The 41,717-nt window shown below is 72.5% G+C and carries 30 protein-coding genes and 1 pseudogene; 22 read left to right on the forward strand and 9 right to left on the reverse strand.

Annotated elements, in window-relative coordinates:
* From KN815_RS14310 to ccrA, 13 genes are all read left to right on the forward strand, one after another.
* A partial coding sequence (locus tag KN815_RS14310; RefSeq protein WP_216342313.1) for a type I polyketide synthase occupies window positions 1-3,106 on the forward strand: 3,106 nt, incomplete at its 5' end.
* A 41-nt stretch (window positions 3,107-3,147) separates the two neighbouring features.
* A complete protein-coding gene (locus KN815_RS14315; RefSeq protein ID WP_216342315.1) occupies window positions 3,148-9,402 on the forward strand; it encodes a type I polyketide synthase in 6,255 nt (2,084 codons plus the stop codon).
* Window positions 9,403-9,489: 87 nt separating this feature from the next.
* A complete protein-coding gene (locus KN815_RS14320; RefSeq protein ID WP_216342317.1) occupies window positions 9,490-10,275 on the forward strand; it encodes a thioesterase II family protein in 786 nt (261 codons plus the stop codon).
* A gap of 34 nt (window positions 10,276-10,309) precedes the next feature.
* A complete protein-coding gene (locus KN815_RS14325) occupies window positions 10,310-11,542 on the forward strand; it encodes an activator-dependent family glycosyltransferase (RefSeq protein ID WP_216342319.1) in 1,233 nt (410 codons plus the stop codon).
* Window positions 11,539-12,135 carry a dTDP-4-dehydrorhamnose 3,5-epimerase family protein gene (locus KN815_RS14330; RefSeq protein WP_216342321.1) on the forward strand — a complete coding sequence of 199 codons (597 nt, stop codon included), beginning with the start codon at window positions 11,539-11,541 and terminating at the stop codon, window positions 12,133-12,135. The genes KN815_RS14325 and KN815_RS14330 overlap by 4 nt, the downstream gene beginning before the upstream one ends.
* A 163-nt stretch (window positions 12,136-12,298) precedes the next feature.
* Window positions 12,299-13,207, forward strand: a complete 909-nt coding sequence (locus KN815_RS14335) for an ABC transporter ATP-binding protein (protein ID WP_014056963.1) — start codon at window positions 12,299-12,301, stop codon at window positions 13,205-13,207.
* A 21-nt stretch (window positions 13,208-13,228) separates the two neighbouring features.
* Window positions 13,229-13,966, forward strand: a complete 738-nt coding sequence (locus KN815_RS14340; RefSeq protein ID WP_216342323.1) for an ABC transporter permease — start codon at window positions 13,229-13,231, stop codon at window positions 13,964-13,966.
* A gap of 1 nt (window position 13,967) precedes the next feature.
* A complete protein-coding gene (locus tag KN815_RS14345; protein ID WP_216342325.1) occupies window positions 13,968-15,230 on the forward strand; it encodes a sensor histidine kinase in 1,263 nt (420 codons plus the stop codon).
* Window positions 15,227-15,970, forward strand: coding sequence for a response regulator (locus tag KN815_RS14350; protein ID WP_253208970.1), 744 nt, complete (start codon window positions 15,227-15,229; stop codon window positions 15,968-15,970). The genes KN815_RS14345 and KN815_RS14350 overlap by 4 nt, the downstream gene beginning before the upstream one ends.
* 92 nt (window positions 15,971-16,062) lie before the next feature.
* A complete protein-coding gene (locus KN815_RS14355) occupies window positions 16,063-17,028 on the forward strand; it encodes an NAD-dependent epimerase/dehydratase family protein (protein ID WP_253208971.1) in 966 nt (321 codons plus the stop codon).
* Window positions 17,028-18,014, forward strand: a complete 987-nt coding sequence (locus tag KN815_RS14360; RefSeq protein ID WP_216342327.1) for an aldo/keto reductase — start codon at window positions 17,028-17,030, stop codon at window positions 18,012-18,014. The genes KN815_RS14355 and KN815_RS14360 overlap by 1 nt, the downstream gene beginning before the upstream one ends.
* A complete protein-coding gene (locus KN815_RS14365) occupies window positions 18,002-19,387 on the forward strand; it encodes an NDP-hexose 2,3-dehydratase family protein (protein WP_372458357.1) in 1,386 nt (461 codons plus the stop codon). The genes KN815_RS14360 and KN815_RS14365 overlap by 13 nt, the downstream gene beginning before the upstream one ends.
* Window positions 19,388-19,500: 113 nt before the next feature.
* The gene (ccrA, locus tag KN815_RS14370) at window positions 19,501-20,841 is read left to right on the forward strand and encodes a crotonyl-CoA carboxylase/reductase (RefSeq protein WP_216342331.1); all 1,341 of its coding nucleotides are present in this window, start codon (window positions 19,501-19,503) and stop codon (window positions 20,839-20,841) included.
* Window positions 20,842-20,881: 40 nt separating this feature from the next.
* Here the strand turns inward: ccrA and KN815_RS14375 are convergent, their stop codons facing one another.
* Window positions 20,882-23,704 carry a peroxidase family protein gene (locus KN815_RS14375; protein WP_216342333.1) on the reverse strand — a complete coding sequence of 941 codons (2,823 nt, stop codon included), beginning with the start codon at window positions 23,702-23,704 and terminating at the stop codon, window positions 20,882-20,884.
* A gap of 159 nt (window positions 23,705-23,863) precedes the next feature.
* Here KN815_RS14375 and KN815_RS14380 point away from each other — a divergent pair, with 159 nt between their 5' ends.
* From KN815_RS14380 to KN815_RS14405, 6 genes are all read left to right on the forward strand, one after another.
* Window positions 23,864-24,730 carry an Fpg/Nei family DNA glycosylase gene (locus tag KN815_RS14380; protein ID WP_216342335.1) on the forward strand — a complete coding sequence of 289 codons (867 nt, stop codon included), beginning with the start codon at window positions 23,864-23,866 and terminating at the stop codon, window positions 24,728-24,730.
* Between the two features lie 339 nt (window positions 24,731-25,069).
* Complete coding sequence (locus tag KN815_RS14385; RefSeq protein ID WP_216342337.1) at window positions 25,070-26,281, forward strand: FAD-dependent oxidoreductase; 1,212 nt, start codon at window positions 25,070-25,072, stop codon at window positions 26,279-26,281.
* A 141-nt stretch (window positions 26,282-26,422) separates the two neighbouring features.
* Complete coding sequence (locus tag KN815_RS14390) at window positions 26,423-27,742, forward strand: NAD(P)/FAD-dependent oxidoreductase (protein ID WP_216342339.1); 1,320 nt, start codon at window positions 26,423-26,425, stop codon at window positions 27,740-27,742.
* Between the two features lie 27 nt (window positions 27,743-27,769).
* On the forward strand, window positions 27,770-29,608 hold the full coding sequence (locus KN815_RS14395; RefSeq protein WP_216342341.1) for a transketolase: 1,839 nt from the start codon (window positions 27,770-27,772) through the stop codon (window positions 29,606-29,608).
* Window positions 29,609-29,672: 64 nt separating this feature from the next.
* Window positions 29,673-30,761 carry an NAD-dependent epimerase/dehydratase family protein gene (locus KN815_RS14400; protein ID WP_216342342.1) on the forward strand — a complete coding sequence of 363 codons (1,089 nt, stop codon included), beginning with the start codon at window positions 29,673-29,675 and terminating at the stop codon, window positions 30,759-30,761.
* 209 nt (window positions 30,762-30,970) lie between these two features.
* Window positions 30,971-32,038, forward strand: a complete 1,068-nt coding sequence (locus KN815_RS14405) for a phosphatidylinositol-specific phospholipase C domain-containing protein (RefSeq protein ID WP_216342343.1) — start codon at window positions 30,971-30,973, stop codon at window positions 32,036-32,038.
* A gap of 49 nt (window positions 32,039-32,087) precedes the next feature.
* On the opposite strand, the gene KN815_RS14410 is transcribed toward KN815_RS14405, so the two are convergent.
* Together KN815_RS14410 and KN815_RS14415 are read right to left on the reverse strand one after the other, a co-directional pair.
* Window positions 32,088-32,300 carry a dodecin gene (locus KN815_RS14410; protein ID WP_093467158.1) on the reverse strand — a complete coding sequence of 71 codons (213 nt, stop codon included), beginning with the start codon at window positions 32,298-32,300 and terminating at the stop codon, window positions 32,088-32,090.
* Window positions 32,301-32,384: 84 nt separating this feature from the next.
* Window positions 32,385-32,846, reverse strand: coding sequence for a universal stress protein (locus tag KN815_RS14415; protein WP_216342344.1), 462 nt, complete (start codon window positions 32,844-32,846; stop codon window positions 32,385-32,387).
* A 106-nt stretch (window positions 32,847-32,952) separates the two neighbouring features.
* Here KN815_RS14415 and KN815_RS14420 point away from each other — a divergent pair, with 106 nt between their 5' ends.
* Together KN815_RS14420 and KN815_RS14425 are read left to right on the forward strand one after the other, a co-directional pair.
* Complete coding sequence (locus KN815_RS14420) at window positions 32,953-33,804, forward strand: metallophosphoesterase family protein (protein ID WP_059148448.1); 852 nt, start codon at window positions 32,953-32,955, stop codon at window positions 33,802-33,804.
* A 56-nt stretch (window positions 33,805-33,860) separates the two neighbouring features.
* On the forward strand, window positions 33,861-35,153 hold the full coding sequence (locus KN815_RS14425; RefSeq protein WP_216342345.1) for a cytochrome P450: 1,293 nt from the start codon (window positions 33,861-33,863) through the stop codon (window positions 35,151-35,153).
* Here the strand turns inward: KN815_RS14425 and KN815_RS14430 are convergent.
* From KN815_RS14430 to KN815_RS14445, 4 genes are all read right to left on the reverse strand, one after another.
* Window positions 35,116-35,886 carry a bestrophin-like domain gene (locus tag KN815_RS14430; protein ID WP_216342346.1) on the reverse strand — a complete coding sequence of 257 codons (771 nt, stop codon included), beginning with the start codon at window positions 35,884-35,886 and terminating at the stop codon, window positions 35,116-35,118. The genes KN815_RS14425 and KN815_RS14430 overlap by 38 nt on opposite strands.
* A gap of 33 nt (window positions 35,887-35,919) precedes the next feature.
* The gene (locus KN815_RS50310) at window positions 35,920-36,699 is read right to left on the reverse strand and encodes a hypothetical protein (RefSeq protein ID WP_253208973.1); all 780 of its coding nucleotides are present in this window, start codon (window positions 36,697-36,699) and stop codon (window positions 35,920-35,922) included.
* Between the two features lie 154 nt (window positions 36,700-36,853).
* A complete protein-coding gene (locus KN815_RS14440) occupies window positions 36,854-37,669 on the reverse strand; it encodes a crotonase/enoyl-CoA hydratase family protein (protein WP_253208972.1) in 816 nt (271 codons plus the stop codon).
* A complete protein-coding gene (locus KN815_RS14445; protein ID WP_216342347.1) occupies window positions 37,666-39,312 on the reverse strand; it encodes an acyl-CoA dehydrogenase family protein in 1,647 nt (548 codons plus the stop codon). Before KN815_RS14445 ends, KN815_RS14440 begins: the two co-directional genes overlap by 4 nt.
* Before the next feature lie 121 nt (window positions 39,313-39,433).
* Here KN815_RS14445 and KN815_RS14450 point away from each other — a divergent pair, with 121 nt between their 5' ends.
* Window positions 39,434-40,180, forward strand: a complete 747-nt coding sequence (locus KN815_RS14450; protein ID WP_216342351.1) for a PaaX family transcriptional regulator C-terminal domain-containing protein — start codon at window positions 39,434-39,436, stop codon at window positions 40,178-40,180.
* Between the two features lie 74 nt (window positions 40,181-40,254).
* On the opposite strand, the pseudogene KN815_RS14455 reads toward KN815_RS14450, so the two are convergent.
* Window positions 40,255-41,255, reverse strand: a pseudogene (locus KN815_RS14455) (LacI family DNA-binding transcriptional regulator).
* A 58-nt stretch (window positions 41,256-41,313) separates the two neighbouring features.
* Window positions 41,314-41,717, reverse strand: a 404-nt coding sequence (locus KN815_RS14460; protein WP_301184578.1) for an acyl-CoA dehydrogenase family protein, incomplete at its 5' end; no start/stop codon positions are given.

A 41,717-nucleotide genomic window follows, 5' to 3' on the forward strand; every position in this document is an offset into this window, starting at 1 on the left:
CTTCGTCGAGATCGGCCCCGCCGGTGTGCTCTCCGCCATGGGCCAGGAGTGCCTGGCCGATGCCGATGCCGACGCTGATGCCTATGCCGACATCGACACCGCCGCGTTCGTTCCGCTGCTGCGCAAGGACCGGGGTGAGGCCGAGTCGCTGCTGGCCGGGGTCGGCCGGGTGCATGTCCACGGTGGCGAGGTGGACTGGGAGAAGGTGTTCGCGGGCCGTGGCGCCCGCCGGGTGGAGCTGCCCACGTACGCCTTCCAGCGGCAGCGCTACTGGCTGGACGCGCCCGCCACCGTGGGCGATGTGGCCTCGGCCGGTCTCGGCGCCGCCGGGCATCCGCTGCTGGGCGCCGCCGTCGAACTCGCGGGCACCGACGGCCTGGTGCTCACCGGGCGGCTGGCCACGCGCGGCCAGCCCTGGCTGGCCGACCACGCGGTCCTGGACACGGTGCTCTTCCCCGGCACCGCGTTCCTGGAACTCGCGATCCAGGCCGGTGACCAGGTGGGCTGCGACCGGGTCGAGGAGCTGACCCTCCAGGCGCCGCTCATCCTCCCCGAGCGCGGAGCCGTCACCCTGCAACTGGTGGTGGACGCGCCCGACGAGGACGGCCACCGCACACTGGACGTCTACTCCCGTCCCGAGGACGCGGATCGGGAGCTGCCGTGGACCCGGCACGCCACCGGTGTGCTGGCGGTCGGCGCCGCCGAGGGCTCCTACGACCTGGGCGGGGCGTGGCCACCGCCGGGCGCCGAGCCGATCGAGGTCGAGGACCTGTACGAGCGGTTCGCGGCGGGCGGCTTCGGCTACGGCCCCTCGTTCCAGGGACTGCGCGCGGCCTGGCTGCGCGGCGACGAGGTGTTCGCCGAGGTACGGCTGGCCCAGGAGCAGCAGTCCGCCGCCACCGGCTACGGGCTGCACCCGGCCCTGCTGGACGCCGCGCTGCACACCATCGCGCTCGCCCCGACGTTCCAGGACGGCGAGGGCCGGCTGCCGTTCTCCTGGACCGGGGTGTCGCTGCACGCCGCCGGGGCCGGAGAGGTACGGGTGCGGCTCACCCCGGGCGGCGCCGACACGGTGGCACTGACCGTGGCGGACTCCATCGGACGCCCGGTGGCCACCGTCGAATCGCTCGTGCTGCGCAAGCGGCCCGAACAGCTCGGCGACGCCGCCACCACCGGCGGTGACACGCTCTACCGGCTCGACTGGGTGGCCGCCGACACCTCCACCGCCGTGCCCGAGCGGTACCCCGCCGGGAGCTGGGGCCTGCTCGGCGACGACGACTTCAAGCTGGTCGGACTCGACGCGCACACCTACCGCGACCTGGCCGCGCTGCCCGCCGACCCGGCCGCCATGCCCGCCACCGTGCTGGTGCCCTGCGCACCGGAGCCACAGGGGGTGGCCGACGCCGTACGGACGGCGACCCACCGGGCGCTGGCGCTGGTCAGGGCCTGGCTGACCGAGGAGCGGTTCGCCGACTCCCGACTGGTGTTCATCACCCGGGGCGCGGTGGCCACCACGCCCGCCGCGGAGGTGCCCGACCTGGCCCACGCCGCCGTATGGGGCCTGGTGCGCTCCGCGCAGTCGGAGAACCCCGACCGGTTCGTCCTCGTCGACCTCGATGAGCACGAGGGGTCGGTGGGCGCCCTGCCGACCGCCCTCGCCCTGGACGAGCCGCAACTGGCGGTGCGCCAGGGTGACATCACGGTGCCCAGGCTCGCCACCACCCCCGTCCCCGACACCGCCCCGCCCGCCTGGGACCCCGAGGGCACGGTGCTGGTCACCGGGGCCACCGGCACCATCGGCGGGGTCATCGCCCGCCACCTGGTGGCCGAGGGCGGTGTGCGGCATCTGCTGCTCGCCGGCCGCCGCGGCCCGGACGCCGAAGGCGCCGCCGAACTCCGCTCCGAGCTAGCCGAGTTGGGCGCCGAGGTCACCCTCGCCGCCTGCGACGTGGCCGACCGGGAGGCGCTGGCGGCACTGCTGGCCACCGTCCCCGCCGCCCATCCGCTGACGGCCGTCGTGCACACGGCGGGCGTCCTGGACGACGGTGTGGTGTCCTCGCTCACCCCCGAGCGGATGGACAGCGTACTGCGGCCCAAGGTCGACGCCGCGCTCACCCTGTACGAGCTGACCCGCGACCTGGACCTGTCCGCGCTCGTCCTCTTCTCCTCCATCGCCGGCACCTTCGGCGGAATGGGCCAGGGCAACTACTCGGCGGCCAACGCCTTCCTCGACGCCTTCGCCCAGCACTGCCGCGCCCAGGGCCGCCCCGTCCAGTCGCATGCGTGGGGGCTGTGGGCCCAGCGCAGCGACATGACCGGCAAGCTGGCGGGCGCCGATCTGAACCGGCTGGCGCGCGGTGGCATCGTCCCGTTCTCCTCGGCGGACGGCGCCGGGCTCTTCGACGCCGCACGCGCCGTGGACGCCGCCGTCGTGCTGCCCATGCGGCTCGACACCGCGGGGCTCGGGGCGCGCTCCGGTGACGTACCGGCGCTGCTGCGCGGGCTGGTGAAGGCCGCGCCCGCCAGGCCCGCCCGCCGGACCGCCGCGGGAACGGGAGCGGGAGCCGGGGCCGCGTCCGCGCGGCCCGAGGGACTCAAGCAGCATCTCTCCAGCCTGCCGGAGGCCGAGCGCGGCCGGTTCCTGCTGGACCTGGTCCGTACGACCGTGGCCGGGGTGCTGGGCTTCGACTCGGTGGCCGCCGTCGACGCGGAACGAGGTCTGCTGGACCTCGGCTTCGACTCGCTCACCGCCGTCGAACTCCGCAACCAGCTCGGCAAGGCCACCGGTCGGCGGCTGCCGGTCACCCTGCTCTTCGACTACCCCACCTCCACGGCGATCGCCGCGTACCTGGAAGCCGAGATCGCCCCGGAGACCTTCACCGCCGCGTCGATGGCCTTTCCGGAACTCGACGCCCTGGAAAGCAATCTGGCCCGCGTCGCCACCGACGAGGAGGCGCGCAGCACGCTCGCCTCGCGTCTCCAGGACCTGCTGGTACGGCTCGGCCAGGGCCCGGAGGACGCGGAGGACGCGGTCGCCGGCCGCATCGACGCCGCCTCGGACGACGAGATCTTCGACTTCATCGAGAACGAACTCGGCCTGTCCTGACAGTACCCGGAGTTGGAATACAAAGAGATGGGCGGTAAACGGTGAGCGAGGCAAAGCTCCGCGACTACCTCAAGCGAGTGACCACGGATCTGCACCGCACTCGCCAGCGCCTTCAGGAGGCCGAGGCCAAGGACCACGAGCCCATCGCCATCGTCGGGATGGCCTGCCGCTACCCCGGCGGCGTGGCATCCCCGGAGGACCTGTGGGAGCTGGTGGCGAACGGCCGGGACGCGGTCACCGAGTTCCCCGCCGACCGGGGCTGGGACCTGGAGGCCCTCTACGACCCGGACCCGGACAAGCCGGGGACGAGCTATGCGCGGGAAGGCGGCTTCGTCACCGACGCCGACCACTTCGACCCGGCGTTCTTCGGCATCTCCCCGCGCGAGGCGCTGGCCATGGACCCCCAGCAGCGGCTGCTGCTGGAGACCGGGTGGGAGGCCCTGGAGCGGGCCGGGATCGACCCGGCCACGCTGCGCGGCAGCCGCACCGGGGTCTTCGCCGGGGTGATGTACCAGGACTACGCGACCCGGCTGCGCCAGGTGCCCGACGATGTCGAGGGATACGTCGGCAGCGGTGGCTCCGGCAGCATCGCCTCCGGCCGTATCGCCTACACCTTCGGGCTCGAAGGCCCCGCGGTCACCGTGGACACCGCCTGCTCGTCCTCGCTGGTGGCCCTGCACCTCGCCGCCCAGGCGCTGCGCCGCGGCGAGTGCGAACTCGCCCTCGTCGGCGGCTCGATGGTGATGTCCACACCGGTGGCCTTCGTGGACTTCAGCCGGCAGCGCGGGCTCGCCTCCGACGGCCGCTGCAAGGCGTTCGCCGCCTCCGCCGACGGCACCGGCTGGGGCGAGGGCGTGGGCATGCTGCTCGTGGAGCGGCTGTCCGACGCACGGGAGAACGGTCACCGGGTGCTCGCGGTCGTCCGCGGCTCCGCCACCAACCAGGACGGCGCCAGCAGCGGGCTCACCGCCCCCAACGGCCCCGCCCAGCAGCGCGTCATCCGGCAGGCACTGGCCGACGCCGGGCTCACCGCAGCCGATGTGGACGCGGTCGAGGCACACGGCACCGGCACCTCGCTCGGCGACCCCATCGAGGCCGGGGCCCTGCTCGCCACCTACGGCCAGGACCGCCCCGAGGACCGGCCACTGTGGCTCGGCTCCTTGAAGTCCAACATCGGCCACACCCAGGCCGCCGCGGGCGTCGGCGGGATCATCAAGACGGTGCTGGCGCTGCGCCACGGTGTGCTGCCCAAGACGCTGCACGCCGAGGAGCCGACCCCCAACGTCGACTGGGAGTCGGGCGCGGTACGGCTGCTGGCCGAGGCCAGAACGTGGCCCGAGCCGGACACCGAGCGGCCGCGCCGCGCCGCGGTGTCCGCCTTCGGATTCAGCGGCACCAACGCCCATGTGATCCTGGAGCAGGCCCCCGCCGAGGAGCCCGAGGAGCCCGAGGACAAGGACGAGACCGAGACCGAGGCCCCCGCGCCCGCCGCCTGTGACCTGGTGCCGTGGCCGCTGTCGGCACGCACCGAGGAGGCCCTGCGGGCCCAGGCCGCGCGACTGCGGTCGTATGTGGCGGACGCGCCCGAGCCGTCCCCCGTGGACATCGGCTACTCGCTGGCGCTCACCCGCTCCGCCTTCACCCACCGCGCGGTGGTCGTGGGGTCGAGCCGTGCCGAACTGCTGGGCGAACTCGACCGGTTGGCCTCCGGCGCCACGCCCGGCGCGGTGGCCGGTGCGGGCAAGACGGCGTTCCTGTTCACCGGGCAGGGCGCACAGCGGCTCGGCATGGGACGCGCCCTGCACACCGCCTTCCCGGTCTTCGCCGCCGCGTTCGACACCGTCTGCGCCGAACTCGACCGCCACCTGGACGGCCATGCCGAGCACGCGGTGCGCGACGTGGTCTTCGGCGAGGACGCCCAGTTGCTCGACCGGACCCTGTACACCCAGGCCGGCCTCTTCGCCGTCGAGGTGGCGCTGTACCGGCTGCTGGAGTCCTGGGGCGTGACCGCGGACTTCCTGGTCGGCCACTCGGTGGGCGAGCTGGCCGCGGCCCATGTGGCGGGCGTGTTCTCGCTGCCGGACGCCTGTGCGCTGGTCGCGGCCCGGGGCCGGCTGATGGACGCGCTGCCCGCCGGCGGCGCGATGGTCTCGCTTCAGACCGGCGAGGCCGAGGTGCTGCCCCATCTGGCGGGCCACGAGGACCAGGTGGCCCTGGGCGCGGTCAACGGCCCGGCCGCCACGGTGATCTCCGGCGACGAGAAGGCCGTCCTGCGGATCGCGGAAGCGGTGGGCGTCAAGAACAAGCGGCTGCGGGTCGGCGTCGCCGCCCACTCGCCGCTGGTGGAGCCCATGCTCGAGGAGTTCGCCAAGGTCGTCGGCGAGCTGTCCTACGGCACGCCCCGGATCGCGGTGGTGTCCAATGTGACCGGCCAGGCGGCGGCCGAGGAGCTGTGCACGCCCGACTACTGGGTGCGCCATGTGCGGCAGCCGGTCCGGTTCCAGGACGGCATGCGGTTCCTTGAGGACCAGGGTGTGACCCGCTGTGTGGAGCTGGGCCCGGTCGGTGTGCTGTCCGTGATGGGACAGGAGTGCGTCTCCGACGCCGATGCCGTCGCGTTCGTTCCGCTGCTGCGCAAGGACCGGGGTGAGGCCGAGTCGCTGCTGGCCGGGGTCGGCCGGGTGCATGTCCACGGTGGCGAGGTGGACTGGGAGAAGGTGTTCGCGGGCCGTGGCGCCCGCCGGGTGGAGCTGCCCACGTACGCCTTCCAGCGGCAGCGCTACTGGCTGGACGGCGCCGACCGGGCCGGTGACGTGACCTCCGCGGGTCTCGGCGCCGCCGGGCATCCGCTGCTGGGCGCCGCCGTCGAACTCGCCGACACCGACGGCCTGGTGCTCACCGGCCGGCTGTCCCTGGCCACCCAGCCCTGGCTGGCCGACCACGCCGTCTCCGGCACGGTCCTCTTCCCCGGTACCGCGTTCCTGGAACTCGCGATCCAGGCCGGTGACCAGGTCGGCTGCGACCAGATCGAGGAGCTGACCCTCCAGGCGCCGCTCATCCTCCCCGCCCGTGGCGCGCTCACCCTCCGGGTGACCGCCGGAGAACCCGACGAGAGCGGACGGCGCCCGCTGAACGTGCACTCCCGCCCCGAGGGCGCCGGGTTCGGCGAGCCGTGGACCCCGCACGCCACCGGCACCCTCGCCACCGCCGCCCCGGCCACCCCAGCGGAGCTGACCGCGTGGCCTCCGGCGGACGCCACCGAACTCGACGTCAGCGACATGTACGAGCGGTACGCGGCGGGCGGCTTCGGCTACGGCCCCTCGTTCCAGGGGCTGCGGGCCGCCTGGCTGCGCGGCGACGAGGTGTTCGCCGAGATACGGCTGGCCCAGGAGCAGCGGTCGGCCGCCGCCGCGTACGGGATCCACCCGGCGCTGCTCGACGCCTCCCTGCACGGCATCGCGCTCGGCACCCTCTTCGCCGGAGAGGACCCCGAAACGGCGCAGGGGCGGCTGCCGTTCTCCTGGACCGGGGTGTCGCTGCACGCCGCCGGGGCCGACGAGGTGCGGGTGAGGATCTCCCCGGCCGGGGAGGACACCGTGGCGCTCGCGGTGGCCGACCCCACCGGCCGCCCGGTGGCCACCGTCGAGGGACTGCTGCTGCGGAAGATGACCGGCGATCAGCTCAGCGGCGCCCGCGCCGCGAGCAACGAGGCACTGTTCCAGCTCGACTGGCCCGCGCTCGCCGGTTCCGCCCCGGCCACCCCGCTGACCCGGGCCGCGCTGGTCGGCGACGACGCACTGGAGGTGACCGAGAGCCTCTTCGCGGCCGGGGTCCACCTGGAGTCGTATGTCGACCTGGAGTCGCTGGGCGCGGCCGTCGACGCCGGTACGGCCGCCCCCGCGGCGGTCCTGGTGTGCGGCCAGGCCGGGCCGGGCGAACCGGCCGACGCGGTACGGGCCTCCCTGGGCACCGCCCTGGAGCTGGCCCGGAGCTGGGCGGCCGATGAGCGGTTCGCCGACTCCCGGCTGGTGTTCATCACCCGGGGCGCCGTGGCCACCGCGCCCGGCGCGGACGTCACCGATCTGCCCGGCGCCGCCGTGTGGGGCCTGGTGCGCTCGGCGCAGTCCGAGAACCCCGACCGGTTCACCCTCGTCGACCTCGACGAGCACGAGGAGTCCGTACGGGCCCTCCCGGCGGTCCTCCCCTTGGATGAGCCGCAGCTCGCGCTGCGCGCCGGCCAGGCGCACACCCCGCGGCTCGCCCGCGCCCAGGGCGAGACCGGCGCCACCCGCGCGCTGGACCCCGAGGGCACCGTTCTGATCACCGGCGCCACCGGTACCCTCGGCGGGCTGCTCGCCCGCCATCTGGTGACCCGGCACGGCATCCGCCATCTGCTGCTGACCAGCCGCCGGGGACCGGCCGCCGAGGGCGCCGACCGGCTGCGGGACGAGCTGACCGCGCTCGGCGCCACCGTGACCGTGGCGGCGTGCGACACCGCCGACCGGGACGCGGTGGCCGCCCTGGTGGCCCAGGTGCCCGGCGACCACCCGCTGACCGGGGTGTTCCACACCGCGGGGGTACTGGACGACGGGGTGCTCTCCTCGCTCACCCCCGAGCGGATGGACACGGTGCTGCGGCCCAAGGCCGACGCCGTACTCCACCTCCACGAGGCCACCCGGGAGCTGGACCTGGCCGCGTTCGTGCTCTTCTCCTCGGCCGCCGGGGTGCTCGGCGGCGCCGGACAGGGCAACTACGCGGCCGCCAACGGCTTCCTCGACGCCTTCGCACAGGCCCGCAGGGCGCGGGGGCTGCCCGCCCACTCCCTCGCCTGGGGGCTGTGGGCGCGGACCAGCACGATGACCGGAACGGCGGACACGGCCGGGGCCGCCCGCTCGGGCGTGGCAGCGCTCAGCTCCGAACAGGGCATGGAACTGCTCGACACCGCCCTCGCCCTGGACACCCCACTGCTCATCCCGATGCGGCTCGACCTCGCGGCACTGCGCGCGAACGCCGGATCCGGCTCGGTGCCACTGCTGCTGCGCGGACTGGTGCGGGCACCGGCGCGCCGGGCGGGCGCCAACGCGCGCACCGGCTCGCCGGGCGGCGACTCCGCGCTGCGGGACCGGCTCGCCGGGCTGTCCGAGGCCGAACAGGACGCCGTACTGGTGGAGTTGGTGCGGACGCAGGTGGCCACCGTGCTCGGCCACCCGGACCCGTCCGCCATCGGCGCCACCCATGAGTTCGTGGACTCCGGCTTCGACTCGCTCACCGCGGTCGAGCTGCGCAACCGGCTGAATGTGGCCACCGGGCTGCGGCTTCCCGCCACGCTCGTCTTCGACCACGAGACGCCCACCGATCTGGCCGCCCGGCTCCGCTCGGACCTGGCCGCGGCCCGGCAGTCGGGCCCGTCCGCGGAGACGCCCACGGGCCCGACGGCAGCCGCCGCGGGTGAGTCCACCACGCTGAGCGCGCTCTACACCCAGGCGTTCGAGACCGGGAAATGGAAAGAGATCTTCGACCTGCTGCACGCCACCGCGGCGCTGCGGCCCCGGTTCAGCGCCACCTCCGAACTGGAGAAGCTGCCGACGCCGGTCAGGCTCAGCAAGGGCCCGGCCGAGCAGCACATGTTCTGCTTCTCCTCGTGCCTGGCGGTCGCGGGCATCCACCAGTACGCGCGGTTCGCGGCCTCGCAGCGGGGCCGGCGCGATGTGTCGGCGCTCGCGCTGCCGGGCTTCGGCCGCGGTGAGCCCCTTCCGGAGACGGCGGACGCGGTGGTCGCCGCCCAGGCCGAGGCGGTGGCGCAGGCCGCGGACGGGGCGCCGATCGTGCTGCTGGGCTCCTCGGCGGGCGGCTGGTTCGCCCATGCGGCGGCGGGACATCTGGAGCGGATGGGCATCCGGCCGACCGCGGTGGTGCTGGTGGACACGTATGTGCCCAAGAGCAGCATCCTCAACCAGTTCGGGCTCTCGCTCATGGACGGGATGACCGAGCGCGAGGGCGTGTTCGTCACCATGGACGACGACCGGCTGTCGGCCATGGGCTGGTATCTCAACCTCTTCGGAAGCTGGGATCCCGAGCCGATCGCCACCCCCACCCTTCTCGTGCGCGCGCTGGAGCCGCTGTCCACCGGTTCGCTGAAGCTGGAGGAGCTGCCCGACTGGCGGTCCTTCTGGGAACTGCCGCACGACATCGTCGATGTGCGCGGCAACCACTTCACCATGATGGAGGACCACTCCCTCCCCACCGCCCAGGCCATCGAGGACTGGCTGGAGTCCCTGCCGCGCGACGGCGCCTGACTCCGCCCCGCACCCGCCGCCGAGGCGCCCTCCCGCACCGCGAAAGGGCCGAGGCGCCCTCCGAGCACCGCGAAAGGAACGACGACCATGGCGATGCCCGTCACCGATGAGAGCCTGTGGTTCCGCAGGTTCCATCCGCGTCCGGAGGCCGAGGTCAGCCTGGTCTGCCTGCCGCACGCCGGAGGAGCGGCCAGCTTCTACTTCCCCCTCTCCGAGCTGCTGCCGCCGACCGTGGAGGCGCTGGCCGTCCAGTACCCGGGGCGGCAGGACCGCCGCCATGACACGCCCATCGAGAACATCCACGAGATGGCGCGTGAGATCTTCCAGGCGCTGACGCCACTGGCGGCACACCGGCCGATCGCGCTGTTCGGCCACAGCATGGGCGCGAGCGTGGCGTTCGAGCTGGCCCGGCTGCTCGAAGGGGAGCTGGGGACCGTGCCCGTGACGCTCTTCGCCTCGGGCCGGCCCGCACCCTCACACCACCGGAGCCTGGACATCCACCGGCGCGACGACGCCGGGCTCATCGCCGAGCTCCAACTGGTCAGCGGGACCGACTCGCGCATCCTCGGCGACGCCGAACTGCTGCGGCTGACCCTGCCGGCCATCCGCAGCGACTACAAGGCGGCCGAGACCTATGAGTACCGGCCCGGCGCCAGGCTGCGCTGCGACATCGTGGGGCTCGCCGGCGACGGCGACATCCGCGTCAGGGCCCCGGAGATGGCGGGCTGGCGGGAGCACACCGCCGGCTCCTTCCGGCTGGAGGTCTTCTCCGGCGGCCACTTCTACCTGGGTGAACAGAAGGCCGCGGTGGCCGGAGTCATCACGGACACCCTGCGGGCGGCCACCTCCCGCCCCCGACGACCTATCGACTGAGAGAGAACCGACGATGCGTATCCTTTTCGCCACGGTGTCCGAGAAATCGCACCTGTTCACCATGGTCCCGCTCGCCTGGTCGCTGGCCGCGGCCGGCCACGAGGTGCATGTCGCCAGCAACCCCGCGCTGACCGAGCACATCAAGAGCACCGGTCTGACGGCCGTCTCCGTCGGCACGGACCACAATCTCCACGAGATGCTGACGGAGAACCGCGACTCGCTGGAGAACCCGCTGTCCGACTGGTCCGCTCCGGACCTCGATCAGCACTCCTGGGAACAGGTGCTGATGAAGTTCAAGGTCAGCGTGATGTTCGCGTACCAGACCTACAACGACTGCATGGTGCACGAACTGGTGGCCTACGCCCGCGACTGGCAGCCCGACCTGGTCATCTGGGACCCGGTCAGCTATGCGGGCCCGGTGGCCGCCCGGGTCGTGGGCGCCGCCCATGCCCGGCTGCTGTGGTGCATCGACATCTACTCCAAGATGCGTGAGGTGTTCCTGACCCGCCTCGCGGAGCAGCCCGAGGAGCGCCGCGAGGACCCGATGGCCGACTGGCTCGGCGGCGTCCTCGCCCGCTACGACCGCACCTTCGACGAGGAGGTGGTGGTCGGTCAGTGGACCATCGACCAGATCCCCACCAGCCTCCAGCTTCCGCTGTCGGTCCACCGGGTCCCGGTCCGCTATCTGCCCTACAACGGCCCCTGTGAGATCCCGGACTGGCTGCGCGAGGTCCCCGAGCGGCCGCGGGTCGTGCTGACCTCCGGCGTCTCCGCACGGGCCGCCCTGGGCGGCACCTTCATGCCGGTCACCGACATCATCGACACGCTCGGGACCATGGACATCGACGTGGTGGCCGCGCTGCCGCCCGAGGAGGTCGCGGCCCTGGAGAAGATCCCCGCCAACACCCGCATCGTCGACTTCGTCCCGCTGCACGCCCTGCTGCCCGGCGCCGCGGTCCTCATCCACCACGGCGGCTTCGGCTCCTGGGGCACCGCACTGGTCAACGGCGTACCGCAGTTCATCCCCACCATCCGCTACGGCGACTGGTGGAACAAGGCCACCAGTCTCCACGAGGCCGGTGCGGGACTGGCCGTGCACGCCTCCGAGCTGACCACCGAGGTGCTGCGGGAGAGCGTCCAGCGGCTGCTGGGGGACGCCACGTACAAGGAGACCGCCGAGCGGCTGCGGGAGGAGAACCTGCACACCCCCACCCCGCACGATGTGGTGCCGGTGCTGGAGAAGCTCACCATGGAGCACAGCCGATGAAGGTGCGCGAGCTGGCGGTCTCCGGGGCCTATGAGTTCAGCCCGGACGTCCACCGCGACGAGCGCGGCGCGTTCGTCGCCCACTACACCGAAGCGGCCTTCGCCGCGGCCGTCGGCCATCCGCTGCGGCTGGGCCAGAACCACCACAGCGTCTCCCGGCGCGGCGCGGTCCGCGGGGTGCACTACGCGGACGTACCCCCGGGCCAGGCCAAGATGGTGACCTGCACCAGCGGCGAACTCCTCGATGTGGTGGTGGACCTGCGGGTGGGCTCGCCCACCTTCGGCCACTGGGACAGTGTGCGCCTGGACCCGATCTCGTACCGGGCGGTGTATCTGGAGGAGGGCCTCGGCCACGCCTTCATCGCGCTGCGGGACGACACCGTGGCGGCCTATCTGAACTCGGCGGAGTACAACCCGGGAGCCGAGCACGAGATCAACCCCTTCGACCCGGCGCTCGGCCTGCCCTGGCCCACGGACCTGGAGTATCTGGTCTCCCAGCGGGACCGGAACGCCCCCGGGCTGGCCGAGGCCGAACGGGCGGGGCTGCTGCCGTCCTACGAGGTGTGCCGGGCGCTGCACCCCCGGCGTGACTGACCCGGCCGTGGCGTACCCCCCTCCACCGATCGGTTGATGCGGCCGGTCAGCCGGTGGGTGGAGGGAGGATCAGCCCGCCGGGCAGCCGATGGGCCGATCCGCGGGGGATACCCGCTTCCTACGGTGGAAGAGTGAAGGAACCGAAGCGAGGAGGACCCGGCCGATGCCGCTGATCGAGGTCAGTAACCTGCGGAAGGAATACCGCAATCACGTCGCGGTACAGGACGTGTCCTTCTCCGTGGAGGAGGGCGAGATCTTCGGCATCCTGGGCCCCAACGGCGCGGGCAAGACCACCGCCGTGGAGTGCATCGAGGGGATGCGCAAACGGGACGGCGGCGAGATCTCCGTGATGGGCCTGGACCCGCTGAAGGACCTCGCCGAGCTGCGCGAGTCCATCGGGATCCAGCTCCAGCAGAGCGAACTGCCCCCCAAGATGAAGGTGTGGGAGGCGCTCGAGCTCTACAGCACCTTCTACCGCGACCCCGTCGACTGGCGCGAACTCATCAAGGACTGGGGCCTGTCGGGCAAGGCCGACACCCCCTACGGATCGCTGTCCGGCGGACAGCAGCAGCGGCTGTCCATCGCCCTCGCCCTGGTCGGCAACCCCAGGATCGCCGTCTTCGACGAGCTGACCACCGCACTGGACCCGCACGCCCGGCGCGAGACCTGGAAGCTGATCGAGAAGGTCAGGGAGCAGGACGTGACCGTGCTGCTGGTCACCCACTTCATGGAGGAGGCCGAGCGGCTCTGCGACCGGATCGCCATCATCGAATCCGGCCGGGTCGTCGCCCTGGACACCCCCTCCGGACTGGTGTCCCGGGTCGATGAACAGCAGATCATCCGCTTCAAGCCGTCCGTGCCGATGGACGACGAACTGCTGACCTCACTGCCCGAGGTGAGCAGTGTGACCCGGTCCAAGTCCCAGGTGACGGTGGTCGGCAAGGGCAATGTCGTCTACGCGGTGATCTCCGTCCTGGCCCGCAACCAGATCGTGGCGAACGAACTCCGCCTGGAGCAGGCGAGTCTCGATGACGCCTTTGTCGCCCTGACCGGCTCCAAGCCCGCCAACTGAACCGCCGAGGAGATCTCTGCCATGTCCGGGCGCACCAAGCTCACCTTCGTCGAGAGCAAGCTGTTCCTGCGCGATCCCACCGCGGTGTTCTTCGTCATCGCACTGCCGATCATGCTGCTGGCCATCTTCCACTTCGTCACCACCAAGTCCAATGACGACGCCGCCACCAAGGAGTCGATGGCCGCGTTCGTCCCCGCGATGGCGATGTCGCTGTGTCTGACCATGCTGGCCCTCAACCTGCTGCCCACCACGCTGGCGACCTACCGGGAGAAGGGCATCCTGCGGCGGCTGGCCGCGAGCCCCGTCCACCCGGGAAATCTGCTGATCGCCCAGCTCTTCATCAACCTGGTCACCGCGGCGGTCTCCGCCGTGCTGGTGCTCATCGTCGGCAAGGCCGCCTTCGACACCAAGCTGCCCGGCGACGTCCCCGCCTTTCTGATCAGCTTCGCCCTGGGCACCTGGGCGCTGTTCTCCATCGGCCTGGTGATCGCGGCCATCGCGCCGAGCAGCAAGTCGGCCACCGCGATGGGCCTTTCCCTGCTCTTCCCCAGCCTCTTCTTCGGCGGGGCGTTCCTCCCCAAGGAGGATCTGCCCGAGACCGTGTCAACCATCGGCGACTACACCCCGCTGGGCGCCGCGTTGCAGGCCCTGCGCGACTCCTGGGAGAACCAGTGGCCGCAGGCGCTGCATCTGACCGTCCTCGGGGTGATCGCGGTGGCCGCCACCGCCGCCGCGGCCAAGCTGTTCCGCTGGGAGTGAGGTGAGCGCGTCCAAGGACGACGGCGGACGGTGGGAGCGGCACTCCGACATCCTGTTCGGAGGGCTGCCCTACCTTCTGCTGTTTCTGTCCACGGCCCTGAGCGTGGTCCACGGCCCGCCACCGGCCCGGCGGCTGCTCACCACGCTCGGCCTGGCGGCGCTGGCCGCCCTGTGGATCCTGGGCACCTACACCCTGCCGACCGGCCGCCGCAGCAGACAGCCGTACGGCATGGCGCGGACGGCCGTCTACTTCACCGGGCTGCTCGCCCTCTCCGCCGCGCTGTTGGCACGGGACCAGGTGTTCATGGTCTTCGCCGCCACCGGATTCCTCCAGGCGCTGGTGCTGCTGCCGACGGTCTGGGCGCTGGTGTCCGTGGCGGCCACCTCGTTCGTCGTCAACACCGTGCCGGACGGCTTCCCGAGCCCCACGACCGGCGCCGTGGTCGGCTATATCGCCGCCATCGCCTTCCAGACCGTGGTGATCGGCTGGATCAATCTGCTGTCGAGCCGGCTGAACGAACAGCATCAGCGGCGCAAACGGACCGTGGCCGAACTCCGGTCGGCGCTCAAGGAGAACGCCGGGCTCCACACCCAGTTGATCACCCAGGCGCGGGAGGCCGGAGTGCTGGACGAGCGCCAGCGGATGGCGGGGGAGATCCATGACACCCTCGCCCAGGGGCTGGCCGGCATCATCCGGCAACTGGAGGCCGCCGAACACGCCGAAGGCGACCGCGAGGTGTGGCGCCGCCATCTCGTCGCGGCCAAGGACCTGGCCCGGGACAGCCTGGCCGAGGCGCGCCGGTCGGTCCAGGCCCTGCGCCCCGAGCAACTGGAGTCCCGGACGCTGCCCGACGCCCTGGAGTGCCTGGTCGAGGGCTGGTCACGGGGGCGGGAGGCGAAGGTCGCGTTCGAGACGACCGGGACCGCCACCCCCGTCCACGCCGAACTGGAGGCCACGCTCTACCGGGTGGCGCAGGAGGCACTCGCCAATATCGCCAAGCACGCCGAGGCGTCGAAGGTGGGCATCACCCTGTCGTACATGGAGGACGTGGTCGTCCTCGATGTGCTCGACGACGGCGTCGGATTCGACCCCGCCGCCGCGGAGGCCGCCGCCGGCACCTCCGGTGACCACGGGCTGGGGCTTGTGGCGATGCGGCGCCGACTGGGCCGGGTCGCCGGTACGTTGGACATCGAAAGCGCCCGTGGCGAGGGCACCGCCATCAGCGCGGCCGTCCCCGTCATCCCCCAGGAAGCCGGTGCATGAGCGGAATCACCCCCAGCGGTCACCCCCACGGCGGCAGCACCCCCAGCGGTAGTCCCCACGGCGGTAGCACCCCCCGCGGCAACCCCCACGGCGGCGGCGCCCACCGCCCCGCCGCCGCGCCCATCCGCATCCTCATCGTGGACGACCACCCCGTGGTCCGCGACGGGCTGCGCGGGGTGCTGGAGCGGGACCCCGACTTCACGGTGATCGGCGAGGCCGGTGACGGCGCCGAGGCCGTCGAACTGTACGAACGGCAGTCGGCCGATGTGGTCCTGATGGATCTGCGCATGCCCCGGATGGGCGGGGTCGAGGCCATCAAACGGCTGCTGCGCGGTGACCCGGAGGCCCGGATCCTGGTGCTGACCACCTATGACACCGACAGCGACGTCATGGGCGCCCTGGCCGCCGGGGCGACCGGCTATCTCCTCAAGGACACCCCGCGCGAGGAGCTGACCCGCGCCGTGCGGTCCGCCTCCTCGGGCCAGTCCGTCCTCTCGCCCGCGGTCACCGGACGGGTTCTCGGCCAGGTCCGTAAACCCACCCAGGGGCCGCTGAGCGACCGTGAACTCCAAGTGCTCAGACTTATCGCGGACGGGGCCACGAATCGACAGGCCGCGGCGGCATTGTTCATCAGCCAGGCGACGGTGAAGACACATCTGCTGCATGTCTACGAGAAACTCGGGGTGAAGGATCGCGCGGCAGCGGTCAGCGAGGCCCATAAACGCCATCTATTCCAATGACATCGCAGGTCGGAGCCGTGATAGGGGTGGCCGATAGGGGTGGATCAGGGTAGGGGTTGTTCCGCTCGAAGCGGCGCCAATACGGTGGCGATATGGGCCACATGCGAGATCGGCAGGCCGTTGTGATCGGCGGCACCGGATTCATCGGGCGACATATCTGTAGGGCGCTCACCAAACGCGGATATGAAGTCCTGGCAATAGCGAGAAAACCCGCTGAACCCATTCCCGGAGTCGCATTCCTGCCTCTTGACGCGGTAACCGCGCCGAGCGACGACATCGCCCGGGCCGCGAAGTCCGCCGATCTCGTCGTCAACGCCGCGGGCGACAGTTGGGAGGGCGACGAGGCGAGCATGACGGCCTCGCACATCCCGCTCGTCGACCGGCTGGTGGACGCCTCGGCGACGCTCCCCAGACGGCCGCGGCTGGTCCATCTGGGGTCGGTGCACGAGTACGGCCCGGTCCCCGACGGCACGGCCATCACCGAGGACCACCCCACCGCCCCCCACACCCCCTACGCCCGCACCAAGCTCGTCGGCAGCCGGATCGTCCTGGGCGCGGCGGACGCGGGCCGCATCGACGGCTGTGTTCTGCGCGTCACCAACGTCTGCGGACCGGGCACCCCCCGGGGCAGCTTCCTCGGCGGACTCGCCCACCGGCTGCGCCGGACCACGAAGGACGCTCCGCTCTCCCTCACCCTCGTCGACGACCAGCGGGACTTCATCGACGTCCGCGATGTCGCCGAGGCCGTGGCGCTGGCCGCGAGCAGCCCGGTGACCGGCCGGGCGATCAACATCGGGCAGGGCGACGCCTCCAGCATGCGCGAACTGGCCTGGCTGCTGATCTCCGCCTCCCAGGTCCCCACGGAGCTGGTGCGCGAGGAGAGCGGCGCCGTGCAGAGCAAGGGCGGCAGTTGGACCCAGGCCGACATCCGCCTCGCCCGGCGGCTCCTGGGCTGGTCCCCGAAGGTGGCCCTGAAGGAATCCCTCCACGACCTCTGGGCCACCTCCGCCACCTCGAGCCGACCGGCTGCCGCGGCGGCCCGTACCGAAGGACACTGATGGAGTACACCTATCTCGGACGTACCGGCCTCAAGGTGAGCCGGGTGTGCCTGGGCACCCTGAACCTCGGGGTCAGGGCGAGCGACGAGGAGAGCCACGCGATCCTGGACACCGCCCTGGACCGCGGGGTCAACTTCGTCGACACCGCCAACCAGTACGGCTGGCAGAAGCACAAGGGCTACACCGAGGAGTTCCTCGGCGGCTGGTTCGCCCAGGGAGGCGGCCGGCGCGAGAAGGTCGTGCTGGGCACCAAGGTGTTCAACCCGATGAGCGACTGGCCCAATGACTCGGGGCTGTCCGCCCGGCACATCATCGCCTCGTGCGAGGACTCGCTGCGGCGGCTGGGCACCGACTGGATCGACCTGTTCCAGATGCACCACATCGACCGCCATGCCCCCTGGGAGGAGGTGTGGCAGGCGATGGAGACGCTGACCCGGCAGGGCAAGGTGCGCTACGTCGGCTCGTCCAACTTCGCCGGCTGGCATATCGCCGAGGCCCAGGAGGCCGCCGCCCGCCGCCACTTCCTCGGCATCGTCTCCGAGCAGAGCGTCTACAACCTCGTCACCCGCCATATCGAACTGGAGCTGATCCCCGCCGCCCAGCGGTACGGGGTCGGGGTGCTCGCCTGGTCCCCGCTGCACGGCGGACTGCTCAGCGGGGCGCTGCGCAAGCTGGCCGAGGGCACCGCGATGAAGACCGCCCAGGGCCGGGCGGCCCAGGCGCTGGAGGTCCACCGGGACGCCGTCGCCGCGTACGAGAAGCTGTGCGACGGCCTCGGCGCCGACCCGGCCGAAGTGGGGCTGGCCTGGGTGATGGGCCGCCCCGGCATCACCGCGCCGGTCATCGGGCCGCGCGGCCTGGACCAGCTCGAAGGGGCGTTCAAGGCCATGGAGCTGACGCTGTCCGACGAGGTGCTGACCGAACTGGACCGGCTGTTCCCGCCGATCGGCAACGGCGGCCCCGGGCCGGAGGCATGGGCGTGGTGAAAACGCTCCAGGAGCGGCTGATCCGCTCGGCCGCCACCGTCGACAGCTCGGTGACCCTGCTCGCCGACTTCCAGCGCTGGTTCCGGGAGCGCGTCGACGCCGACGAATCCCGGGTCGAGATCATTCCGTTCGAGCAGATGCGCGGCTGGGCCTTCGCACCGGGCACCCACAACCTCGTCCATGAGACCGGCCGGTTCTTCAGCGTCGAGGGCATCCGGGTGCGGATGCCGGGGGCGCCGGTGGAGGAGTGGCGCCAGCCGATCCTCCACCAGCCGGAGATCGGCATCCTCGGCATCCTGGTCAAGGACTTCGACGGCGTACCGCACTTCCTGATGCAGGCCAAGATGGAGCCGGGCAACCACGGTGGGCTTCAGCTCTCGCCCACCGTCCAGGCGACCCGCAGCAACTACACCCGGGTGCACAAGGGCCGGGCCGTGCCGTATGTGGAGTACTTCCAGCAGGCCGAACGGCACCGGGTGCTCGCCGATGTCCGCCAGTCGGAGCAGGGCAGTTGGTTCTTCCACAAGCGCAACCGCAACATGCTGGTCGAGGTCGCACCGGAGACGGACGTCGAGCTGCGCGACGGCTTCCGCTGGCTGACGCTGGGCCAGTTGCACCATCTGCTGGCCGTGGAGGACCTGGTGAACATGGACGCGCGCAGCGTCCTGGCCTGTCTGCCGCACTCCCCGTCGGCCCCCCAGGAGACGGCCTTCCCGGCCTCCCGGGCCCACCGCCGCCACCGCGACGCCGACATCCTGAGCTGGATCACCGGACTGCGCACCGAGCGCGAGGTGTTCACCGAGCGGATACCGCTGCGGGAGACGGCAAGCTGGCACCGCAGCACCCATCGGATCTCCCACGAGAGCGGTCGCTTCTTCAGCGTGATGGCCGTGGACGTGACCGCGGGCGGCCGTGAGGTGGGCGGCTGGACCCAGCCCATGATCGAGCCCCATGGCCCGGGCGTGGCGGCCTTCCTGCTGGCCTACGCCGACCAGGTGCCGCATGTGCTGGTGCAGGCCCGCGCCGAACCCGGCTACACGGATGTGGTGGAGCTGGCCCCCACCGTGCAGTGCACACCGCGCAACTACACCCATCTGCCCGAGGGGGCCACCCCGCCGTTCCTCCACGAGGTGGTGGAGGCACCGGCCGAACGGGTGCGGTTCGACACCGTGCTCTCCGAGGAAGGCGGCCGGTTCTTCCACGCCTTCAATCGCTATCTCATCGTGGAAACCGAGATGAGCGCCGTCCCCGAGGAGCCGTCGCACTACCGCTGGATGGCCGTGCGTCAGTTGCTCGACCTGATACGCCACAGCCATTACGTCAATGTCGAAGCCCGCACGCTCATCGCCTGTCTGCACTCCCTGGCGGTATAGGGGGCCGCCTAGGGGGGCCGGACCTGGGCGGACGTAGGGGTTATTCGGATCGTGGCCACTGCCATAGCCTCCGGGACACAGACGGCTCGGGGCGGTACATCGGAGGACACGTCATGCAGGACATCATCAGCGCCATGCTGGCAGAGGATGCGGTGGCCGCGGATTTCGCCGCCTTGAGCGTGCCCGAGTCCTATCGGGGCGCGGTGATCCTCAAAGAGGAATCCGAGATGTTCGAGGGCATGGCCACCAAGGACAAGGACCCCCAGAAGTCGCTCCACATCCGTGAGGTGCCCACGCCCGAACCGGGCCCGGGCGAGGCGGTGATCGCGGTCATGGCCGGCGCGATCAACTACAACACCGTGTGGAGCGCCATCTTCGAGCCGATGCCGACCTTCGGCTTCCTGGAGCGGTACGCACGGACCGACGACCCCGGAGCGGCCCGCCACGACCAGCCCTACCACGTCCTCGGCTCCGATCTGGCCGGTGTGGTGCTGCGCACCGGGCCGGGGGTGCGCCACTGGAAGCCCGGCGACCGGGTGGTGGCCCACTGCCTGTCCATCGAACTGCGCTCACCGGACGGCCACGACGACAGCATGCTCGACCCCGAGCAGCGCATCTGGGGCTTCGAGACCAACTTCGGCGGGCTCGCCGAGCTCTCGCTGGTCAAGGCCAATCAGCTCATGCCGATGCCCGCCCACCTCACCTGGGAGGAGGCCGCGTCCTCGGGCCTGGTCAACTCCACGGCATACCGGCAGCTCGTCTCCCGCAACGGCGCCCAGATGAAGCAGGGCGATGTGGCCCTCATCTGGGGCGCGGCCGGTGGCCTCGGCTCGTACGCCACCCAACTGGCCGTCAACGGCGGGGCCATCCCGGTGTGCGTGGTCTCCGGGCAGCGCAAGGCCGAACTCGTCCGCTCCATGGGGGCCGAGCTGGTCATCGACCGGGCCGAGGAGGGCTATCGGTTCTGGAAGGACGCGTCCACGCCCGACCCCAAGGAGTGGAAGCGCTTCGGTGCCCGGATCCGCGAACTGACCGGCGGCGACGATCCGGACATCGTCCTGGAGCACCCCGGCCGGGAGACCTTCGGCGCCAGTGTGTACGTGGCGCGGCGCGGCGGAACGATCGTCACCTGCGCCTCGACGTCCGGCTACCGCCATGAGTACGACAACCGCTATCTGTGGATGGCGCTCAAGCGCATCATCGGCACCCACTTCGCCAACTACCGGGAGGCATGGGCGGCCAACCGGCTGATCGAGAAGGGGATGGTGCACCCCACGCTCTCCAAGGTCTATCCGCTCGCGGCGGTCGGCACGGCCACCCAGGACGTCCACCGCAACCGCCACTCCGGGAAGGTCGGCGTCCTGTGCCTGGCCCCGGAGGAGGGCCTGGGCGTGCGCGATCCGGAGCTGCGCGAGCGCCATCTGCCGTCCATCAACCGCTTCCGCCAGGACTGAACCGGTCCACGGCCGCGGTCAGGCCGCGGTCAGGCCGAGGTCAGGCCGCGGACGGCGCCACCGGCCGCCAGGGCGCGAACGGGCTCGCCCCGCGGGGCAGCACTTTGGCCAGCTCCGGGCAGTGCCGCAGGATCACCGAGGTCATACTGGACTTCTCCACCCAGTCCAGCCCCAGCGGGGTGTACACCTCGGGCCGGAAGTCCACGGTCAGAAGGCGATCGTCCTGAATCCGCCGGATGGCCATCAGCAGCAGGACATGGCACGCCGTCTCGCTGAAGCCGGACCCCTCGGGCGGATTCTCCGCGAACAGCCCCACCATGGCGTCGATCTCATTGACGGAGGCGTAGACCTCCTCGAGCCGCGCGACCGCGTCCTGATCGGGGGACAGTTGCTCGAAGGAGCGGATCCGCGGTCTGCCCAGCCGGGCCCGGAAGTCGTTGTACCGCGGTACGCCCCGCCGCCGGGCCCGCATCAGATCCACCACCGGCAGATCGAGGAGCTCGCCGTCCCGCTCGCAACGCCGCAGCGCGCGCGGGCAGTTGCGCAGAGTGATCGCGCCCGGATGGGCGATGCCGAAGGAGTAGAGGGCGTCGGCGAGCCCCGTCTTGCGCATCACCGCCTCGGCCGCCGGGCCCCGCACCTCGTCGAAGCCGAGCGACCGCGACCGCCGCCCGAGGCGGTGGTCGCACAGCTCGATGCCGTCGGGGACCAGCGGATGCGTCCGGTAGACCGTCATGAACTCCTCGGCGAGGGCGAACGACACTCCGGGATGGTCCGGCACGCCGCGGGGGCCGCCCGCCGACGCGCTCGCCTCGAACAGCCACAGGCCGAGCCGGGACAGCCAACGGGCGGGCGGGCCCTGCCAGTTGGTCCTCGAGCCGAGGTCGATCACCTCGGTGGCGAGGATCGCCGGAATCCACTCCACCGTATGGATCTTGGCGATGAGCGCGCGGACCACCAGCCGGGCCGTGCGGTGCGCCGCCTCCTCGGCCATCGCCGGATGGGTGCGGCGCAGCGCCTCGTACACCGCCTCGTGCTCGCGGGCGAAGAGCGTGTGCATCGCGCTGAGCCCCAGCCACCAGGCGCCGGGCGAGCCGATCGGCGGCACCCCGCCCGGGCCCGGCGGCAGATGGCCCTCCTCCAGGCGCTGCCCGGCACCGCCGTACGCCTGCGAGCCCTCCCAGCGGTGGGAGGCGGTGTCGACCCAGTCCGGGGACTGGAAGTGGGTCCAGGCGGCCGCCAGGACATTGAGCGAGGTGGCGGGCCGGAAGCGCTCCCGGTGCAGCAGCCGTTCGCTGACCGTGGCGGGGTGGGGCACATGGATCAGTTCGGGGCGGTGGACCGGTGACAGGCGGCGGCCGGCGGCGGCCCTCCGCGCCACGCCCGTATCGCCGGGCAGGCCGTCGTACGAGCGCGTCGGCGCCGGGGCGGGGGCCGGACCGGGGCGCGATGGCGACTCGGGCGAGGGCGCGTCGAGGAGGCCGAACCGATGCAGCGTCCGGCCCAGCGCGCCCGAGTTGAGCAGCCCCAGCGGGTCCGGCAGCCGATGCCCGGGCACACAGCGTTTGACCAGGCCGAAGGCCGCGCGCACCGGCAGATCGAAGGCGGCGCGGAGCGGAACGGGCAGCAGCGCGGTGGGGCCCGGCTCGGCGATCGGGCCCGGTTCCGCGGTCGGGCCCGGTTCGGCGGTGGGGAAGCGCAGGCCGAGTCGGTGCGCCGCGGCGACCTCGTACGCGGCCTTGCGCGCCCGGTTGAGATTGCCCAGCGGCCGGAACTCCTCGGTGGTGTGCCAGGGGTTGAACGTCAGCAGCTCGACCCGGCGGGCCGCGGCCCGGGCCCGGGCACCGTCCAGGTCCTGGCGCGGCACGGTGAGCACCGCGACCGGGACGACCGGGGCGTCGCTCTCCCGCCACTCCACCGAGCCGTCCTCGACCGGGGTGCGGCGGTCGTCCAGATAGCGCTGCACACACAGCTCGAAGGCGATGTCGCCGGTGGACAGCCGCATCGCCAGCTCACGGTCGAGATAGTCGGGATCGCCGCGGTCGGGCGGGGGAGCGGCGGTGCCGCCGGGCGCCGGACGTAGCTGATACCGCACCGGACCGGCCGGGCCCCACAGGATCGCGCCCCGGCTCCAGAAGGTCTCGCGGGCCAGCGAGCCCACCGTATGGCGGGTGGCGATCCGCACATTGCGGCGCATCCGGTCGGCGGTGGCCCAGCCCACCGCCAGCGGCAGCCGGACGAAGAGCCCGAACGCCTTCTCCACGGTGCTCCCCGCGCCCGCCGTGGCCTTGGCGAAGGCGACGAACTCATGTACATCGGCGGCATGGGACACCGGGAAGCTGGTGGCCAGCAGATCGTGGGTCTCCTCCGGACCGGCCTGGACCCGCACCGCCATCCGGCGCAGATCGGGCGTGGTGTCCTGCCGCTCGGTGCCGCTCGCGGTGGACAGCCGCACCACGGCCGGGTACTCGGCGCCCGGCCGGGCGTATCCCACGCACAGCTCCGGCGGAAGGTCGTCACGGAACCGCAGCCGGGCGTTCTCCACGCCCAGCGTCGCCTTGGCCCGGAAGGGGCGCAGGAGCTGCGGGGCGCCCGGGCCCACCGCGCCGCCGGGGCGGGCCCGCTGCATCCGCATCAGCTCGTGGGTCAGCTTCTCGAAGCGCCGCCGCTCGGCCTCGGGGCTGCCGCCCTCGTACGCCTCATAGCTCTCGTACGCCTCATAGCCCTCGTACGTCGCGCCTCGTGTCCCGCCCGTCGCCTCCTGCCGTGCCGCCTCCGCGCCGCGTGCCGCCTCGCCGACGCGGGGTGCCGCACCGCCGCGTACCTGCTCGCTTCGTACGGACTGCTGTCCGGTGTCGACCATGGGAAACGCTCCGTACGGGGCAGGCTGGGACGAGAAGGGACAAAAGAGACGGTAAGGGAGTGTCCGCGAGGCCGCAGCCCGGAGCGGTGCGCCGGTGGTAACCGGCTCCCTCGGGGGCGCCCCGGGTGATTCGCGGCCCCCCTGCGGCACACTGGTGGCATGCCGGAGCTGCCCGAGGTGGAGGCCCTCGCCGCGATCCTGGCCGAGCGCGCCGCCGGCCGGGAGATCGCCCGTGTCCTCCCCGTCGCGGTGAGCGTCCTGAAGACCTACGATCCGCCGCTGAGCGCGCTCGAAGGCCGCACCATCACGGCGGCGGCCCGCCACGGCAAGTTCCTCGACCTGGCCACCGACGGCCCCCATCTGGTCGTCCACCTGGCCAAGGCGGGCTGGCTGCGCTGGCGGGACGGACTCCCCGAGGCCCCGCCCCGCCCCGGCAAGGGCCCGCTCGCGCTGCGGCTGCTCCTGGCCGGTCCGGAGCGCTCCGGGTTCGACCTCACCGAGGCCGGGACGCGCAAGGGGCTCGCGGTGTACGTGGTCCGCGACCCGCGGGAGGTCCCCGGGATCGCCCGGCTGGGCCCGGACCCGCTCGACGACTCCTTCACCCTGGAGGCGTTCGCCGGGCTGCTGCGCGGCGTACGCCACCGGATCAAGGGGGTGCTGCGCGACCAGAGCGTCATCGCCGGGATCGGCAACGCCTACTCCGACGAGATCCTGCACGCCGCCCGGATGTCCCCCTACCGGCTCGCCTCCGACCTCACCGAAGCGGAGATCGCCGGGGTGTACGAGGCGATGGGCGCCACGCTGCGCTCCGCCGTCGAGCGCTCCCGCGGCCTGGCCGCCACCGACCTCAAGGGGGAGAAGCGCGGCGGCATGCGGGTGCACGGCCGCACCGGGCAGCCGTGCCCGGTGTGCGGGGACACCGTCCGTGAGGTGTCCTTCCGCGACTCCTCGCTCCAGTACTGCCCCACCTGCCAGACCGGCGGCAAGCCGCTCGCCGACCGGCGGCTGTCCCGGCTGCTCAAGTAAGCGGGACGGCTCACGCAGCGAAGCCCTTCACATGGTGCGGCCGCTCACATGGCGCGGCTGCTCACGTGGCGCGGCCGCTCACGTGGCGCGGCCGCTCACCTGGCGCGGCTGCTCACGTGGCGCGGCCGCTCACCTGGCGCGGCTGCTCACGTGGCGCGGCCGCTCACGTGGCGGGTTGCCGGAGCTGTCCCAAATGCCGCCCACCGCAGGGTAGTTGAACCAGCGCTCTTGACCCGGGAGGCTCCGGTCCGCCATATGGTGCTGTCGCAACCCCACGACACGACACCCCACGACACGACACCCCACGCCACGACACCCCACGCCACGTCACGGAGCACCATGACCACAGCCCTGATCATCGGTGGCGGCATCGCCGGCACGGTGACCGCGATGGCCCTGCGGAAAGCCGGGATCGACGCGGTCGTCCACGAGACGTACCCCCCGGACGCCACCGACGCGGGTGCGTTCCTCGTCGTCGCCGCCAACGGCCTGGAGGCATTGCGCACCATCGACGCCCATGAACCGGTGCTGGAGAACTCCTTCCCGGTCGGCCGCGTCGAGTTCATCAGCAACACCGGCAAGCGGCTCGGCAACCGGCCCATGTCCGGATCGCAGGACGGTGGCCTCGGCTCCGTCACCCTCAAACGCGCCACCCTGGCCCGGGTGCTGCGCGAGGAGGCGGTGCGCCGCGGAGTGCGCATCGAGCACGGCAAGCGGCTGCTCGCCGCCCACACCAGCCCCGACGGCCGGATCGTCTGCTCCTTCGCCGACGGCGGCCGCGCCGTGGGCGATGTGCTGATCGGCGCGGACGGCATCCACTCGCTCGTCCGCAGGTCCATCGACGCTGCCGCGCCCCGGCCCCGCTACACCGGTCAGCACACCGTCTGCGGCTACACCCGCGACGCCGAGACGCCGCCGGACCCGGACGCCTACACGATGATCTTCGGCAGGCAGGCGTTCTTCGGCTGCACCACCGCCCCGGACGGCGAGGTGTGGTGGTTCTGCAACGCCCCGGCCGAGGAGATCTCCAAGGGTGAGTCGGCCGCCATCGCCGCCGAGGAGTGGCGGGAGCGGCTGCTGAGGCTCTTCGCCGAGGACAACACCCCCGCCGCCGACCTGGTCCGCGCCACCGGCGACTCCATCGTGGCCACCGCCGCCTACGACATCGTCTCCACCCCCACCTGGTCCGAGGAGGCCATGGTCATCGTCGGTGACGCCGCGCACGCCTGCGCGCCCAACGCCGCCCAGGGCGCGTCGATGGCCATCGAGGACGGTGTCGTGCTCGCCAAATGCCTGCGCGATCTGCGCTCGCCCCAGTCGGCCTTCGCCGCGTACGAGGCGCTGCGCCGGGAGCGGGTCGAGAAGGTGGCCACGGCCGGCGCGGGCATGGCCCGCCGCACGGCGCCGGGACCGGTGGCGCGGGCCCTGCGCGATGCCACCATGCCGCGCAAGCTGGACCGGGCCGGCAACGGCGCCCCCGACTGGCTGACCGGCTATCGCATCGACTGGGACGAGCCGGTCGACGCGCAGACGGCCCGCCGGCGCCGCTGACCCGCCGCGCACCCGCCCCCGGACCGCACCCGGAACCCTCCGGAACGCGGTCCCGGGGGCGGGGCCGCGCGGGCCCGACGTTTGGCCCGGACTCTCACGGGCACTTGGTGCTCCCTGGCCCCGTATGCCCGGGAGATTCGTGTGAGCCCAGTACGCATAGTGATCGTCGGTGCCGGTTTCGCCGGTTACCAGGCCGCCCGTGAGCTCTCCCGCACCCTGCGCGGCGCGGCGGACATCGTCCTGATCAACCCCAACGACTACTTCCTGTATCTGCCGCTGCTGCCCGAAGTGGCGGCCGGGATCCTGGAGCCCCGGCGGGTCTCGGTCTCCCTCACCGGCACCCTGCCGCATGTCCGGCTGGTGCTGGGCGAGGTCCACGGCGTCGACCTGGACGCCCGCCGGGTCTCCTGGCGGGACCCGGACGGACGGACCGGCGAGATGGCGTACGACCGCCTCATCCTCTCCATGGGCAGCGTCAACAAGCTGCTGCCGATCCCCGGTGTGGCCGAGCACGCCCATGGTTTCCGCGGTATGCCGGAGGCGCTCTACCTGCGCGACCACATCACCCGGCAGATTGAGATGTCCGGCGTCGGCGAGGACCCGCGGGAGCGGACCGCCCGCCGCACCTTCGTGGTGGTCGGCGCCGGCTACACCGGCACCGAGGTGGCCGCCCACGGAGTGCTCTTCACCGACTCGCTGGCGCGCGAGAACACCACACTGCGCGACGCGCCACGGCCCCGCTGGCTGCTGGTCGACATCGCCCCCCGGGTGCTGCCGGAGCTGGACAGGAAACTGTCCCGCACGGCCGACCGGGTGCTGCGCGAACGGGGTGTGGAGATCCGCACCCGCACCACGGTCGAGGAGGCCACCTCGGAGGGCGTGCGGCTGGACGACGGCGAGTTCATCGCCACCCGATCGCTGATCTGGTGTGTCGGGGTGCGCCCCGACCCGCTGGTGGAGCAGCTCGGGCTGCCGGCCGAACGCGGCCGGCTGAGGGTCGACCAGTATCTGGCCGTGCCCGGCCATCCGGAGGTGCTGGCCTGCGGGGACGCCGCCGCCGTACCCGATCTGACCCGGCCGGGCCAGTTCACCCCGATGACCGCACAGCACGCCCACCGGCAGGGAAAGGTGGCGGCCCACAACGTCCTGGCCTCGCTCGGGCGCGGCGCCCCCAAGCCGTACAAACACCATGACCTCGGGTTCACCGTCGGCCTCGGCGGGGCGCAGGCCGCCGCGAACCCGCTGCACATACCGCTGTCCGGGCCGCTCGCGAGCGCGGTCAGCCGCGGCTATCACCTGACGGCGATGCCGGGGAACCGGGTCCGGGTCGCCACCGACTGGCTGCTCGACGCGGTGCTGCCACGTCAGGCGGTGCAGCTCGGGCTGGTCCCGCCCTGGGCGGTGCCGCTGGACACCGAATCGCCCGAGGTCGCGCAGACGGTACGGGCGGGTCGCGGCTGACCGTCGGCGAAACCTGGAAGGAGAACAATGCGACACGAACAACTCAGCGAACTCGGCCAGCAGCTCCGGGTGGACTCGGTGCGCGCCGCCGATGCCGCCGGGTCCGGCCATCCCACGTCGTCGATGTCGGCGGCGGACCTGATGGCCGTCCTGATGGGAAACCATCTGCGCTATGACTTCGAGCAGCCCGAGCGTCCGGGCAATGACCACCTGATCTTCTCCAAGGGCCATGCCTCCCCGCTGCTCTACTCGGTCTACAAGGCGGCCGGGGCCCTCCGCGACGAGGAGTTCGTCACCTTCCGCAAGCGCGGCAGCAGGCTGGAGGGCCACCCCACGCCACGGCTCCCGTGGGTGGACGTGGCCACCGGATCGCTCGGACAGGGCCTGCCCTACGGCGTGGGCATGGCGCTGAGCGGCAAGCGGCTCGACCATATGCCCTACCGCGTCTGGGTGCTGTGCGGCGACAGCGAGATGGCCGAGGGCTCGATGTGGGAGGCGTTCGAGCACGCGGGCTACGAGCGGCTGGACAACCTCATCGCCATCATCGATGTGAACCGGCTCGGCCAGCGCGGCCCCACCCGCCACGAATGGGACCTGGACGCCTACGCGCGGCGCATCCGCGCCTTCGACTGGCACACCATCGAGATCGACGGCCATGACATCGAGGCCATCGACCGCGCCTACGCCGAGGCGCTGTCCACCGTCGGCCGCCCCACCGCCATCATCGCCCGCACCATGAAGGGCCGCGGTGTCGCCTCGGTGGAGAACCGCGAGGGCATGCACGGCAAGCCGCTGAAGAACCCGGAGGAGGCCATCGCCGAGCTCGGCGGCGTACGCAACCTGGCCGTGCCGGTGCTCGGCCCGCCCTCGGTCTCTCCCGCCCGGCCCTTCGCCGAGGGCCCGCTGGCCCTGCCGCGCTACACCACCGGCGACTCGGTGCCCACCCGTGACGCGTTCGGCGAGGCGGTGGCCGCCGTCGGCACCGCCCGAGGGAGTGTGGTGGCACTCGACGGCGAGGTGGGCGACTCCACCCGCCTGGAGTACTTCCACAAGGAACACCCCGAGCGGTACTTCGAGTTCTTCATCGCCGAGCAGCAACTGGTGGCCGCCGCCGTCGGCATGCAGGCCCGCGGCTGGACCCCGTACGTCTCCACCTTCGCGGCCTTCTTCACCCGCGCCTACGACTTCATCCGGATGGCCGCCATCAGCGACGCGGACCTCAATCTCATCGGCTCCCACGCCGGGGTGGCCATCGGTGAGGACGGCCCCTCGCAGATGGGGGTGGAGGACCTGGCGGCCATGCGGGCGGTGCACGGCAGCACGGTGCTCTACCCGTGCGACGCCAACCAGACCGCCCAACTGACCGCGGCCATGGCCGCGGAGTCCGGCGTCCGCTATCTGCGCACCACCCGCGGCGGCACGCCGGTCATCTACCCGCCCACCGAGAGCTTCCCCATCGGCGGCTCCAAGGTCGTCCGCGCCACCGACGACGACCAGGTCACCCTCATCGGCGCGGGGGTCACCCTGCACGAGGCCATCGAGGCCGCCGACCGGCTCGCCCAGGAGGGCATCCCCGCCCGCGTCATCGACCTGTACTCGGTCAAGCCGGTGGACGCCGAAACGCTGCGCACCGCCGCCGAGGTGACGGGCCGGCTGATCACCGTGGAGGACCACCACCCCGAGGGCGGACTGGGCGACGCGGTGCTCGGGGCGTTCGGCGACGGCCGTCCGGTGCCCCGGACGGTGCGGCTCGCGCTGCGCACGATGCCGGGCTCCTCGACCCCCGACGAGCAGTTGAGCGACGCGGGAATCGACGCGGACGCGATCGTCGCGGCCGCGCGGGAGCTGGTCGGCCGGGCCGGCTGAGGAGGCCGCCGGCCGAGAACCCCGGAACGGCAGAGGACACGGCGCGACCGGAAGGAGCGGACACATGGGCATCAAGCAGGGCATGCGCGTGGTGGTGGTCGGGGCCACCGGCAACGCCGGTACGAGCGTCGTCCGCGCGCTCGGCGAGGCCCCGGACATCGAGTCGATCGTGGGCGTCGCCCGCCGGGTGCCCAACTGGTCGCCGCCGAAGACCACCTGGGTACGGGCGGACATCGGGCGGGACGCCGGTGAGGAGGCCGATCTCGTACGGCACTTCGAGGGCGCCGACGCGGTCGTCCACCTCGCCTGGCTGATCCAGCCCAGCCATCGGCCCGCCGTCACCTGGGACACCAATGTCCTCGGCAGCGTCCGGGTCTTCGAGGCGGTGGCGCGGGCCGAGGTGCCGGTGCTGGTGTACGCCTCCTCGGTGGGCGCCTACTCACCCGGCCCCGAGGACGGCCGCCCGGTGGACGAGTCCTGGCCCACCCACGGCTGGCCGGAGGCCGCGTACTGCCGCGAGAAGGCGTATGTGGAGCGGGTGCTCGACGCCTTCGAACGGGAGCATCCGCAGATCCGGGTGGTGCGGATGCGGCCGGGCTTCCTCTTCAAGGAGGAGGCGGCGGCCGAGCAGCGCCGGCTGTTCATGGGGCCGTTCGTGCCCCGGCGGCTGATCCGCGCCGGCTTCCTGCCCGCGGTCTTCGACCTGCCCGGGCTGCGCCTCCAGGTCCTGCACACCGACGACGCCGCCGAGGCGTACCGCCTGGCGCTCGGCCGGCAGGTGCGCGGCGCCTTCAACCTCGCGGCCGAACCGCCGGTCGACGGCGAGACGCTGGCCGGTCTCCTCGACGCACGGGCGGTACGGATCCCGCGCCTCGCCGCCCGCTCGGCCATGGCCACGGCCTGGCATCTGCGTCTGCTGCCTCCCTCGCCCCAGTTGTTCGACGCGGCCCTGCGGCTCCCGCTGATGGACACCACCCGGGCCCAGGAGGAACTGGGCTGGCGGCCCCGGCACACCGCCGTCGAGACGCTCCGGGAGTTCCTCACCGGGCTGCGGCGCGGCACCGGTATGGATCAGACCGCCCCGCTGGCCGCCAAGCTGCCCGGCGGACGGCCGCGCGAGGCCGCGACGACCGGCGCGGGGGAGCACCCGTGACCCCGGTCCCGTGACCCCGGCCCCCCTGACCCCCGTCCCGTGACCCCGAAAGGGCCCCCGGCCGTGTGAGACGCGGCACATGAGACGGGCTCAGCGGCAGCACCGCCGCGGGGCCCGTCCCGCTGTGACCCATAGCCCCTCGTAACCCGTGACGCGACTCCCGTACGCTTCTGCCCAGTTGGTCGGGTTGTCGACGAGGGTGGGGACACATGGGCAGGGTGGGGAATCCGGCGCGCGGTCATGCCCGGCGCACGGGAACGGTGGCGGTCGCCGCGGCGGCCGCCGCACTGTGTCTGACGGCATCGGCGCAGGCCCGGCCCGCCGCCGCGGACGATCCGTCCTATTCCGCCACCACCTCGGTAGGGGTGCACAACGCATACGAAAAGGCCAAGTATCCGTACTTCGCCGACGCGCTCGACTCCGGCGCCTCGCTCCTTGAACTCGACGTATGGACCAACGCGTTCGGCGCCGGGTGGCGGGTCTCACACGGCAATCCGCTCGGCAACGACAACAACTGCGAGAACGCCGCGGGCCCGGACGAACTGCGCACCAAGCCCCGCAACCAGAGCCTGACCGGCTGCCTCGCCGACATGCGGGCCTGGCACCAGGCCCATCCGGGCCACCGCCCCATCTTCATCAAGGTGGAGATGAAGGACGGCTTCTACGGCAAGAGCGGCCGCGGCCCGGCCGACCTCGACGCCCTCCTCGGCGCCACCCTGGGCGACGCGCTGCTGCGCCCGGCGGATGTGGTGGGCGGCCACGCCAACCTCGACGAGGCGGTGCGGGCGGACGGCTGGCCGTCCCGCTCCGCGCTCGCGGGGAAGTTCGTCGTCGAGCTGATCCCCGGCACGGTCGAGGAGAACAACCCCCTCGACACGCTGTGGACCGACCGTGAGTACGCCACCCATCTGCGGGATCTGTCCGCCGCCGGGAAGCTCGGTCAGGCCGCCGCCTTCCCCGCCGTCCACGGCGCCGCCTCCGGCGATCCGCGCACCCGCTACACCGACGCCACCCTCCGGCCATGGTTCGTGGTCTTCGACGGGGACGCGTCCACCTATGTCACCAGCGGTGTGGACACCGCCTGGTACGACGACCGCCACTACCTGCTGATCATGACGGACGCGCACAACGTGGCGCCCGCGATCGACGGCACCAGCCCCACCGAGGACCAGGCGCGCACCCGGGTGTCCGAACTCGCCGCCCGGCACGCCAGCTTCGCGACCGCCGACTGGTATCCACTGCCGTCCGTGCTGTCCACCGTCGTGGCCCGTGGCTGAGCACGCGACCGCCTCCCGGGCCGTGTCCGCAGTGTGGACACGGCCGGGTTCAGTCGGGGTCCTCGAGCCGGAATCCGACCTTCAGCCCCACCTGGTAGTGCGCGATCCGGCCGTCCTCGATATGCCCGCGAACTTGACCGACCTCGAACCAATCGAGGTTGCGCAGCGTCTTGGAGGCGCGGCCGATGGCGGTGCGGATCGCGTCGTCGACGCTCTCGGTGGACGAGCCGACGATCTCGGTCACCCGGTAGGTGTGGGCCATGCCAGTCTCCCCGGTCCATGGGGTGGTCCGTTCGTTTCTCCCACCGTGCCTCACCGCGCCGGGCTCCGCGAGCCGGACGGGGTCCTACGGCACCACCGTGACCGGCCAGCGGCCCGCCTTCACCAGCCGTACGGCCACCGAGCCGATGAAGCGGTGCCCGGCCTGCTCCGACGCGCCCACCACCACGGCGTCGGCCTTCAGCTCATCGGCCGCCTGGGCCAGGCCGTTGTACGGATCGCCCCGGAAGGTGTGGAACTCCCAGCGGACCTCGAAGACCCCGCGCAGCCGCTCGGTGGCCTCCCGCATCTCCGTCATCAGCTCCTCGGCCACCTCGCCCGTGGTGTCGGCCACCGCGGCACCCAGCGCCGCCCCGGCGGCCAGCACCGGCTGGATATAGACCACGATGAGCAGCGCCTTCTGGCGTCTGGCCAGTCCGGCGGCGTAGGCCGTGGCACGCCAGGACGATTCGGAACCGTCCAGTCCGGCCACGATGACCTTGGGTCCGTCGGTTCCCCGTTCAAAAGACGGAGGGAGTTTGTCCACCACATCTGCGAGGCTAGCGCCAGGGACGGTCCGGTGATCACCCGGCCCGTCCCGCGGCGCGTGAGCACCGCGACCGCGTCATGACCGCCACCGTACGACAGGAGAGACAATGGGTGGCACCCACGGGGGCGAACTCCTCGCAATCAGCGACCTGCATGTGGCCTATTCGGAGAACCGGGCGATCGTGGAGCGGCTGCGGCCCGGCTCCGACGACGACTGGCTGATCGTCGCGGGGGACGTCGGCGAGGTCTTCTCCGAGATCGAGGAGGTCCTCGGCCTGCTGAGCGAGCGTTTCGCCAAAGTCATCTGGTCACCGGGAAACCACGAGCTGTGGACCCATCCCAAGGACCCCTTGGAAGTCCGGGGGGTGGCGCGCTACGAGGCGCTGGTGGAGATGTGCCGGGCCAAGGGCATCGTCACTCCCGAGGACCCCTACCCCCTCTGGGAAGGCATCGGCGGACCGCTGGTCATCGCCCCGCTGTTCCTGCTCTACGACTACACCTTCCGGCTCGACGGCATGGCCACCAAGGAGGCCGCGCTGGCCCACGCCCATGAGGTGGGCGTGGTCTGCACCGACGAGCACTTCCTGCACCCCGACCCCTACCCCACCCGCGACGCGTGGTGCCGGGCCCGGGTGGCCGAGACCGAGGCCCGGCTGGCGGCCGTCGACCCCGGGCTGCGGACCGTGCTCATCAACCACTGGCCGATGACCCGGCTGCCCACCAGGGTGCTGCGCTACCCCGACTTCGCGCTGTGGTGCGGCACCGAGCTGACCGCCGACTGGCATGTGCGGTTCCGGGCCGAGACCGTCGTCTACGGCCATCTGCACATCCCCCGGACCACGGTGGAGGACGGGGTGAAGTTCCAGGAGGTCTCGGTCGGCTACCCCCGGGAGTGGAAGGCCCACGGCCGGCTGCCGGAGGACCCGCTGCGCCGGATCCTCCCGGTGCCGGTGCCGTAGGGGCACGCGGCGGGCGTCTTGACGGGCCCGGAGGGCGGCGTCGTACGGTCTCGGCTGTGAACCCTGTCGAGGCGTTCCTTCCCGAGACCTACACCGCCGGTGTCCCCTACGCGCTCTTCGCCGAACTGCGCACCACCCGCCCGGTCTGCCGGATCGAGGAGCCCGCGGTCGGGGCCTGGCCGGCCGGCCCCGGCTTCTGGGCGGTGTTCCGGCACGCCGACGTCAAACACGTCCTGCGCACCCCCGAGGTCTTCTCCTCCCACCTCGGGGCCACCCAGATCCGCGACCCCGACACCCCCGCCGATCTGGAGTTCGTGCGGGCGATGATGCTCAACCAGGACCCGCCCGACCACTCCCGCACCCGCCGCATCGTCGCCGCGGCCTTCACCCCGCGCGCCGTACGGGAGCTGGAGGAGACCATCGAGGAGCGCGCGGCGGCGCTCGTGGACTCCGTGGCCGGGCGCGGCGAGGCCGACTTCGTCGAACTCGCCGCCGATCTGCCGGTCTGGACCCTCGCCCAGGTGATGGGCGTCCCCGAGGGCGACCGGCGGCTGCTGTTCGACTGGGCCGGCCGGGTCATCGGCTATCAGGACGCCGACTACGCCGGATCGTCCACCGCGGCCCTCGAGGAGCTGAGCCCCATGGGCCGCGCCGCCCTCGCCCGCAGACCGGCCCCGGCGGCGCGACGCCCCGACGGCCGGCCGATGAACCCGCGCTCCCGCGAGGCCCTGGCCGATATGTTCGCCTACGCTCACGCGCTCGCCGAGCGGCCCCGTCCGGGCAGTGTGATGGCGCGGATGCGGGAGGGCGGGCTGAGCCGGGACGAGTTCGAGAACATGTTCTTCCTCTTCGCCGTGGCGGGCAACGAGACGCTGCGCAACGGCATCCCCGGCGGACTGCTCACCCTGCTCGACCACCCCGGGAGCCTGCGGCTGCTGCGCGACCGGCCCGAGCTGACCGGCCCCGCGGTGGAGGAGATGCTGCGCTTCTGGCCGCCCGTCATCGACTTCCGGCGCACCGCCACCCGCGATGTGGAACTGGGCGGACAGCTCATCCGGCGCGGTGAGAAGGTCGTCGTCTTCCACGCCTCGGCCAACCGGGACGAGACGGTCTTCACCGACCCCGACCGGTTCGACATCACCCGCACCCCCAACGACCATCTGAGCTTCGGCTTTGGACCGCATGTCTGCCTGGGCGCGCATCTGGCCCGCGTCCAGATGCGGGCCATGCTGCGTGCCGCCCTGGACCGGCTGCCGGGGCTGCGCCGGGCGGGTGAGCCGGTGCGGCTCACCTCCAACTTCCAGAACGGGCTCAAGACCCTCCCCGTGCGCTGGGGAACAGATCGGTAAAGGCCGTGGTCGAATCGCCGACCGACCGGCCGAAGGGCGCGTCGAAGTCCCACACCAGGAAGAGCAGGAAGACGATGAGCGCGGTGAACATCACCGCGAGCATCAGCTCCCGGGGCGAGCGGCGGATCTGGAGGGTGAAGACCAGCCCGATCACCAGCGCCGCGCCCAGCACCAGGCCGAACCAGACCAGATGGGGCATCGTGGGCCCCGCGCTCTGCTGCCGGGCGTTCCGCGCGTCGTCCACGGCGGCCACCTGATCCACCATCGGCTGATACGCCTGCGACTGGAGATCGCTGTGCGGTGTCGCGAGGGTGACATCGCGGCGCAGAGTGGTCAGCAGCTCGCCACCGCGGTCGGTGAGCTCGCCCTTGTCGATCATCACCTTCCACTCCTTGTGCACCACATGGTGCACATACGCGTCCACGTCGTCGCGGATGCGGTCGCGCACCGGGCCGGGGTAGACGGCCGACCGCTCGGCCACCTCATGCAGGGCCTGCGCCTCCGTACGGACCCCGTCCTGCGCGGCGGAACGCGCCTCCCAGACACCGGCGATCGCCAGGCCCAGCACGATCGCGTAGACCACGCCGATCATCATGATCATGTAGTCGAGGACATCGGGGGTCTCGTCCGGATCGTCCTCCTCCCCGAGGCGGCGGGCGTTGAGGACCGCCCCGGTGACCACGACCGCGCAGGTCCCGGCCATCACCAGGGCCATGATCAGCCATTCGGGCATGCATAACCTCCCAAGCGGTTCGACAGTGAGCCGTCAGCCGCGCCGCCCGCCGCGCCCGGCAGAGCGCGAACGGGGACGGAGAGCGGCGGCCGCGAGGACGGCGGGCGCGGTGATCAGCAGGGTGAAGGTGACCAGGGAGGTGCCGCTGTCGGGCTTTTGGCGCGTGGGCTTCTGATACGCGTGCACCTCGACGGCACGGGTCCTGGTCGGTGTGGGAACCGGCGTGGGGGGTGCGGCCGGAGGCTTGGTGCGCAGGGGCGGGGACGGCAGCGGAAGCGCGGGCTCGGTTGTGGGCCCCGGTGTGGGAAGCCGCGGAGAGGGGGTGGGGGAGGGGGCCCGCGGCGTCCGGGTGGGTGTCGGCGTGGGAGTGGGGCTCGGGGTGGGAGTGGATGTGGGTGTGGGCGTAGGGGCCGGTGTGGCGGACGGGCTGGGGGTGGGCGTCGGGGTCGGTGTCGGGGTGGGCGTGGGAGTCGGCGTAGGCGTGGGTGTAGGCGTCGGGGTCGGCGTGGGTGTGGGGGTCGGTGTGGGCTTCGGCTTGTGGCACCAGCCGTAGTGGGCGAAGAAGCCGACCGGGCCCGCCGAGGCGGCGACGCAGACGCACAGACCCGGACCGATCCGGATCTTCACCCAGACGTGCGGTCCGTGGTCCTGGCCACCGGTCCCGGGCCGGGCACCGGCCGTCGGCCGTGGGGAGGCGGTCGCGGCCGCCGGGCCGTCATCGCCCTGGTCGGCCAGGGCTGTCGCCCCCGCCGAGGCGAGAACAAGGGCAGTGGTGAGGACCCCCGCACGCCATACGCGCTGCCATCGCTTCACGAGGAGATGTTCCGCCGAACAGGCGCGCGCCAGCCGTGTGAGCACCGGGATTCCCCCGAATAGGGGAATAGCCCCGGACATTGGCGCTTCGAGGTTTACCGGAGAACATTCACCTCATAGCGTTCGGCTCGCCCCGCGGCGGCCCCGCCCCTGGTCACGGCTCGCCGAAACGTCCATGCCGACCCGCGCCGGCCGCGAACCGCGCCGCGCCGTCCAGCCCCTCGGTCAGTGTGGCCTGACCGTGGCGCAGCTCCCGCGCCATCGCCTCGTCCTGTGGCAGTCCCTCCTGGTCCAGCAGCGAGGCCCGGTCCGAGCGCAGACACATCTGCGGAAAGCCGGCGATCCGGGCCGCCAGCCGCTCCGCCTCCGGGCGCGCCCGCCCCGGCGGTACGAGACGGTTGGCGAGCCCGATGGCGTACGCCTCGTCGGCCGGCACCGGCCGCCCCGTCAGTACCAGGTCCATCGCCCGGCTCGCGCCGATCAGCCGTGGCAGCCGTACCGTTCCGCCGTCGATCAGCGGGACGCCCCAGCGGCGGCAGAACACCCCGAACACCGCGTCCTCCTCGGCGACGCGCAGATCGCACCAGAGCGCCAACTCCAGCCCGCCCGCCACCGCGTGGCCGCTGACCGCCGCGATCACTGGCTTGGACAGCCGGAGCCGGGTGGGTCCCATCGGGCCGTCGCCGTCCTCGGCCACCCGATTGCCGCGCGCTGTGCCGACCGCCTTCAGATCGGCGCCGGCGCAGAAGGTGCCGCCCTCGCCCCACAGCACCGCGACCCGCGCCTGAGGGTCGGCGTCGAAGGCGCGGAAGGCATCGGCCAGGGCCGTGGCGGTCGCACCGTCGACGGCGTTGCGCACCTCGGGGCGGGCGAGCACGACCGTGGTGACCGGGCCCTCCCGCTCCGTGCGAACCGTAAGGGGCGCACCGGCCGCGTCCACGGCTTTCCCCGCGTCCTCCGTGGGGGTCACCGCGCGTCCTTCGGGCGGGCGCGCTCCAGGATCGGGCCGGTGTCCGTACCGGGCGGCAGGGTGCCGAAGGCATGCCCCCAGTCCCCGTCCAGCCGCGAGGCGCAGAACGCGTCGGCGACCGCGGGGTGGCTGTACCGCACCAGCAGGCTGCCCTGAAGCACCAGTGTCATCTGCTCGGCCACCCGCCGCGCCAGCAGTTGCGCCCGCTCGGGGTCGGCGAGCCGCGGCAGCAGCCCGCGCAGCCGGTCCACGGCCGCGTCCAGCCGCGCGTCGGCCCCGGCCGCGGCGTCGACCTCGGCCAGGAACGCCTCCAGCGCACCCGACTCCCGGCTCAGCGCGCGCAGCACATCGAGCGCCGCGACATTCCCCGAGCCCTCCCAGATCGACAGCAGGGGCGCCTCGCGGTACAGGCGCGGCATGCCGGACTCCTCCACATAGCCGTTGCCGCCCAGGCACTCCAGGGCCTCGGCGGCGTGCGCGGAGCCGCGCTTGCACACCCAGTACTTGCTCACCGCGAGCCCCAGCCTGCGCAGTGCCGCCTCGCCCTCGTCCCCGGCCTCCGCGCGGTCCAGGGCGGTGGCGAGCCGCATCGCGAGCGTCGTGGCCGCCTCCGACTCCACCGCCAGATCGGCGAGCACATTGCGCATCAGCGGCTGGTCGATCAGGTCGGCGCCGAATGCCCGGCGGTGCTCGGTGTGGTGCAGCGCCTGCCGCAGCCCGGCCCGCATGCCCGCCGCCGAGCCGATGACACAGTCCAGCCGGGTGACATTGACCATCTCCACGATGGTCCGCACCCCGCGGCCCGGTTCGCCGACCCGCCAGGCCATGGCGGACTCGTACTCGATCTCGGCCGACGCGTTCGACCGGTTGCCCAGCTTGTTCTTGAGCCGCATCAGCCGCAGCGGGTTGCGGCTGCCGTCCGGCAGCACCCGGGGCACCAGGAAGCAGGTGAGCCCCTCCTCCGTCTGGGCCAGCGTCAGGAAGACATCGCTCATCGGCGCGGAGGTGAACCACTTGTGGCCGGTGAGGACATAGCCACCGGCACCGTCCGGTACGGCCCGGGTGGTGTTGGCGCGGACGTCCGAGCCGCCCTGCTTCTCCGTCATCGACATGCCCGCGATCAGGCCCCGCTTGGTGAGCGGCGGGCGCAGTCCGAAGTCGTAGCCGCGGGCGGCCAGCAGCGGTTCGTAGACGGCGGCGAGCGCCGGCTCGGCGCGCAGCGCCGGGACCGCGGCGTACGTCATGGAGATCGGGCAGCCATGGCCGGGCTCGGCCTGCGCGAAGGCGTAGAACTTGGCCGCGCGCACCAGATGGGCGCCGGGGCGGCTCTCGCTCCACGCCGCCGCGTGCTGGCCGCTCGCCACGGCGACGTCCATGAGCTGGTGGTAGGCGGGGTGGTACTCGACCTCGTCGATGCGATGGCCGTAACGGTCGTGGGTGTGCAGCACCGGAGGGTGCTCCTCGGCCATCCGCGCCCAGTCCTGGACCTCGGCGGAACCGGCCCGCGCGCCCAGCTCCCGCACCTCCGGCTCGCCCCAGCCGCCGCCGTCCCGCCGCAGGGCCTCCAGCAGGGCGGGGTCGTCCGCCGTGCTGAAGCCGACGAGCGGCGGTGCCTGGTTGAGGACCTCATGCGTAGCGCTCATGGCGGACATCTCCTCGTTCGCGGCGGTCTCCCGGGCCGGGCGGCCGGTGGGGCAGGCGGGCGCGTCTTACACTTCCATTATGCGCGATTCAAAACTGTAATGGATAGGGTTTCGCGTGACCATGGACGACACCGGAACGCTCACCCTGCGGCCGCTGACCGCGCGCTCGATCGTGCTCAGCACCCTGCTCGGCCATCACCCGCCCCGGCTCCCCGCCCGCGCGCTGGTGCGTGTCGGCGCGCTCTTCGGCACCGCCGAGGGCACCATCCGGGTCGCGCTGACCCGGATGGTCGCGGCCGGTGACCTGGAGCAGAGCGACGGCGTCTACCGGCTCACCGACCGGCTGCTGGCCCGCCAGGCGCGGCAGGACGACAGCCGCGCCCCCCGCACCCGGCGCTGGGACGGCGGCTGGGAGATCGCGGTCGTCACCTCCGACCGCCGCGAGGCGGCCGAGCGCGCCGCCCTCCGCCAGGCCATGGCCGCCCTGCGCCTGGCCGAACTGCGCGAGGGCACCTGGATGCGCCCCGCCAATCTCGTCCACCCGCGCCCGGATGTCGCCGCCGAGCAGTGCGGCTGGTTCACCGGCGCACCGGAGGGCGATCCGGCCGAGCTGGCCGCGCGCCTGTGGGACCTGGACGGCTGGGCCCGCCAGGCCAGGCTGCTCGGGGCGGCGCTGGACGAGGCGGAGGAACCGGCCGAGCGGTTCACCGTCGCGGCCGCGGCCCTCCGGCACCTCCTGGCCGACCCCGTCCTTCCCGCGCGGCTGCTGCCGGATGACTGGCCCGGTGCCGAGCTACGGCGTCGCTACGACGGGTTCGAACGGGACTTCCGGGCGTGGCTGCCGCGGTACGCGGGTGGCGGCGGCTGAGCCGTGGCGGCGCCTCCGCCGGGGTGGCACGTGGCGGCACGGGGCGGGGCGGGGACACACCGCCGCACCCTCGGCTACGCCGACTCGCGGATCACCAGCTCGGTGGGCAGCACCAGCGCCGGTTCGATCATCTCCCCGGCCGTCAGCCGCAGCAGTTGCCGGGCCAGCCGGCGGCCGATCCCGCCGATCGGCTGGCGCACGGTGGTCAGCGGGGGTTCGGTGTAGCGCGCGGGCTCGATGTCGTCGAAGCCGACCACCGCCATATCGTCCGGCACCCGTCGCCCGGCCTGGCGCAGCGCCCGCAGCACCCCGATCGCCATCAGGAGGCCACGAACACCGCGTCCAGCCGGGGCTCCCGGTCCAGCAGCTCCCGTATCGCGACCGCCCCGGACTCCTGGGTGAAGTCCCCGACCGCGACGTACGCCTCCAGCCGCGCCCCGGCCAGCGCCAGCCGGTAGCCCGAGAGCCGGTCGATCCCGGCGACCATGTCCTGGGGGCCCGCGACCGTGGCGATGCGGGTGCGTCCGGAGCGGATCAGGTGCTTCACGGCCAGCGCCGCGCCCGCCGCGTTGTCCACCCCGACATACGGCGGCGAGGCCGGGCTCGGCACCCGCTCGTTGCAGACCACGGGAATGCCCATCCGGGCCAGCGCGGCCGGCAGCGGATCGGAGCCGTGCATCGAGGCGACCATGACCCCGTCGACATGGCGGGCCAGGGCGAAGCGCTCGATGCGGTCACGGCTGGCGGGGGAGCGGGCCATCATCAGCACCAGTTGCTTGTCCGCGGACTCCAGCTCCTGGCTCACCCCGCGCACCACCCCCGGGAAGAACCGGTCGTCGGAGAAGACCCGGCCCGGCTCCTCGGGGAGCACCAGCGCGAAGGAGTCGGTGCGCTGGGTGACCAGGCTGCGGGCCGCCTGGTTGGGGATGTAGCCCAGCTCCTGGATCGCGTCCAGCACCGCCTCCCGGCTCTCCTCGGCGACCTTGGTGGAGCCGTTGACGACACGGGAGACGGTGGCGCGCGAGACCCCCGCGCGCCGCGCCACGCTCTCCAGGGTGGGCCGGGGACGGTGCATCCGCGCAATACCTCGCTGTGTGCTCACTGATGGTCGCTACAGCATGGATCAAGACCGGTCAGGGCGCGAGAACGCGGGCCCGGCAGATCGACGGAGAACCCCAGGCGGAGCGCAGGGCGCGGGCCTTGCGGATCCACAGCGAGAGGTCGTACTCATCGGTGTAGCCGAGCGCGCCGTGCACCTGGAGGGCGGTGCGCGCCGCCGTGTACGCGGCCTCCCCGGCGGCCACCTTCGCTGCGGCGACCTCCGCCCGCACCTCGCCCGCGGGTCCCGACGCGCTCGCCAGCGCCACCGCGGCCCCATACAGCAGCGGCCGGGCGAACTCCAGGCCGATGAGCGCGTCCGCCAGCCGGTGCTTCACCGCCTGGAACGAGCCGATCGGGCGGCCGAACTGGGTGCGCTGCCCGGCGTACGCCGCGGTGCGCTCCACCAGCGCCAGCCCGGTGCCCAGGGACAGCGCGG

The sequence above is a fragment of the Streptomyces niphimycinicus genome, from assembly GCF_018883605.1.
GTDB lineage: Bacteria > Actinomycetota > Actinomycetes > Streptomycetales > Streptomycetaceae > Streptomyces > Streptomyces niphimycinicus.

Excerpts from the sequence above, each read along its gene's own strand:
- KN815_RS14320 (WP_216342317.1), top strand. The coding sequence starts at position 9,490 with ATGGCGATGCCCGTCACCGATGAGAGCCTGTGGTTCCGCAGGTTCCAT.
- KN815_RS14330 (WP_216342321.1), top strand. The coding sequence starts at position 11,539 with ATGAAGGTGCGCGAGCTGGCGGTCTCCGGGGCCTATGAGTTCAGCCCG.
- KN815_RS14335 (WP_014056963.1), top strand. The coding sequence starts at position 12,299 with ATGCCGCTGATCGAGGTCAGTAACCTGCGGAAGGAATACCGCAATCAC.
- KN815_RS14340 (WP_216342323.1), top strand. The coding sequence starts at position 13,229 with ATGTCCGGGCGCACCAAGCTCACCTTCGTCGAGAGCAAGCTGTTCCTG.
- KN815_RS14350 (WP_253208970.1), top strand. The coding sequence starts at position 15,227 with ATGAGCGGAATCACCCCCAGCGGTCACCCCCACGGCGGCAGCACCCCC.
- KN815_RS14355 (WP_253208971.1), top strand. The coding sequence starts at position 16,063 with ATGGGCCACATGCGAGATCGGCAGGCCGTTGTGATCGGCGGCACCGGA.
- KN815_RS14360 (WP_216342327.1), top strand. The coding sequence starts at position 17,028 with ATGGAGTACACCTATCTCGGACGTACCGGCCTCAAGGTGAGCCGGGTG.
- KN815_RS14365 (WP_372458357.1), top strand. The coding sequence starts at position 18,002 with ATGGGCGTGGTGAAAACGCTCCAGGAGCGGCTGATCCGCTCGGCCGCC.
- ccrA (WP_216342331.1), top strand. The coding sequence starts at position 19,501 with ATGCAGGACATCATCAGCGCCATGCTGGCAGAGGATGCGGTGGCCGCG.
- KN815_RS14375 (WP_216342333.1), bottom strand. The coding sequence starts at position 23,704 with ATGGTCGACACCGGACAGCAGTCCGTACGAAGCGAGCAGGTACGCGGC.
- KN815_RS14380 (WP_216342335.1), top strand. The coding sequence starts at position 23,864 with ATGCCGGAGCTGCCCGAGGTGGAGGCCCTCGCCGCGATCCTGGCCGAG.
- KN815_RS14385 (WP_216342337.1), top strand. The coding sequence starts at position 25,070 with ATGACCACAGCCCTGATCATCGGTGGCGGCATCGCCGGCACGGTGACC.
- KN815_RS14395 (WP_216342341.1), top strand. The coding sequence starts at position 27,770 with ATGCGACACGAACAACTCAGCGAACTCGGCCAGCAGCTCCGGGTGGAC.
- KN815_RS14400 (WP_216342342.1), top strand. The coding sequence starts at position 29,673 with ATGGGCATCAAGCAGGGCATGCGCGTGGTGGTGGTCGGGGCCACCGGC.
- KN815_RS14405 (WP_216342343.1), top strand. The coding sequence starts at position 30,971 with ATGGGCAGGGTGGGGAATCCGGCGCGCGGTCATGCCCGGCGCACGGGA.
- KN815_RS14410 (WP_093467158.1), bottom strand. The coding sequence starts at position 32,300 with ATGGCCCACACCTACCGGGTGACCGAGATCGTCGGCTCGTCCACCGAG.
- KN815_RS14420 (WP_059148448.1), top strand. The coding sequence starts at position 32,953 with ATGGGTGGCACCCACGGGGGCGAACTCCTCGCAATCAGCGACCTGCAT.
- KN815_RS14430 (WP_216342346.1), bottom strand. The coding sequence starts at position 35,886 with ATGCCCGAATGGCTGATCATGGCCCTGGTGATGGCCGGGACCTGCGCG.
- KN815_RS14445 (WP_216342347.1), bottom strand. The coding sequence starts at position 39,312 with ATGAGCGCTACGCATGAGGTCCTCAACCAGGCACCGCCGCTCGTCGGC.
- KN815_RS14450 (WP_216342351.1), top strand. The coding sequence starts at position 39,434 with ATGGACGACACCGGAACGCTCACCCTGCGGCCGCTGACCGCGCGCTCG.